Origin of the sequence: Riemerella columbipharyngis (genome assembly GCF_900101995.1) — a bacterium.
In the GTDB taxonomy this organism is placed as follows: domain Bacteria; phylum Bacteroidota; class Bacteroidia; order Flavobacteriales; family Weeksellaceae; genus Riemerella; species Riemerella columbipharyngis.
Genome location: NZ_FNAS01000014.1, coordinates 1 through 57,671 on the forward strand (window position 1 = coordinate 1; position 57,671 = coordinate 57,671).

The following is a 57,671-nucleotide window of genomic DNA, read 5'->3' on the forward strand; positions in this document are numbered from 1 at the left end:
GTACTCTTGATGATGAATATATCAAAGAAATAATCGAAGACCAAGGGAAAACTTAAATTTTAGAACTCCGAAAGACCGATTTTATCAATGCGTCGTATTTGATGATTGAAGGGACCTCTGAAGAAAAAACTTCACAATATTTTTGGAGATTAAAAAAAAAGTTGTACCTTCGCACCATAATATCGCGGGGTAGAGCAGTAGGTAGCTCGTCGGGCTCATAACCCGGAGGTCGCACGTTCGAGTCGTGTCCCCGCTACTAAGCAAAGGTTATCTTATACAAGGTAACCTTTTTTATTTGTATTGTAAACTTAAAAAAAACAATTTATTATTTCTATTACCTTAATAGAGATTGTAGTTTGTGCATACTTAAAATAGTTTGTACTTTTGCATTCGTTAAGAATTTCTAAGAAAATATAATGATAAAAGTTTCGGACAAAGCTAAAGAAAAAGCCATACAACTAATGGCAGAAGATGGTTTCGATGCCACTAAAGACTTTATACGCGTAGGCGTAAAAAGCGGAGGTTGCTCGGGTTTGGAATATGTTTTGAAATTTGACAATCAAACAACCGATACCGACCAAGTATTTGAAGACAACGGCATAAAAATCGTAGTTGACAAAAAATCTATTCTTTATCTTGCCGGAACCACATTAGATTATTCCGGAGGACTTAATGGGAAAGGATTTATTTTCAACAACCCTAACGCCGCAAGAACTTGTGGATGCGGAGAAAGCTTTTCGCTATAGAATTTTTATTAATTAAATCTTTTACAAAAACTTATGAGTAAATATACAGAAGACGATCTAAGGGAAGATCTCAAAAATAAAGAATATGAAGCCGGTTTCTACACCGATATAGAATACGAGGATTTCCCCATAGGACTAAACGAAGATATCATTAGGGCGATTTCCGAAAGGAAAGGAGAGCCAGATTGGATGCTGGACTGGAGACTGGAGTCCTTCAAGGTTTGGCAGAAAATGGAAGAACCGGACTGGGCAAATATTAAATATGAAAAACCCGATTTTCAGGCGATAAGATATTATTCTGCTCCGAAGAAAAAACCGGAATTAAATAGTCTGGACGAGGTAGATCCCGAGCTTTTGAAAACTTTTGAAAAACTGGGTATCTCTCTTGATGAACAAAAAAGACTTACCGGCGTCGCTGTAGATGTGGTAATGGATTCTGTGTCTGTAAAGACGACCTTTCAAGAGACTTTAAAAGAAAAAGGCATCATCTTTTGTTCTATCTCGGAAGCAATTAAAAATCACCCAGAACTTGTCAAAAAATATCTGGGAAAGGTAGTGCCAAGGGGCGATAACTTCTACGCTGCTCTGAACTCTGCTGTTTTTTCGGACGGATCTTTTTGCTATATTCCCAAAGGCGTGAAATGTCCTATGGAACTTTCTACCTATTTCCGTATCAATCAAGCCGGTACCGGTCAGTTCGAGCGTACTTTAGTGATAGCAGACGAGGGGAGCTATGTTTCTTACCTTGAAGGTTGTACAGCACCATCGCGGGACGAGAACCAGCTGCACGCTGCCGTAGTAGAACTAATTGCAATGGACAATGCAGAGATAAAATACTCTACCGTACAAAACTGGTATCCGGGAGATGAGGAAGGGAAAGGCGGAGTCTATAACTTTGTAACGAAGAGGGGACTTTGCGAAAAAAATGCCAAAATATCTTGGACCCAAGTGGAAACAGGCTCTGCCGTGACATGGAAATACCCCTCTTGTATTCTTAAAGGAGACAACTCTGTGGGAGAATTCTACTCCATAGCCGTTACCAATATGCACCAATGGGCAGACACCGGAACAAAAATGATTCATATCGGAAGAAATACTAAATCCACTATCATCTCAAAAGGTATTTCTGCGGGAAAATCCAACAACTCGTACAGAGGTCTGGTAAAAGTGATGCCTTCTGCCAAGGGAGCAAGAAACTTCTCCCAATGCGATTCCCTACTGATGGGTAACGAATGTGGTGCACATACATTCCCTTATATTGAAATAAAAGATCCTTCGGCACAATTGGAGCACGAGGCTACAACCTCTAAAATTGGGGAGGACCAAATCTTTTATTGCAACCAAAGAGGACTGGATACGGAGAAAGCCATCGCTCTAATCGTAAATGGTTTTAGCAAAGAAGTCCTCAATAAACTTCCTATGGAATTTGCCATAGAAGCTCAAAAATTATTAGAAATCAGCTTAGAAGGAAGCGTGGGATAAGTTGATTTAGCTTTGAAAATATTAAAACAGTTTAATGAAAAACATACTTATTTAACCTCAATAAACCATATATTATATTTAATTTTATGAAAAAAACATTTTTTTTATCATTAGTAATGCTATTTTTAGCAAGTCTTTCATCTGCTCAAGAAGCAAAATATCAGCTGTCTAGCCATATATTAGACATCAATAAAGGAATGCCTGTCGCACATGTAAAAATAGGGCTTTCTAAAAAAGATGCAAATGGGCAGTGGGTCTTCGTAGATGAGAAATTTACCGACGAAAACGGACGGGTAAAGAACTTCTTAAAACAAGACAACAATTCTGATAATCAAGGAATTTATAAACTAACTTTCTACACCGCTCCTTACTTCAAAAAATTGGGAGAAGAAAGTTTTTATCCTTTCGTAGAAGTTGTTTTCCAAATCAAAGGGAAAAATCACTACCATGTACCAATTACCCTAAGTCCTTTTGGATATTCCACTTATAGAGGTAGCTAATTTTTATTAAAATAGAATTTCCTTCTTCGAATTGATTTTTAATTTACAAATAAAATGAAATATTATCTTTTAGTTTTAATGAGCTTTTTCTCTTTGCAGGCATCTTTTGCTCAATATACATCAAGCATATACAGCCTTAATCAAAAAGGAGCCTTAGAGATTGCTAGGCAAGCCAATTTAGAAGCCGAAAAAATGAATAAAACCGTTTCCATAGCTGTTCTAAACCATTCGGGAGTTGTCCTACTTTTACTGAAAGGAGATAATGTAGGACCACATAACACAGAGGCTTCGAGACGAAAAGCATACACTTCTCTATCTACCAAAACCCCTAGTTTTGAACTAATGCAGAAAGCGGCAAACAATCCTACAGCAAGAAATCTAAATACACTGCCCGAGCTTTTACTTTTAGGAGGTGGTGTTCCTGTTTGGAAAGGAGATATGCTGGTGGGAAGTGTCGGTATATCCGGAGCCGGAGGAGGGGAAAATGACAATTATATAGCTCAAAAAGCCATAGAAAATTTAGGATTCAGTATTCATAAAAAATAAAAAACAACATAGAAAATGTTAGAAATAAAAAATTTACACACTAAAATAGAAAACGGTGCCGAAATACTAAAAGGCATCGATTTAGAAATAAAGCCCGGAGAAATACACGCTATAATGGGTCCAAACGGTGCCGGGAAATCTACGCTTTCCTCTGTAATTGCCGGAAAAGAAGACTATGAAGTAACCAATGGCAAAATCCTATTTGATGGTGAAAATATCGCAGAAGATGCTCCCGAAGAGAGAGCCCACAAAGGCATTTTCTTATCTTTTCAATATCCTGTGGAAATACCTGGAGTATCGGTAACCAATTTCATAAAAGCCGCCATCAATGAAAATAGAAAAGCAAACGGATTGGCAGAAATGCCGGCTAAGGAAATGCTGGCTTTAATCAGAGAAAAATCCGAATTACTCGGCATTAAAAAAGATTTTCTGGCGCGTTCTCTCAACGAAGGCTTCTCCGGAGGTGAAAAGAAAAGAAACGAAATTTTTCAAATGATGATGCTCAACCCTAAATTGGCCATTCTCGACGAAACCGATTCCGGACTGGATATCGATGCTCTAAGAATAGTAGCAGAAGGGGTAAATCATTTCAAGAATGAGAATAATGCAGTACTCCTAATCACCCACTACCAAAGACTACTGAACTATATTCAGCCTGATTTTGTGCATGTATTAGCAGACGGGAAAATCATCAAAACAGGGGACAAAACTTTAGCCTTAGAACTTGAAGAAAAAGGCTACGACTGGCTAATCAAGCACTAATCCCATAAAAATATTATCCGAACACAAACGAATAAAAAAGGAATTATGTCTTTACAAGAACAAATTATACATAATCACAATCATTTTTTAGAAACCCTTAGTAATCACGCTTTTGACAAAGCAAGAGTACAGGCATTGTCTGTATTTGAAACAAAAGGTTTTCCTACCAAAAAAGACGAGGAATACAAGTACACCAATCTAAAAGAAATTATAGAAAAGGATTATCGGTTTTTCCCTAAACCCGAGCATCACATAGATCAAGCTCAGCTGGATGCACTTCACTTTGGAGAAGATAATTTTGATTATGTCGTGTTTATCAATGGTTCTATACGTAAAGAGTTCTCTCACATTTCTACCAAGAATGTAACCGTAATTCCAATAGAAGAGGCTTTGGGAAATAACGAATATAAGACTGCCATCGAAAATCACTTCAATAAACTTTCTGCCAAAGATAATGTTATTACTTCGCTTAACTTGGCTTATTTCAAAGCAGGATGTTTCATTTTTGTTCCCAAAGGCACCATCGTAGAAAAACCTATACACCTGTTTTATCTCTCTCAAAATCAAGAAGAAAATACTTTTTACAATATCCGCAATCTATTGATAGCAGAGGAAGAATCCGAAATAGAAGTGATAGAGAGTCATCATAATTTTGATAATCATTTCGTATTTACCAACACCGTTACGGAAATTTTTGTTCAGTCTAACGCTAAAGCAGACTGGCACAAACTACAATCCGATAATGATACTTCCTACCTCGTAGACCATACTTTTGCAAGCCAAGAAAGAGACAGCAGGGCAACGGTAAATACTTTCTCTTTCGGAGGAAAATTGGTAAGAAACAACCTTGACTTTATCCACCTCGGCGAGAATATCAATTCCTTTATGAACGGCATTACCATTATAGGTAAAGAACAATTGGTAGATCACCACACGGCTGTTCACCACAACTACCCTAACTGCGAAAGCTATCAAAACTACAAAGGTATTTTTAATGACAAAGCACACGGTGTTTTCAATGGTAAAGTATTCGTGGATAAAATTGCCCAAAAAACCAATGCTTATCAGCAAAACAACAATATCCTCTTGAATGAAGGAGCTACAATAGACTCCAAACCTCAGCTGGAAATCTTTGCTGATGATGTAAAATGCTCTCACGGATGTACCGTAGGACAACTGAACGAGGAATCTCTTTTCTATCTGAGAGCGAGGGGTATTTCCAAAAAAGAAGCACAAGCCCTCCTACTCTATGCATTCGCAAATGATGCTATGCAAAACATAGATATAGAGCCTCTAAAACTAAAAATATCCAAACTCCTCGCAGAGAAATTAGAGGTAGATATTGAGTTTTAGCTTTGTGATTTCAGAGCAGCAATTTCATCTCGAAATTTAGCGGCACGGATAAAATCCAAATTCTTAGCTGCCGCTTCCATTGCTTTTTGTTTTTCTGCAATAAGGCTTTCCAACTCCTCAGAAGAGTATTGGGCTTTATCTTCAGCCACTTGCCTTATGATTTCTTTCTGAGTGTATTTATCATCTGGGAAATCGTGAGTTCTGCCCACTAAGGCTTCCGAGATTTTTTTGTTAAGCGCTTTTGGGGTAAGATTGTGGTCTTTGTTGTATTTGATTTGTTTCTCACGGCGGTAGTTGGTTTCATCTATTGTCGCCTGCATAGATTTTGTCATCTTGTCTGCATACATTATTGCCTTTCCATTTATATTTCTTGCGGCACGCCCCACGGTCTGAATCATAGAACGACGGGAACGTAGCATCCCCTCTTTATCGGCATCTAAAATTGCCACTAAGGAAACCTCCGGCAAATCCAAGCCCTCCCTCAATAAGTTCACCCCTACCAAAACATCGAATAGCCCGGCTCTTAAATCTTGTATAATCTGAATCCGCTCCAATGTCTCCACATCTGAATGGATATACCTCGTTCTTATCCCAACTTTTTCAAAATATTTGGTCAGTTCCTCCGCCATTTTTTTCGTTAAAGTCGTTACTAATACCCGCTCATCTTCCTCTGCGCACTTTTGTATTTCCTCTATCAAATCATCGATTTGGTTAAGCGTAGGGCGCACCTCTATAATCGGGTCCAAAAGCCCCGTAGGTCTGATAATTTGCTCCACATATTCCCCTTCTGTTTTCTCAAGCTCGTAGTCCGCCGGTGTCGCCGAAACATAGATGACTTGATTTTGCATTGCCTCGAACTCATCAAACTTCAGAGGTCTGTTGTCTAATGCTGCCGGAAGGCGGAAACCATATTCCACAAGCACCTCCTTTCTACTACGGTCTCCCCCGTACATCGCGTGAACCTGAGGAATAGTAACATGGCTTTCATCAATTACCATTAGATAATCCTTGGGGAAATAATCCAACAAACAAAACGGACGCGTCCCCGGCAGACGCCCATCCATATATCTGGAATAGTTCTCTATTCCCGAACAATAGCCCAATTCTTTTATCATCTCCAAGTCCAATTCGGTACGCTCTTGCAGCCGCTTGGCTTCCAATGGCTTTCCTATTTCTTGGAAGAAAGAAACTTGCGCCATCATATCATCTTGAATACTTCTGACAGCTTTGTGAAGCGTTTCTTTGGAAGTTACGAAAAGATTGGCTGGGTAGATATTTATCTTGTCAAAATCCGACATCAGACTGCCCGTCACGGGGTCAAAACTATGAATTTGTTCTATCTTATTCCCAAAAAACTGCACGCGTATTGCATTATCCGCATAAGCGGGGAAAATATCTATCACATCTCCTTTCACACGGAAAGAGCCTCTCCCAAACTCATTCAATGCTCTTGAATACAGGGCACTAACCAATTTATGCAAAAGCTCCGTTCGGGTAATGCTTACCTCTTTATCTATCTCTATTAAAGATTTATTGAACTCTGTAGGGTTCCCTATACCATAGATACAAGACACAGACGAAACGATTAAAACATCTCGCCGCCCCGACAACAGACTCGCCGTGGCAGAAAGCCGCAGTTTTTCCACCTCTTCGTTTATACTGAGATCTTTCTCTATATAAGTCCCTGTGGAAGCAATATATGCCTCCGGCTGATAGTAATCGTAATAAGAAACAAAGTATTCCACCGCATTATCGGGAAAAAATTCTTTGAACTCCATAAAAAGCTGTGCCGCCAAAGTCTTATTGTGAGCCAAAACAATCGTTGGGCGTTGTATCTCCTGTACCACATTAGCGATAGTAAAGGTTTTCCCCGAACCGGTTACCCCTAATAGGGTTTGGTATTTATCCCCGTCCAAGATGGCTTTACTAAGTTTTTCTATGGCTGTTGGCTGATCGCCTGTTGGCTGATATTCCGAATGAAGCTTAAATTTCATAATACAAAGATAACCGTTTTTTTTATGGTTGAATGATAGACATTGCCAAAGACAAACATTTTGATAATTAGAATGTTTATAAATATTAGCAAGCCACTAAGTATAGTATTTTTTTTTACCTTTGCACCTCAAAAAAAAAGAGATAAAATCAATGAGAACCAAATCTGTAGGGAAAAAGAAAATCAATATCATCACATTAGGATGCTCTAAAAATATCTACGACTCCGAAGTACTAATGGGACAGCTAAAAGCCAACGACAAACAAGTAGTACACGAAAAGCGTGGTGATATCGTAGTGATTAACACCTGCGGATTCATTGATAATGCCAAAGAAGAGTCTATCAATACCATTCTCAGCTGTGTAGAGGCTAAAAATAGAGGCGAAATAGAGAAAGTTTTCGTTACAGGCTGTCTATCCGAACGGTACAAACCAGATTTGGAAAAAGAAATTCCGGATGTGGATCAATTCTTTGGTACAAGAGATTTGCCTATTTTGCTCAAACATCTTGGAGCAGACTATAAACACGAATTGGTGGGCGAACGCCTCACGACTACGCCTAAGCACTATGCTTACCTGAAAATCTCCGAAGGCTGCGACCGCCCTTGTTCGTTCTGTGCTATTCCGCTAATGAGAGGCAAACACATTTCTACGCCTATCAAGAAGCTCGTGGAAGAAGCTCGTAAATTAGCAAAATCCGGAACCAAGGAACTTATTCTCATTGCACAAGATTTAACCTATTACGGACTTGATATTTACAAAAAAAGAGCCCTCGCAGAGCTTCTAAAAGAACTCGTAAAAGTAGAAGGAATAGAGTGGATTAGATTACATTATGCCTTTCCTACAGGGTTTCCGGAAGATGTTTTAGAGGTTATAAAGACAGAACCAAAAGTCTGCAACTACATAGACATTCCACTCCAGCATATCAATAGCGATTTGCTAAAATCTATGAAGCGAGGAACTTCACACGAAAAAACAAATGCTCTCTTAGCCAAATTCAGAAAAGCCGTTCCAGATATGGCAATCCGTACAACACTGATAGTAGGCTACCCCGGAGAAACAGAGGAGCGTTTTCAGGAATTGAAAGATTGGGTGGCAGAGCAACGCTTTGACCGCTTAGGTTGTTTTACTTATTCGCACGAGGAAAGTACCTTTGCCTATAATTTGGCAGATGATGTGCCGCAGGAAGTGAAAGAAGCACGGGTAGAAGAAATAATGGCACTACAATCCCAAATCTCTTGGGAGAAGAATCAAGAAAAAATTGGGAAGACATTCCGCTGTATTTTTGATAGAAAAGAAGGCAATTACTTCGTGGGCAGAACAGAATACGACTCGCCTGATGTCGACAACACCGTCCTCGTCCCTGCAAAGGAAACTTATATTCCCGTAGGCAAGTTTACAAATATCAAAATCACCTCTGCAGATGAATTTGACCTCTATGGGGAAGTAGTACCTTAATGCACAAAAGGCATTTTATTTCAAATAAATATTTGATTTAAGTTTGTGCTTTTTTTTAATAACCTAAATCTGAAATTCTACTAAAACAGGGCAGTGGTCGGAGTGGACAGCTTCTTTTAGAATGATGCCGCGAGTAAGTTTTTCACGCATACTATTGGATACGAAATGATAGTCTAATCGCCAGCCTTTGTTTCGTGCTCTGGAATTTTGTCTATAGCTCCACCACGAGTAGTTGTCCGGCTCTTGATTAAAGAAACGAAAGCTGTCCATAAGTTCGCATTCTTGCATAAACTTTGTCATCCATTCTCTCTCCATCGGCAAAAATCCTGAAACATCTTTCAGTCTTACGGGGTCGTGGATATCTATCGCTTCGTGGCAAATATTGAAATCTCCGGAAATGATTAAGTTTGGAATTTCTTTTTTTAGATTTTTGATATAGTCTAAAAAGTCATAGCAAAACTGCATTTTGAAATCTAGCCGCTCTATATTAGATGCAGAAGGAACATATACCGATATTACAGAAAATCCCTCAAAATCAGCTCTGATGATACGCCCCTCACTATCATACTCCGGTATGCCGCAGCCATAGACGATTTGGTTTGGAGTTGTTTTTGCAGCGATGCCTACACCGCTGTATCCTTTTCTTTCTGCCGAATACCAATAAGTTTTGTATCCTATTTCTTCAAATCCCTTGATATCTATTTGGTCTTTTCCTGCTTTGCTTTCTTGGATACACAGAATATCCGGCGAAGCTGTTTTCAGCCATTCTAAAAAATCTTTCTTAAATGCTGCTCGAATGCCATTTACATTATAGGATATTACTTTCATTTTTTTAGGATAATTTATATGATTAAAGAGAAGATTCTGGCGTGAGATCATCGTAAAACGATTGAGTTTCTGCGATAAGGTGATCCATTTCGTCTAATGTTAAAATTTCCAAAAACTTTTTTCGGAATGGTTTGAAGTGGGGTATTCCTCGGAAATAGTTGCCGTAATGCTGCCTCATTTCTATAAGCCCCAGTCGTTCTCCTTTCCATTCGGCACTCCATACTGCGTGTTGTTTCACCGCCATCAGGCGATCTTTTATGGTAGGCGGTGGCAGTATTTCTCCGGTTTCGAAAAAATGTTTTATTTCATTAAAAATCCAAGGGTAGCCTATCGCGGCACGCCCTATCATAATGCCGTCACAGAGATACTTTTCCTTATATTTCAAAGTCTTTTGCGGTGAGTCTATATCGCCGTTTCCAAAAACGGGGATTTCAATATTAGGGTTGCTTTTTATTCTTGAGATATGTTCCCAATCGGCTTCTCCTTTATACATCTGTGCACGGGTCCTTGCATGTATAGTAAGGGCTTTTATACCTGTATCTTGCAGCCGTTCTGCGACTTCGTCAATATTGATGTGTTCAGAATCCCATCCCAATCTTGTTTTTACCGTTACAGGCAGGTGTGTAGATTTTACGACAGCTTTGGTAAGGCGTACCATTAGGTCTATATCCTTTAGTACTCCGGCACCGGCACCTTTGGAAACCACTTTTTTCACAGGGCAGCCGAAGTTTATGTCTACCAAATCTGGCTCCACGGTTTCTACTATCTTTGCGGACATCGCCATAGCCTCTTCATCTCCTCCGAAGATTTGTATCCCTATGGGTCTTTCGTAATCGAATATATCCAATTTTTTTTTAGACTTAATGGCATCTCTTATCAGTCCTTCGGAAGAGATAAACTCCGAATACATTAAATCTGCACCATGCATTTTGCAGAGCCTCCTGAAAGGTGGGTCACTGACATCTTCCATTGGTGCAAGAAGCAAAGGAAATTCGGGTAATTCTATTGAACCTATTTTTATCATTCTGCAAAGATAGATATTATATAAAAAATCCCCAGCGAAGTACTGGGGATTTCATTAGATTTGATTAAGTCTATCGAACTAATTTTAATTCGTTTACAATATTCTTAGCTCCGGCATAGACATCTACCACCCAAAGTAAGTAACGAATATCAAGGTTGATGGTTCTTTGGATTTTTGGATCAAAAACAATGTCACCGCTAAGGGCTTCGCTATTACCATCAAATGCAAGACCAATGAGGTTTCCATCAGCATCTATTACTGGAGAACCAGAGTTTCCTCCTGTGATATCATTATCGGAGAGGAAGTTTACAGGCATATATCCGGCTTTATCTGCATAGATGCCAAAGTCTTTTTGTGCATAGAGATCAAGGACTCTCTGTGGTAAATCAAATTCGGGATCACCTTTTTTGTATTTGCCAATAAGCCCTTTCATATCTGTATAATAGTTGTTTTTCACACCGAAATAGTTTCGGTCTTCACGGAATGGCAGGGTAGTTACTTGCCCGTAAGTAAGTCTCATCGTAGAGTTGGCATCAGGATAAAATTTCTTTTTAGGAAAAACCTTTCTGAAGCCATCAAGGAACAATCTTGTATTTTTAGCAAAGGCATCATTTTGCTGTGCTGTAGCATCTGCTTTTGCATTCTGCTCTTCTACAACATTTGCTATCAATTGATATAAAGGGTCGTTTTCTACAATAGTCGCATCCGGATGATTAAAGAACGCCAAAACACTCTCTTTATTAGCAAAAACAGAAGCGTCTGCTGCTTGGGGTAGCTGGTTTGCATCTATGTTTTCAAGGGTTTTTAGCTGAACCGATTTTGGTACTTTTGTTTGATAGAGAGATACCAATGTCGCCAGCATATCTTTTTCTACCTCAGGTTTGAAATGCTCGTAATATTGGTCTAACGATTTTTCGATAAGAGGTTTCATCTTTTGCTGGTTCTCACTATCTTGTTTTGAATAAGATATCAGTGTCTGCCCCATTCTATATGCCATATATAGGTATTTCGCATTTCTTGAAAGAATGATGAAATAGTTTCTTTCCACACTTCTATCACCTACATTTTGGTAATACGCTTTTATGTCGGCTAAAACATTTCCATATACCTTTCTGTTTGCGGGTTTGTTTGCCCATCTTTGGAATACTTTCTGCTGATTTTCTTTCTCTTCTACGGTTTTGTTCTTGATAATGGACTCTATAGTTCCAGCTCTGTTTTTCCAATAGTTTGCTACAGAAGCATACTGAGATGCGTAGCCCAAACGAGTAGCATCATCTTGATCCATATATTTTTTCATCACATCCATTGCAGCTTTAGAAGCATCTACCCAAGCCGGATAATCTTTCTTAATGAGCTGCTCTACGCCGTAAGAGGTAAGGTAGCGGTTGGTTCTCCCCGGATAGCCCAATATCATAGCAAAATTTCCGGGTTTAACACCTTTAAGGGAGACAGGAAGGAAGTGTTTAGGAGCCAAAGGCATATTGCCTACATTGTACTCGGCAGGATTTCCGTTTTTATCGGCGTAAACTCGGAATATACTGAAATCCGCTGTATGTCTTGGCCACTCCCAGTTGTCTGTGTCTCCTCCGTATTTTCCTAATGATGCAGGAGGCACACCTACTAAGCGGATATCTTTATAGTCTCTGTAAACAAAGTAATAAAATTCATTACCATTGAAAAAATCTTTTACCACAACGGTATATTTACCATTATCGGAATTTTCTTTTTCTATGGCTTTGTATTCTTGTTGTATCACTGCTTCTCTTTGTTCGGCAGTCATATTGTTGTTGAGTTTGGCATTGATACGCTGTGTTGCATCTCCCATACGCTCAAGAAATCTCACATATAAACCTTTGGAATGGATTTCTTCACTGTGATTTTTTGCCCAAAAACCGTTGGTAAGGTAATCTTTCTCCGGTGTAGATGCGGCTGCCACGGCACCATATCCACAGTGGTGGTTTGTGAAAATTAAGCCCTCTGGCGATACTATTTCTCCGGTACAAAATCCTCCGAAACTCACGATAGCATCTTTAAGGCTGGAGTGGTTTACAGCATAAATTTCTTCAGGGGTAAGGTGCAGCCCTTCTTTTTGCATATCCACGCCATTAAGTCTTTTAATGAGCATCAGAAGCCACATCCCTTCATCTGCTCTCATTTGTAAGAAGCTCAGCAAGAAAGTGAGCACTAAAAATAATCTTTTCATTGAATCAATAATTTTAATTGTGGGCTAAGATAAACATTTATCAATAATTTGCAAAAAATAATTTACTATAGCTGGAGTTTCATTAGCTTTGCAGAAATAATCTGTGGAGATTCAGCTTAGAGACAGAACTCTGTTTTTAGAGTTTGTTTAAGGCTTTTTCTCAAAAAAAATAAGTACCTTTATACTCTTAAAATAAAAATGATGGATTTGGTATTTAACAAAAATGAAGATGTCAATAAGCTTAGGCTTTCGGAAATCAACAGGCTTCTGAATCAAATAAAGAAAGGTGGTGGCGAAAAACGCCTCGATAAAATAAGAAGCGAGGGAAAGATGACAGCTCGTGAGCGTATCGATTATCTCTTGGATGACAAAAAAGGAAGCATTGAAATAGGAGCTTTTGCCGGCTATGAAATGTATGAAGAGCATGGTGGCTGCCCGTGCGGAGGAGTAGTAGTGAAAATAGGATATATTTCCGGCAGGCAGTGTGTTGTGGTAGCTAATGATGCTTCTGTAAAGGCGGGAGCGTGGTTTCCCATTACAGGAAAGAAAAATCTGAGAGCACAAGAAATAGCAATGGAAAACCATCTACCTATTATTTATTTGGTAGATTCTGCGGGAGTATATCTTCCGATGCAGGATGAGATATTTCCGGATAAAGAACATTTCGGGCGTATTTTTAGGAATAATGCCAAAATGAGTGCTATGGGTATTATCCAAATCTCCGCCGTGATGGGGAGCTGTGTAGCGGGAGGGGCGTATCTACCTATTATGAGCGATGAGGCGATGATTGTAGATAAAACAGGCTCTATATTCCTTGCCGGAAGCTATCTCGTAAAAGCGGCGATAGGCGAGAGTATAGATAATGAAACATTAGGCGGAGCTACCACGCATTGCTCTGTTTCAGGTGTTACAGATTATAAGGCTAAGGACGACAAAGATGCCTTAGACCGTATAAAAAATATTATGAAGTCCATTGGGGATTATGAAAGGGCAGGGTTCGACCGTATAGAAAGCCATCAGCCAAAGTCTAATCCCGAGGATATATTTGGGTTGATGCCGGCTTCCAGAGTGGAACAATACGACACCTTTGAGATTATCAAATGCCTTGTAGATAAATCCGAGTACGAAGAATATAAACCGGACTACGGGAAGTCTATTATTTGTGCTAATGCACGGATAGACGGCTGGAGCGTAGGAATTGTAGCGAACCAAAGAAAGATGGTGAAGAATGGAAAAGGAGAGATGCAGTTCGGGGGTGTTATTTATTCGGATTCTGCGGATAAAGCCACGCGTTTTATAGCCAATTGCAATCAAAGAAAAATCCCATTGGTCTTTCTGCAAGATGTTACGGGGTTTATGGTGGGCTCTAAGTCCGAGCACGGCGGCATCATAAAAGACGGTGCCAAAATGGTAAATGCCGTATCCAATTCGGTGGTCCCGAAGTTTACCATTATCACAGGGAATTCTTATGGTGCCGGTAATTATGCAATGTGCGGCAAAGCCTACGATCCGCGTTTAATCGTTGCGTGGCCATGGGCAGAATTGGCAGTAATGGGTGGTGCTCAGGCGGCTAAGGTTTTAGCCCAAATTCAGGAGGGAACCCTCAAAAAACAAGGTAAGCTCATCACGGAGGAAGAACACCGTAAAATCCTTGATGAAATTTCTCAAAAATACCAAAAGCAAACAGCTCCTACTTATGCGGCGGCAAGGCTTTGGACAGATGCAATTATCAACCCATTGGATACAAGAACTTGGATTTCTATGGGGATAGAAGCAGCCGACCATTCTCCCATCAAGGAGCGGTTTAATTTGGGGGTCATACAAGTTTAATCAATTTTAATCAGTCATTTATTGTTATAATGAATAGCGATTTTTTTAAGTATCAGGCACAGACCACTCCTTTTGCTTCCGGGTTCGAAGTGGATAGGGCGGTAGGAAACTATATTTATGGTAAAGACGGCAGGAAGTATTTGGATTTTGTTGCCGGAGTTTCGGCAAATACGCTGGGGCATTCCCATCCTAAAATCATTAGTGCTATAAAAGAACAGGCAGAGCGTTATCTGCATGTGATGGTTTACGGAGAGTATGCTCAGGAAAAACCGGTGGCTCTTTGTAAATTGCTTGCAGAGGTTACGCCAGAGCCGTTGGAGGTTACTTATCTTGTAAATAGTGGAGCAGAAGCAATAGATGGAGCACTTAAACTCGCAAAGAGATATACGGGAAGGGAGAAAATTGTTTCCTTCAAAAATGCATATCATGGTAATACACACGGGGCATTGAGTGTAGCCGGTAATGAAGTTCATAAAAGGGAATTTCGTCCGTTGCTTCCAATGGTTGATTTTATAGAGTTTAATAATGAGGCAAATTTTTCGCAAATCACGGAAAAAACGGCAGGTGTTATTTTAGAAACTATTCAAGGTGCAGCAGGATTTCTACTTCCGAAAGAAGGCTATTTGCAAAAACTAAAAAAACGCTGTGAAGAGGTAGGGGCATTACTGATTCTTGATGAGATTCAGCCGGGATTTGGGCGTACGGGAAAACTTTTTGCGTTTGAGCATTATGGTATTGTCCCTGATATTTTAGTGATGGGTAAAGGAATGGGCGGAGGCGTACCGGTAGGTGCGTTTATGAGTTCTGCCGAGATTATGAAAACGCTTTCTCATTCTCCGAAATTAGGGCATATTACCACTTTTGGAGGTAATCCGCTGATTGCAGCATCGTGCTATGCTACGCTGAAAGAAGTTTTGGACAGCGGCATAATGAATGAAATGGCACATAAAGAAACACTTTTCCGAAATCTGTTGGTACACCCGAAAATCAAAAATATTAATGGAAAAGGACTGATGCTGGCTGTGAATTTGGGTTCGCCGGAATATACATTGGCTGTTGCCAAGCGTTGTATGGAAAAGGGGCTTATCGTATTTTGGCAACTTTATAGGAACGAATATCTTAGGATATCGCCACCTCTTACCTTGACGGATGACGAGATAAGAGAAGGCTGCGAAATAATACTCCAAGCATTAGACGAAGTCTAATTTTTTACCGAAGGAGAGTCTATCACGATGGTTACAGGACCGTCATTTTTGAGGGACACTTTCATATCGGCACCGAATATGCCGCTCTCTGTTTTCAGCCCCGATTTCGCTATTTCTTCTTTGAAGTATTCAAACAATGGAATGGCTTTTTTGGGGCTGGCAGCTTTTATGAAAGAAGGCCTATTGCCTTTTCTACAATCTGCAAGGAGCGTGAACTGGCTGATACATAATATCTCACCTTTTATGTCTGACACGGATAAGTTCATTTTCCCCTCGCTATCGCTGAAAATTCTCATTGCTAAGATTTTCTTTACGAGGTAATCCGCATCAGAGTGGGTATCTTGCTCATCTATGCCTATAAGGAGCATTAGCCCGGTCTTTATTTCTCCTACGGTTTTTCCTTCTACCTTTACGGCAGCTTCGGAAACTCTTTGTACTACGATTTTCATAAGATGGTTTTTTATGGCAAAGATACTGAAATAGGAGTGCCTTTTTGTTCTTTTATAATAGAAAAATTAAACGCTTTATATTTGTTGGAGAAAGAAATATTATTGGCATACGAGGTAATGGATAAAAACACAGACTGCATTGTTTCGTACAGTAATGGTGTTTTTTATGGAAAGAGTGTTCGTTAGATTTTATCTTGGAATCAAGAAAAAGAATTAACTTTGCTTTTATTTTAATATAAAAGTTATGAGCCTTATCCTAAAACCAATAGATGTAGTAGAAGACATTACAAAAGAAGATTTTTATCATAAATATCTGAAAACGAGACAGCCCGTGGTCATCAAAAATATGGCACGCAAGTGGCCTGCTTACAAAAAATGGACTTTGGAGTATATGAAGGAAACGGTAGGCGATGTAGAAGTGCCTCTGTATGACAGTTCCAAAGCGGATCCTGCGGCACCTATCAATGCCCCTACTACGAAAATGAAATTCGGAGATTATATAGACCTTATCGAGAGAGAGCCTACCGATCTTAGGATTTTCCTCTTTGATCCCATCAAGCACGCACCGAAATTGTTAGATGACTATGTTTTTCCCAAAGATTTGATGGGTGGTTTTTTGGATAAATATCCTAATATGTTTTTCGGAGGCAGAGGTTCGGTGACTTTCCTGCATTTTGATATTGATATGGCACATATCTTCCACACGCATTTTAATGGACGCAAGCATATCCTGCTTTTTGATTATAAATGGAAAGAGCGTTTGTACCAGATACCGTATGCTACTTATGCTTTGGAGGATTATGATATTTCCAATCCGGATTTTGACAAGTTCCCGGCGCTTAACGGCGTGGAGGGTATAGAATGTTTCTTGGAGCATGGCGATACGCTCTTTATGCCCACGGGGTGGTGGCACTGGATGAAGTATTTAGACGGCAGTTTCTCTATTTCGCTAAGGGCTTGGGATAAGTCTTGGGCGGTAAAGGCACATTCTCTTTGGAATCTTACCGTTCAGCGTGGTTTTGATAATTTTATGAAAGCCCGCTATAAAAAACGCTATATGGACTGGAAAGAACGAAAGGCAATAGAAAGAGCCAATGCAGCTCTTAGAAGAGGATTGCCGAAATAGACCATTGTATTCAGACTTCCGGATCAGCCTATGAATGAAAAGCTCGAATTACAACTAAAAACGCTTCCTTCCGACCCGGGAGTCTATATATACTACGATAAAGACGGGAAAATACTCTATGTAGGCAAAGCCAAGAATCTCAAAAAGAGGGTTCTGTCTTATTTCAATAAAACCCCCGCTGGTTACAAAACCAAAATATTGGTAAAGAAAATCCATCGCTTGGAAACGACTATTGTCCCGAGCGAATACGATGCATTATTGTTGGAAAACAACCTCATCAAAGAGTATCAGCCTTTCTACAATATGATGATGAAAGACGACAAGTCTTATCCGTGGATTTGTATTAAAAATGAACCCTTCCCCAGAATTTTCCTTACCCGAAAGAAGCTGAAAGACAAATCGGAATATTACGGGCCTTACGCAAAAGTATATCCCGCAAAAGTCCTTTTGGAAACCATTAAGAATATTTATAAGCTCAGGACTTGCAGCTTAAATCTTAGTGAACCTAAAATAGATGAGGGAAAATACAAAGTGTGCCTTGAATATCATATAAAGAATTGTGAGGGCCCTTGCGAAGGTATGGAAACGAAGGAGGCTTACAACAAAAAAATAGAGGCTGTGCGGAGTATGATAAAAGGGGATTTCCGATTGGCGAAGCAGTTTTTGGAAGACGAAATGTACCGGTATGCTGCAAATTTGGAATTTGAAAACGCACAGATTATTAAAGAAAAATTAGCTGTATTGGAAGATTATCAAGCCAAGCATACAGTAGTCAATCCGAATATAGATGATGTAGATGTGTTTGGAATCACGAGTGATGAGCTGTCTGCGTTTGTCAATTATTTCAAAATTCGTAACGGCAACATTGTGCAGAGCTATACCACCGAAGTCCGAAAAGGTTTGGAAGAAACAGACGAAGAAATATTAGAACAAGCCATTATAGAGATTAGGCAACGTTTTGAGTCCGGAGCTAAGGAAATTTTGCTGCCCTTCCATCTTAATACGAATATTCCCAATGTAAAGCTCATCGTTCCGAAAGTAGGCGATAAAAGAAGAATCGTAGAGCTCTCTGAGAAAAATGCCAAGGAATATCGTGTGGAAAAACTAAAACAAGTCCAAATCATAGACCCCGAACGGCACACAAATCGTATAATGGCAGAGATGAAAAAGCTGCTTCGGATGCCTGTGGAGCCAAGACATATAGAGGGATTTGATAATTCTAATATTCAGGGGAGTAATCCCGTCTCGGCGTGCGTAGTTTTTCGTAATGGGAAACCATCTAAAAAAGAGTACCGTATTTTTCATGTAAAAACCGTAGAAGGGCCGAATGACTTTGCGACGATGGAGGAGGCTGTTTACCGCAGATACCGCCGTGTATTAGACGAAGGAGGAGATTTGCCGCAGCTCATTCTCATTGACGGAGGCAAAGGACAGCTGAGTTCCGCGATAAAGAGTTTGAAAATGTTAGGGATTTACGGGAAAGTGATGGTTATCGGTATTGCTAAGCGGCTGGAAGAGATTTATTTTCCGGAAGACTCTATTCCTTTGTATTTAGATAAAAAATCGGAAACCCTAAAAATCCTCCAGCAGGTGAGAGACGAATCTCACCGTTTTGGGGTAAGGCATCACCGCATTCGCAGGGAAAACACGACAATAAAATCGGAGCTGGAGAATATTTCCGGTGTAGGCGAAAAAACGGTAGAATTACTTCTACAAAAATTAAAATCTGTAAAAAGAGTAAAAGAATCTTCTCTACAAACTTTAGAGGAAATTCTCGGTAAATCAAAAGGCAAAGCCGTTTGGGAATATTTTAATTCTTAATAGCTCCGCCTCAGTTATGAAAAAAGTATAATAAATTGTTTGATATCAGATGCCGTTCATTTCGAAGGATTTTACGCCTTAGGCAAAAATACTTCTGCAAGCATACATCTCGCACTACCCCCGCCATTGGTTTCTATCGTGTGGAGGTCTGCGGATATGATGCTACAGTATTTTTCTATTTTTTGTATTTGCAGCGGAGATAGGGTATTGTAAGCACTTTGGCTCATTACCAAAAACCTTTCGCCTTTATCGTTACGAAGCTGTAGCATATTTCCCGCAAAATGTTCCATCTGCTCTTCCGAGATTTCAAAGATTTCTTTGTTCGTTCCTTTTATGGTGTTTATTACCATTTTGCGTTCTTCCTCGTTATCTATGGCACTAAGGCAGATGATGACAAAATCCTCAGCCACGCACATCATTACATTTGTGTGGTAGATAGGGAGCCTTTCCTCGCCGGCGTTTTGGAACGAGTGGAACACTACGGGCGTGTATCCTATATGCTCGCAAAATTCACGGAACAGCGTTTCGTCTAAACGAATGGACACAGAGCCGTAAGCCAGTTTGTTATCGTGGTCGAAAATCATACTTCCGGTACCTTCCAGATATTTTCCGCTTTTTTCGGAAGGAGAGAAGTCAAAGATTTCTTTTACCGTGTAGCCTTGGTTTTTCACGGCTTCTATAATTTCCGGACGTCTTTCATCCCTGCGGTTTGGGGCAAACATTGGGTAGAGGTAGACATTTCCCTCTTGGGAGAAGCTGATCCAGTTGTTTGGGAAAATAGAATCGGGGGTATGTGGGTTTGGCGTATCTTTTACCGTGATGACGGTGATGCCGTGCTGTCTAAGTTTTTCCACAAAGCGATTAAACTCAGCCAAGGCTTTTTCTTGGGTATTGCCGAGTTCCTCGTGGATTTGGAAATAGTTATTTTCTGCCGTTTGAGTATTAAATTCAAAAGCTACAGGCTCTATCATAAGTACAGTATCCGCTGTTTGCATCTCTAAATTTTTCCGCAAAGATAATTATTTTTCTATTTAGGTTAAAGGAGTGGATCTGGCTTGTACTAAAAAAACAAATGGATTTGTTCTCAATAATCTAATATAGGTAATCAGTCTACTTCATTAAGTTTATCAAATACAAGTTTACGAATTTCACTTTCACTTTTATTTTTGACAGATATAATAATATTTTGTTCAAAGAGATAATTCAATTTTTTTGAATTATTAAGTAATAAGAAATCGCGTAAATGATTATAATTTTCTCACTTATTGCCTGTTTTACGATTGAAATTTTCGCTAACTTCATTATATAAATTTAATTTATATGCATCTTCTTTTTCAGGGTTTTTAAATACTTTTCCAAAAAGAATAATGTGCTTTTTCTTGGAACTATCGTATGTTATCAGATATACATAAAAATCTATCCAGTCAATGTTTAATTTGTTTTCTTTTGCTTTTTTCTATAAAGTTTAGATACTTGTATAAGCATAAAGGGTCTTTTCCTTTAGAATTTTCAATATTTATCTGTTTTGAATTGATGTTCTTTCTGTATTTTACTTCTACGAATGTAATTTTTAAAATGTTTTTACTAGGAGTGTTGCTAGAGAGAATGTCTTGATTGTAAGCTAATTTCCAAATGACAAAGTCGGGAAAGTTTTGTATTAATTTTTGCAGTATTGAAAATATATTGTTATCATAAGTACCATCTTTCACAATGGTATCATTAACACTAAACAATGTACTAATACTTGGAAGCAAACCGGAAATTTTCTCGTTCCCAAGAGGGATGATGTTATAATTCAGCTTAGAAAAATGATATTCACAAATCAGCTCAGCAATAAACCCTTTTAGATTTGTATAATTTGAAGTTGTAAAACTAGTAATCATAGTGTTAAATGGAATTTAATAAAGCAATAATATCTTCTCCGTATTTTTTCTTTTTGAGATTCCCAATTCCAAAAATATTTGCTAGCTCTTCAACTGTCGTAGGTTTATTTTTGGCTAAAGAAATAATAGATTTATTTGTTAAAATCATATAAGACGGGATTCCTTCATTCTTAGCAGTATCAAGTCGCCATTGCTTAAAATATGCCACTATTTGTTTTTCTTGTTCACTAAGTGTCTCTTCATTTAGATTTTCTTTTTCAGCATATTCTATATAATTTTTTCAATTTCATTATAGTGAATCAATATAGTCCAATAATTAACTTTTCCCTCTACAAAATTAGTAGAAGATTTTTTAAAATCTACTTTTTAAAGAAATATGTTCAAAATCTCTTGATTTTTCTCAAAATTTTCTTTGTCTAATCTAATATTATGGACCTTAATTTTATCATTTTTTTACTCAAGTTTAATAATTCATAAACTTAGGAAATAATTAGAGAATAAAAAAAGAAGATTTTCTATTATTTTCTACCAAGTTTTTTATTAACTTTACGCATCTAAAAATTTTATACAATGAGACCTTCCGAAAAAATAGTAGCATTACGTAATAAAATGCAAGAAAAGCATATCGATGCTTTCATCGTCTATTCCGCAGACCCCCATATGAGCGAATACCTGCCGAAAGAATGGCAAGAGAGAAGCTGGCTTTCCGGATTTACCGGCTCTGCTGGATTTGTGGTTATTACCAAGAATAAAGGCGGACTCTGGACGGACGGAAGATATTTCGTACAAGCAACACAGGAACTCAAAGATTCGGATATTGAACTAATGAAAGAAGGGGTGGAAGGAACGCCTCACTATATCGATTGGATTTTGGAACAAGTCCCTGAAAACGGATGCATAGCCGTAAACGCACTTGCTACCTCTCACGCCAACTGGGAAACCTTAAAACAAAATTTATCCCCCAAAAATATCACACTGCTGAATGAACCTTTACTAAAAGAAATTTGGAGCGATAGAGGCATACCTTCTAAAAATGAAATCTTTGCCCATCCGCTGAAATGGGCAGGACAGTCTGTAACGGATAAGATAAATAAAATCCGCCAAGCAATGTCCGAAAAAGGGGCAACAGCACACATTATATCGAGCTTGGACGATGTCGCCTGGACACTCAATCTAAGGGGGAGCGACGTGGAATGCAATCCCGTATTTTTAGGATATATTTTCCTTACAAAAGACAAGGCTATGCTTTTTGTGGATAAGGAAAAACTCAACTCCGAAGCCATTCAGCAAATGAAAGAGGCACAAGTAGAACTGCACGAGTACAATACTTTTTTTGATGTTCTAAACACCATTGAAAACGAAAAGGTGTTGATTTCTCCTAATTGCAACCAGTCTACATTTGAAGCGTTAAAAGATAAAAACACTTTTATTCTATCCACTGTTCCCGGCAACTTAATGAAAGCTATTAAAAATGGTGTAGAATTGGAAGGATTCCGTACCGTAATGGTAAGAGACGGGGTGGCAATGATAAAATTCCTATATTGGCTGAAACACCAAGCCGGTAAAGAGCCTATGGACGAATACACTATAGGAGAAAAACTGAGAGGCTTCCGTGCAGAGGGCGAAAACTTTGTAGGGACAAGTTTCGGCAGTATCGTTGGGTACAAAGGCAATGGTGCCATTGTCCATTATTCGGCTAAGGAAGATAATTGTGCCGCCGTAACGAACGACGGAAGCATCTTGGTAGATTCAGGCGGACAATATTTAGAAGGAACTACCGATATTACAAGAACTTTAGCTTTAGGCAATGTTTCTGACGATTTCAAAAAAGACAGTACCCTTGTACTCAAAGGTATGATCAATCTGTCGTTGATAAAATTCCCAAAAGGAAGCAGAGGTTTTCATCTTGATACCATCGCACGCTTACCGCTTTGGATGGACGGTAAAGACTATGCCCACGGTACAGGACACGGTGTAGGAAGCTTTATGAATGTACACGAAGGACCGCAGAATATCCGCAAAGATATGAACCCGCAAGAGCTCCTCCCCGGAATGGTATGCTCCAATGAACCGGGATTTTATGTAGAAGGGAAATACGGCATACGCCACGAAAATTTGGTCGTGGTAAAAGAATTAGAGCAAACGCCGTACGGCACTTTTTATGGCTTCGAGACGCTAACGATTTGTCCGTTCTTCAAGGACATCATCGTAGAGGAAATGCTCACTCCGGTTGAGAAAAAATGGCTGAACGACTACCACCGCTTCTGCGAAGAAAAACTTTCGCCCTACCTCGAAGGAGAGGTAAAAGAATGGTTCGCTGAACTTGTAAAACCTTTATAAATAAATATCCGCCTCTCAATAGCGAGGCGGATTGATAAAAATAATCTATATTATTATTTTCCGAGATAAGAATTGTACATCCACACTTCTTTCTCTTGCTCTGTAATGTAATCACTCATCTGGGAGTTTGTTCCTTCGTCTCCTGCCTCATCGGTAATATCCAAAAGCTCTCTCTGAAGGTCTATCACTACTTTAAAAGACTCTAATATAAGCTCCACACATTTTTTATCATCACTCAAATCTCTGCTTTCTTGTATTTTAGAAAGTTTTAGGTAGTCAGAATAATTATGATTAGGCGTAGCTCCCAAAGTCAAAATTCTTTCTGCTATTTCGTCTATTTTAAGAATTAAGCCATTATATAGCTCCTCAAATTTTGGATGAAGCGTAAAGAACTGATCACCTTTAATGTTCCAATGTGCACCTCTCGTATTTTGATAGAAAACAGAATAATTAGCCAAAAGTTCATTAAGTTTTTCAGCAATTTTTTTACAATCGGCTTCTTTAAGACCGATAATACTTGCATTTTTCATAGTATTTTTTTTTTAAGATTTTAATTTCAAGTGCAAAAATACAGCCAAACTCGGAAAACACCAATAGTAAAAACCTATACAGATTATAAATAATATTGATAATATCAATGGCAGGTTTTTCCGCTCTTTTCTGTCCCACTTTTGTCCATTTCCATTTTACCGACTTGCAGCATTTCTTTCTTAGGAGAAACATAGGGAATTCCTATATCCAAGCCTCTAAGAACAAAAAGCCCTCCTAATATCAGCATCAAAACGGGAACAAATTTCAATATCTGTGTTCTCACTACCACCGTTAATATATTTCCAAAAGCCACAGCAACAAACATAAACGGAAAAGTTCCTAATCCGAATAAAGCCATAAATGTCGTACTCTTCCACATATCTCCGGCTGCCAAAGATGCTGTAAGTGCCATATAGACCATGCCACAAGGTAAAAGCCCATTGAGCACGCCTGTAAGAAATCTTGAAGAATATCCCGTTTGGGAAAGCAGAGTTCCCAATTTAATTTTCACTTGAAATAAAAGTTTAGACAGAAACGGTATTTTCGTTGCAAAATCAGTTCCTCTAAAAGAAGTAACTGACATTAGTATCAATATTATTCCTGCGAAAACAGTAAGAGTCTGCTGTAATCCTGCCAATTGAAATCCCTCTCCTACAATACCGAAAACAAGCCCCAATAAAGTATAAGTAGTAATCCGCCCTAATTGATAAATAAAATTTTGAAGATAAAAATTAGAACTTTGCTTTTTAGAAATCCCCATAGACATAGCTATAGGCCCACACATACCCAAGCAATGAAACCCAGATGTAAACCCAAGAGTAATAGCGGATAAAATAAGTGCTATTTCCATTCTAAATCATAATCTATTTGATAATCCGTATTATCCTTAGTCCAAGAAACTTTCAAGATATAGCCTCCATAGACCAATACTTTAGCCGGAATAAAAAAAGAATTATTTTTATCCAATACCATTTTCTTCCGTATATCCAAATTCTTGTTATCTACCCGATAGAGATATATACTGAATGTTGAATTTTGATTATTGATATCCTTTGGAAAGGTTACGGTTATCCCTGTGCGGTTTTGTTTATAATTAGGGGCTTCAGGAAGAGCTTTCGCATTGTTTTTTGCATCTATTACTTTTTGATAGCCCATTTCTTCTTGATAATAATTCTCAGAAACCAGCTCAGAATTTTGCTGTCCATGAGAAAAAACAAAAATCATGTACAAGATAAAACCAATAAAAGAAGCTAATGCTAAAATGACACCGTGTCCCCAGGTAAACTTATTTTTTTTCATTAGAACTGCATTGAAAAAGGTCCTTCAAAATAAGTTTTGAATGTAGTAAGTTTCTCTCCTTTTTTATTATAAACTCCTATGATTAAGTTTTGCTTTTGGAGTTTTACTTGGCTTTTAGGAAAAGAAATATTCACCGAACCTTTTGATATTTTATTTTTCTCAAGTACAATTTTCGAGCCACTGCTATAAGTAATATTACCATTATTAGGTTCCTCTATCTTAAAGGTTACTTCCATTGACTCATTAGACTTATTGATTAAAGTATAATTGTATATATTGGATATTCGATTTCCCGTATAAAAGAAAGTACTACCTTCGGGTTTAATGAATTTTGCCTCCATCGAACCTCGATTATAGAGTAAAAATCCTAAGAAAACTTGCAAAGCAATAAGCACAGCTGCATATGCTTTCATACGAACTGTGAATTTGAATTTTTCTCCTTTCTCTATCTCAGCCTCTGTGGCATAGCGGATAAGACCTTTTGGAAGCCCTACCTTTTCCATTACTTCATTACAAGCATCTATACACGCTGTACAGTTCACACACTCCAATTGCTGTCCGTTTCTAATGTCTATCCCTGTAGGACATACAACCACGCATTGCTGGCAATCAATACAATCTCCTTTTCCTAAAGCTTTTCTATCCTCATTTTTTCGCCATTTAGAGCGGTTTTCGCCTCTTTTGAAATCATAGTAAACATTGATCGTCTGCTTATCAATCAAAACTCCTTGAAGCCTTCCATAAGGACAAACCAATGTACACGCCTGCTCTCTAAACCATGCAAATACCAAATAAAATGTAGCTGTGAAGAGAATCATTACAATAAAGTTCGTTGGATAAGTAATAGGTCCTGCTTTCATTATTTTGAAAACCTCCTGATATCCTACGACATACATAAACATAAAGTGGGTCACAAGCAAAGAAATAGCAATATATATAGACCATTTCAGCAGTCTTTTTCTTATTTTCTCTGCATCCCACTCTTGCTTATCTAATTTGATTTGTTTGTTTCTATCCCCCTCTATCCAATATTCTATTTTCCGAAAAACTCCTTCTAAGAATATAGTCTGAGGACAAATCCAGCCGCAAAAAATACGCCCAAAAGCAACTGTAAAAACAATAATAAAAACAATAGAAGCTATAGCCCCCATTGTTAATATAAAAAAATCCTGAGGATAAAATGGCTGCCCTGCTATATAAAATCTTCTATCAATAATATTGATTAGTAGAAAAGGGTTGCCATTGATTTTAATAAAAGGAGTGATAAAAAAAATGGCTAATAGAAAAACAGAAACATAACTTCTATAATCCGTATACTTTCCACTTGGTTTCTTGGGATATACCCATTTCCTTTTACCAGTATTATCCATTGTACCAACGGAATCACGGAAAGTAGTCGCCTCTATAACCGAACCTGTCGGATTGTTTCTGTAATTTGTATCAGCCATTTTATCTAATCCTTTATTCAATAAAAGAATTAAAACTAAATTTTTTTAATTTATAATTATTATTTTTCCCAAGTAACCTCTTCACCTTGTGCCGGCGCTCCTCCTTGTTCCGGAGTAATAGGAGCTTGCTCTTGATTGATATGATAAACATAAGCTGCTACTTTCTGAATATCAAAACCATTAAGCATACCATCTTTACCCCATGCCGGCATAGCTGTACCTGGCACACCGTTTTCCACAATTTCGAAAACACTTTTGAATAAAGTTTTTTCAGGGTGATTGATCCAATATTTATCCGTAAGGTTCGGACCAATTCCTCCTTTACCTCCATCCATATGGCATTTTACACAGTTTTCCTCAAAAATTTGTTTTCCATCAGCTATATTATCAGCAGAATATTTAGCTGTTTCTAATGTAGGCGGAGGTGTATTTTTTATCCACTCTGCTATGCTCGCCATTTCTTGCTTATGCTCTTCCTCGTACTCTTTATCAGGGTGTGCAAACGGTGTAAAAGAGAAAGCTACGATATAAATAATCAAGTATGCAAATCCAAAATAAAACATTCCTAACCACCATTTCGGAAGCTGGTTGTCCAGCTCCATAATTCCATCAAAACCATGATCTATAAGCAAATCTTTTTCTTCTGCAACGGCTTGCTTTTTAAACGCACTATCCCACGCTCTCTTATAGAAAGGAATTTTCTTTTGCTCAAGATACAATTTTTTCTCTTCATCTGATAGCTTTTCAAATTGTTGATTCTCTATCAAATCTCCTATCGCATTGTGAATAAAAACTAACACAATACTTATAACCACAGTCCCCCAAAAATATGGAGACTTAAGATAAGCACTACTCTGCACAAACATATAATAGAGTACATTCATCACAATAAGTACTGCTACTATGTTTAAAAAAACGGGTGTTCTTTGTTTCATGATATTATTTATTTTTGATAATCAATAGTTTCGTCATCATTATCCTCTAGCGGGGTACTTGCTTCTTCTTTATAATATGTTTTTGGTTTATTCATTACATACCATACAATTGCTGCAAAAAGAATCATAAACAATATCATAGATATAATCTGAAAATGACTATTCCCCTCTGATAAAATATCTTTAAAGCTTTGTGGTATCATAACGAAACTATTGAAATCCTTTAGTTACTATTTTATACTCGCTGTTTTTACATCTGAAGTCTGAATATCTGTACCAAGTCTTTGTAGATAAGCAATCAATGCTATAATTTCTCTCTTTTGAAGAGGCACAAATTCATTTCCTTCTTGACCTTTTTTCTTAGTAAATGCATCTTTTACATCCGCAGCATCAGCAAAAATACTTTTAGCAATTTTATTTTGTTGATCATCCATCCACTTGTAAGTGCTGTCTATCTGCTGCTGAGTATAAGGAACTCCAAACACATTTTTCATCATAGCCAATTTCTCTTTAGTTTTTGTAGTATCCAATGTATTCGCAATCAACCAAGGGAAACGCGGCATAATAGAACCTGCTGATGTAGTTCTTGGGTTTAGCATATGTCTAAAGTGCCAAGAATCAGGGTTTCTTCCTCCTTCTCTCTGTAAATCCGGTCCTGTTCTTTTAGAACCCCAGAGGAACGGTCTATCGTAAACAAACTCACCCCCTTTAGAGTACTGTCCGTTTTTGCTTGAGAATCTAATCACTTCATCACGGAATGGTCTAATCATTTGGGAATGACAAGAATTACATCCTTCTCTTATATAAAGATCTCTACCTTCCAACTCAAGCGGTGTATAAGGCTTAACAGAAGATATAGTTGGAACATTTTCTTTAACTGTAAGCGTAGGTATAATTTCTATACAACCACCTACTGCCAAAGCCAATACTGACAATACAGTCATATATACCGGCATTCTCTCTATCCAAAGGTGAACAGTCTCTCCTTCTTTTCTCTGTGCTGCAACTTTTGGCAAAGCCGGAGCCTCCGCAGGAACCTCTTTTTGGAACGAACCTGAACGAATTGTTGCAATAACATTTACAACCATCAATAACGCTCCTGAAAGATATAGCACCCCACCGAAGAATCTAGTCTGATAATAAGGAATAATAACAGATACAGTATCCAGCCAATTTTTCCAAACTAAGGTTCCATCAGGATTCATTTGTTTCCACATCAAACCTTGAGTAAATCCGGAGATATACATTGGTACTGCATAGAAAATAATACCAAGCGTACCTAACCAGAAATGCCAGTTAGCTAATTTAGGAGACCATAACTTCGTTCTCCATAAAATAGGGACCAAATAGTAAATAATACCAAAAGCCATAAATCCGTTCCAACCCAATGTACCAATATGTACGTGACCTATCACCCAGTCTGTATAGTGTCCAATCTTATTAAGGGTTTTAGTTGCCAAAAGCGGACCTTCAAAAGTAGCCATTCCATAACCTGTAATTGCAACTACAAAAAACTTAAGAATAGGATTCTCTCTCACTTTGTCCCAAGCACCTCTTAATGTCAATAGACCATTAAGCATACCTCCCCAAGATGGAGCGATAAGTGCTACAGAAAATCCTGTTCCTAAAGCTTGAGCCCACCCCGGTAAAGAAGTATATTGTAAGTGGTGAGGCCCTGCCCAAATATAAACAAATATTAAAGACCAGAAGTGAATAATTGAAAGTTTATATGAGAAAACAGGTCTATCCGCTGCTTTAGGAAGAAAATAGTACATAAGACCTAACACTGGTGTTGTCAAAAAGAATGCCACAGCATTGTGTCCGTACCACCATTGTACAAGAGCATCTTTTACCCCTGAATAAGCAGAATAAGATTTCCAACCTGTAAAGCTGAGAGGAACTTCTAAGTTATTAAATACATGAAGCATAGTAATAGCCACCCAAGTAGCTATATAAAACCATATTGCAACATATAGGTGTCTTACTCTACGCTTGGCTATTGTGCCAAACATATTTATACCAAACACAATCCATACGACAGCAACCAAGATATCTATAGGCCACTCATGCTCTGCATATTCTTTTGAAGTATTGATCCCCATAAGGAATGTAACAACGGTTGCTAAAATCACCAATTGCCAACCCCAAAAGTTAATCCAAGATAGCGTATCGCTATACATTCTTGTTTTGAGCAATCTCTGAAGAGAATAATAAACCCCCATAAACATTGCATTACCAACGAAAGCAAAAATTGCCGCCGAAGTATGCAACATTCTAATCCTACCAAATCCAAAAGCTCCTTGTGTATCGATTAGTCCCTGAAGATTACCACTTCTCAAACTCATGATCGTGGTATCATCTGTACCAAACAAAAACTCTGGCAGCTCTGGATAGAAAAGCATCAACGCCGCTGTAAGCCCCAAAATGAAGGCTATTACTCCAAATACAATAGTTGCATAGAGAAAAGCACGCACAATGCTGTTGTCATAACTAAACTTTTGTGTTTCCATATACTAATTCACTTTTTGTTTTTCCTTTTTTGTTCTTCGTTAACTTCCGATGAATTTATTTCATCATCTAATAATATCCTAACGGCTGGAGACTCTCCATCCTCAAACTGTCCTTTTTTAGCTGCTACAACAAAGGTTATCAAGAAAACCAAAGCTAAAGAGACACTACATATTATCATTAAATATAATATATCCATCAGGACCACAAAGGTAAAATTAAAATTTATGAAATATCACTGTTTTTTTATGATATCTATCAGAAATAGCCTAAAATTAGTAATTTATAACTTTTCTAAATAATTTCAGATAGTTAATATCTCTTAAAATCAGAATGTTTGTTCGTTTAAAACATTTTATTTTAAAATAACTAAAAACACAAATCTATCCTATTTAATAGACAAAAAAGACAAATCCGTCCTATAAACTACCTCCCTTTATATTGTCTGTAATATTGCATAGCCCTTTCCATATGGGCATTTAGATCTGCTCTACGATGCTCGGGATTGGGGTGAGTCGCCAAAAACTCCGGCATTTTTCTTGCCCCTGAAGAATCCCCCATCCTTTGCCAGAAGTCTACCGCTTTACGAGGGTCGTAGCCAGCCATCGCCATCAAATAAAGCCCCATCTCATCAGCTTCAGACTCTTGTTTTCTACTATATGCCAAAAGAGTAGCCTGAGCTCCTAATGGATATGCAATAGAAAAAACCTTCCTCATTTTTTCATCTTTCATAGCCAGACCTGCTCCTATACCTATCCCTTGTGCTATCATAGCAGATGTGATTCTCTCGTTCCCATGCCCAGCCAAAGCATGAGAAATCTCGTGTCCCATTACTACTGCCACTCCGGTTTCATCTTTACAAACAGGCATTATCCCTGAATAAAAAGCCACTTTGCCACCCGGCATACACCACGCATTAAGTTGCTTATCATCAATAAGATGAAACTCCCAATTGTAACTTGAAAGATCTTGCTCTCTGCCTATGGAACGATAATATCTCTCTGCGGCTTTCTTTATTCTTTCTCCCACATTTTCTACTTTTTTGGCATCTGCCGTTCCTGTAATGACTTTAGTGGTACTAAGGACTTGATTATACTGTTCTAATGCCATTGCATTTAATTGAGAATTAGGCATTATCTGAAGAGACTTCCTGCCTGTAATAGGGTTGGTAACACACGAAAACACCAATAACAACACTAAAACGCCAAATATTTTATAGACTTTCATAATACTTATCTTAAAAATTAAAACCAAAGTTACTCATTTATATACTAAAAAAAACAAACCCTTCCCTCTCTAAAACTAATACACCTGTCAATCAACCATCTCCTTTTCCTGCCATTCTCCTTTTAGCAAGGAGAGTTTTAGCTCATTAGAAAGTGCCAATGGGTTTCTGGTAATTTTTATTTTTCTACTTTCTATTTTTTTGCGGCTGTCTATCTGATTATAAAACTCATAAAATCCAAAGCCGGAAATTGTATTCTTCTCAATAAAAATAAATCCTTTCTCACCGAGAGTTCTTCCTCCACCGAGCAAAAGCATACTCTCATCATCTTTATTTATCACCCGATTAAGTTCAGATGGAGATGGATAATTCTCCGCAATATACCTTAATGCTTTTTCTCCTTGAGACAAACTTCTAAACCGAAGATAAACTCCATTGCTAATTTCGGATACGGGAAATATCTGCCATTTATCGTCTTTCCAAAATAACCCTAACGGTAATTTTTCTACCAAAGAAAAACCTTTGCTCAATAATATCAATTTAGCAATTAGTTCTGTAGAAGTTTGCTCCGAATAGATTTGGACACATTCTTCACGGATTTTTTTCCATCTTTTTGCCGTAGAGTTAAAAATTTTCGTGGCAAAACCGTAAACATTATCTACATAACTCTTATAGATAATCTCTCCTTTATCGTCTTGAAAATATATAATCCCTTTATCCAAAGTAAGATTCTCTATGAGTTTTTTTATTTTATTATTATAATTAGACTTTTGCAAATCCTCTCCCGTAGAAGCCTTGATGATTTGATTATCGGAATCCTTATTCATCAATAGTCTAAACAACTCCAATGTCGCCCGAGCATCTCCCGCCGCTCTATGCCTTTCGGTAAGAGGGATATTGAGAGATTTAGCAAGTTTTCCCAAGGAGTACGCCGGCTCGTTTGGAAGAAGTTTTTTTGATAACTCTATGGTATCTAATGTATCTTTCTGATAATCATAACCTAATCTTTGGAAAGACTGCTTCAGCATACGGTAATCAAACGCCACATTATGCCCTACCAATGTCGTCCCCTCGGTAATTTCCAAAATACGCCTTGCCACTTCGTGAAACTTAGGTGCCGTTTTTACCATTTTCGGAGTAATGCCAGTCAGTTTCTGGACATATTTAGAAATCTCCGCTTGAGGATTGATAATAGAGCTAAACTGATCGACAATCTTATGTCCATCGTATTTGAAAACAGCGATTTCTATAATATGCTCCTCTCCATATGCTCCTCCGCTGCTCTCTATATCCAATACAGCAAACATTACTAATACCTTCTTCGAGATGTAGATTTAAGCCCCAGCATACCCAATATCGCTTTAACCCCTTCTCTCATTAGGGTATTACCAAAAGTTCTTGTCATTGGGCTTTTTAGAATTTGCTCAAACACTCCCGCTTTCTCAGGCTCTTTCTTTGAAGTAGATTTAGGAACGGCCGCCTTAGGTGCTTCTTCTTTTTCAGCACTCATTCTCTTGGTTAAAATCTCGTAGGCACTCTCCTTATCTACCGAAGTTTGATATTTTTGTACTAATTCCGAATGAGAAGTAAGCGTATCTATTTCTTGTGGCGTAAGCGTACCCATTCGGCTCTCCGGTGAAATCAAAAAAGTATGCACCAGCGGCGTAGGTATTCCTTTTTCGCTCAGTGCCGTTACAAAAGCTTCTCCTATTCCTAAATTCTGGATAAGCTCTCCTGCATTATAATATTCCGTAACGGGATAATTTTCTATGGCCTTATCTATCTCTTTTCTGTCTTTAGCGGTAAAGCCTCGCAATGCGTGTTGTATTTTAAGCCCCAGCTGGCTGAGAACATTTTCCGGAATATCGCCCGGCACTTGTGTAATGAAATAAATACCCACCCCTTTAGAGCGGATAAGCTTCACCATCGTCTCAATTTGAGACAATAATATTTTGGAGGCTTCATTAAATATCAAGTGAGCCTCGTCTATAAATAAAACTAACTTCGGCCTACCACTGTCTCCTTCTTCCGGAAAAGTAAGATAAATCTCGGCAAACAGAGAAAGCATAAAAGTAGAGAAAAGATTAGGCTTATTCTGAATATCATCTACACGCATCACATTTACCACCCCCATTCCATTTCTTGATTTCAATAAATCTTCCACATGAAAACTCGGCTCCCCAAAAAATGTTTTTGCACCCTCCTGTTCCAATGCTACTATGGAACGAAGTATAGCCCCCAAAGACGCTGGCGATATAGAGCCGTAATTTTCTACAAGCTCTGCTTTACCATCATCATCTGAAGTAACATACTGCAAAACTTTTTTCAAATCTTCTAAATCTATCAGCGGTAATCCTTTATCATCGCAATATTTAAAGACGATAGACATAATACTACTCTGCGTCTCATTAAGCCCCAATATCTTACTTAACAACACAGGGCCAAATTCCGTAACCGTAGCTCTCATCCGCACTCCTTTCGCTCCAGAAATCGTCATCAATTCTACCGGAAAAGCTTGTGGCGTATAGGAAAGTCCCGTCTTGGCATAGCGTTCTTCTATAATCTTGTTTTCGGTACCTGCTTCTGCAATCCCTGAGAAATCTCCCTTAATATCCAATACCAAAGATGACACCCCCGCACGAGAAAGCTGCTCTGCAAACACTTGAATAGTTTTCGTTTTTCCCGTACCCGTAGCTCCCGCTATCAGGCCGTGCCTGTTAATGGTTTTCAGAGGTAGTCTCACATCTACTTCTCTTACTACTTCTCCGTCCAGCATTCCTTTGCCCAAAAGGATACTTTCACCACTTGTTTCGTATTTAGTACTTAATTCCTGTATGAATTTTGTTTTATCTGCCATATTACAATTTTTATATTAAAGTAAATGCCTTCTTAGACGAAGTAAAATTATGAAATAAAGTTTGATTACGAAACATTATCTCCCAACTTTGGATGCTCTCCCACCTAAATAGTATGCAAATTCATCCTTTCTCGCTATTTATCAATTTTTCATATGAAAATATTTTTATAATTTTGCTCTTGATATCATATGGCAAATTCTTACGAAATAATATTTGAAAACAATAAAAAATGGGTGGAAGAAAAACTCACCGAGAATACTGATTTCTTCAAAACCCTATCCCAGACGCAATCGCCGGAATATTTATACATCGGCTGCTCTGATAGTAGAGCTACCGCAGAGGAGCTAATGGGGCTAAAACCCGGAGAAGTCTTTGTTCATAGAAACATTGCTAATATTGTCAATACATTAGATATGAGTGCTACCGCCGTTATCCAATACGCAGTGGAGTATCTCAAAGTAAAACACATCATCGTTTGCGGACATTATAACTGCGGAGGGGTAAAAGCCGCTATGACGGCACAAGATTTCGGTTTGCTAAACCCTTGGCTTCGGAATATCCGCGATGTTTATAGACTCCACCAAACAGAATTGGACAACATAAAAGACGAACATACCCGCTACGACCGTTTGGTAGAGCTCAATGTACAAGAACAGTGCATCAATGTGATTAAGATGGCGTGCGTACAAGAGCGGTACATTACAGAAGGATTTCCCATTGTACACGGCTGGGTCTTCAATCTAAGAAATGGAAAACTGATAGACCTCAACATAGACTACGAAAATGTATTAAAAGATATTCAAAAAATCTACGATCTTACCAATTCCGAATGGATAATGAACCGCAAAAAATCTTAACACCCCCTTATTCAAAAAAACTTAAGAGGATTTATAACTTTGTAAATCATTTCTATTTCTGTTAGGCTAAATACTTATATAGCAAAAAATTTCTAAGTAAAAAATAGTATTTCACTCAGAAACCTTCTCATTTCATCACTGTAAGAAATTATTTTTCAAAATTATTTCTTACTAATATTAAGACAATTTTTGATTTTTATTTTTTTCCATTCTGAAAAAGAACGATATATAAAAAATACTCCGCCTAAAATAAAAAAAACTAAAATGCCCTTTGCTCCAAATAAATCATAGATTTTCCAAAATATACGAGGCATAGATATACCTCCACCGTTTTCTTCAAGCGAAAGAATTTTTAAATATTTAAAAATCCCGTATATCCAAAAAGCAACTCCGATAATTCCAGAAACAATCATGTTCGCAATGGGGTATTTTCCTAAAAAGCCACCTTTAAAATCCATATATAATTAACTTTTTTGAGATAACAAAATTAAAAAAAAATTGATACTGGAAAATTCAAATACATTCATCTTTAGAAATATTAAGTCAGAAAAAAGCATTTTCAATCTCTTTCATATTTTTTATTTTAGAAAGCACTACGTATTTTTTAAAGATGTTGTTATAGCAGAGAGAGTTTTTCATTCATTTCTTGTTGTTATAACGATTTAAAACTATCTCATAAGACACAGAAATATCATTTTTATAAATATAGAAAGAAACAACGATAAGCTATCCTTCCTTATATCTCTTCGGTGACACTCATGCCATTCATTTAAAGACACGGCTAAAATATTACGGATATCTGTAGCTTAATTGATATGTCATTTCACTGATGGTTTTGCGTAGATCACGAAGCAGTGCTTTGGCATATTCCATCGTTTGGAAGAAAATGTACTCTTTAGACAGATATTCCTGTTTTTTTTGATTAATCCCCAAAATAGTTGGCAGAGAAGTGTAGTTTTTCTGCAAAATAAGCCACACAGAACAATCCCAATTTTTGAGGTAATTCCGACTGAAAATAGTCATTCAAAAAATATTCGAAATACATAAAGATATCACGATCAAAGACTTTGCGAGTACTGAACTGGCAGTCGTAGAACCTCAAACAATAATTCAGCAAAAGCTCCAATAGAGACACAATGATCAAATCGCGGTGCAGGTCGCTGGGAGATTCTACTTCAGTTCGAATTTTGGTCATATAATTTATAACGACTTCATACCCTGTATCACCTAGGTGCGATACTTCATTTACCTTATAAGAGAAAAATCTGTACTGCCATATTTTGTCCGTCAAGGGAGTTCTACACAGCAACAAACCATAGCCTTTTGCCTGAAAACGCATACTGTAGTCATCATTGCCAAAAATCTATCCAGTAGCAATAAATACCAAAGTATTTTTCTGAAAATCATATACCTGACAACCATATCCGAGAACACCAGTACATTGCAATTATTTTAAGAAAATGATATATAATCTATTCTTTTCGGGTGTACCACATCGTTTTTTTTATGCTTGAACCTTCAGCTATGTTGATGAAAGGGTGCATAGTATCAACTCCCAAAAGGAGATTGTAATCCTCTACACTTTGAACACTTAAAATTTTACTCATTGAGCTTGTTTTTGGTACAAAGATAATTTAAAAAACAAACTGTAAAAAGTATAAAAAAACTATAATTTTTAAATAAGATATATGAGATTTATAGTCTATAAATAGGAGTAATTTATTTTACCTTATTTATAGCCTATTTAAATTTTATTGAGTGAAAATTTTATGGCAGATTATTTGAGTTTATCATTTATAGGAATAAGTTTGTAAGTTTTTATTAATATATTTAAAATAATTTTGTAGTTTTGTGCAAGTTTTTTGTATATAAAAAAAATAACAATCAATCTAATAAATACACTTTAAATAATTGAACAAGAGCCCATTAATAGAAACATCACTTTTAATATCCACTTATAATTGGCCGGAAGCTTTAGATTTAGTTTTGAGGAGTGTTCAGGTACAGACTATTCTACCCGATGAAATTTTAATTGCCGATGACGGCTCCGGAAAAGAAACTCAAACTTTAATAGAAAATTGGAGCAAAAAATCAAACGTTCCAATCAAACATATATGGCAGGAAGACAAAGGCTTTCGTTTGGCAGAAGTTAGAAATCAGGCAATAGCTCAATCCCAATATGGCTATATTATTCAAATTGATGGTGATGTTGTACTGCACCCTTATTTTGTAGAGGATCATAAGCGATTTGCTCAGGAAAATTGTTTTGTAACAGGCTCTCGTACGCTTCTGCCGAAAGAGGTAACAGAAGAAGCTTTTATCACGAAGAAAATTAATTTCAGTCCTTTTACGAAAGGAATAAAAAACAGATTCAATGCCGTACGATTTCCGATATTCAATTTTTTTTACAAACCCACCAATACGCCTTTAGAAGCTATGCCCCATCGCATAAGAGGGTGCAATATGGGTTTTTGGAAACAAGACTTGTTGGATGTTAATGGCTATGATGAAGATTTTGTAGGCTGGGGTAGAGAAGATTCCGATTTGGTAATTCGTTTGGCAAAAAAAGGCTGTTTTAGAAAAAAAATAAAACTTGCCGCTTTGCAATTTCATTTATACCATAAGGAAAACTCAAAACACAATCTTGAACTGAATGATCAGCTGATGAAAAGAGCAATGAATGCTCCTGATTTCTGGGCTAAAAACGGTATTTGTAAATGAAGAAGAAAGTTTTACTTTTGATGACTTCCCATTACTCAATATATAAGGAAATTTTGGAAAACCTTGAGAGAATGGGATATGAGGTTGATTATAGGGATATCAAAGAATTTAAATATAAGAGTTTTACCCAAAGGGCGTATAACTTTTTTCGAAAAACATTCCTAAGAGATAAAAAATATAAAGATTATCTTAGAAAAAAAACAATTGAACAAGACTTAATAGAAACTTTTGGAAAAGATTATTTTGATTATACATTAATCATTCGCCCAGATATTTATAACCCTGAAACAGTCCATTTTCTAAAGAAAATTTCTAAAAAAGTAGTTGCTTATCAATGGGATGGATTTTCCAGATTTTACAATCCTCCCGATCTTATAGAGGCTTTTGATACTTTTGCAGTATTTGATAAAAAAGATTATTATGAAAACAGGGATAAACATAAGAATCTGATTTTGGCTCATAATTTTTACTTCGATATAATAGATTGTCCGAATAAAAAAACAATAGATGTTATATATATAGGAGCTAAAGAGCGGGATAGAGTTGAGGTTCTTAACCATTTAGCAAATATTTTTGACAATCAAGGTATCAAAAGCGAACTATATCTTTTTACGGCGGATAAAGTTAAATGCCACCCTACAATAAAAGTTAGCGAAAAAATATTGCCTTATAGAAAAGTTTTAGAAAAGTCCTCTAGTTCTAAATGTGTTATTGATTTAAAACATCATTTGCACGATGGATTATCTTTACGGTTTTTTGAATCTCTTTATTTTAATCAAAAAATTATCACAGACAATCAATCTGTTAAACATATGGATTTTTACCATCCTAATAATATCCTGATTGTTTCTGATTGGTATAGTTTGTCATATATAGAACTCGAAAAATTCTTGAATAAACCTTTTGTAGACATTTCCGAAGATATCAAAAATAAATATTCTTTTGAATCTTGGTTTAATAGGTTAATTCAATAAATACAGGATAAAAACAATCAAAAAGCTGCCACAAAGGGACAGCTTCTTTAATTCATCAAATCTCTCTCGCTTTTGCTTCAGCTGCTGCCATCCCGTCTATATTTTTTCCTCCGGCTGTGGCAAATCCGGCATTTCCACCACCGCCGCCTTGTATTTCTTTTGCTAAATCTTTTACAATAGTTCCTGCGTTATATGTACACTCCAAATCTTCCGAAACACCCACGCTAATCATTGGTTTACCGTTAGCCTCAGAAAGGACAATGGTAATGGACTGTGGTACGGATTTTTTTAATTGGAAAACAATATCCTTTATAGAAGCGGCATCCATAGAGGTTCTTTTTACTAAAAGCTTTTTATCTCCTTTGTCCTCGTATTGATTTTTCCAATCGGCAGTTTCCGCTTTTGCAAGTACTTTTTTCAGATGTTCTATTTCACTTTTCTGTTTTTGATTTTCATCCAACAGCTTCTCTACGGACTTCTGAACATCTTTAGATTTTAGCAACTGAAACAGCTGGTGCCATTGCGCTTCCAAATCCTTAAAATAAACCATTGCTCTATCTCCGGAAATCGCTTCTATCCTGCGTATTCCTGCAGCCGTAGAACTCTCCGACAGAATTTTGAACCATCCTATCTCGCCTGTGGACTTAGCATGTGTCCCCCCGCAGAGCTCTTTAGAAGTTCCGAACTCTATCATTCTCACCCTGTCACCGTATTTTTCTCCAAACAGCGCTATTGCACCTTTATCCAAAGCCTCTTGGATAGGAATATCCCGATATTCTTTAAGACTGATATTTGACTTTATTTTGTCGTTTACTTTTTGCTCCACAAGGGCCAATTCTTCCTCTGTCATTTTAGCGAAATGAGAAAAATCAAAGCGTAAATGGTCAGGCCCTACATAAGATCCTTTTTGCTCTACATGGGTTCCCAAAACTTCGCGCAACGCTTCGTGCAAGAGGTGGGTGGCAGAGTGGTTGGCTTGTGTGTTTTTCCTTAAATCCTTATTCACAGAGGCATAAAGCTCTTTCTCCGGCGACTGAGGCAGCGTTTTAATTAGCGAGAGATTAAGGTTGTTTTCTTTCTTCGTATCCAAGATTTCGAATGTTCCCTCTTCATTGCTCAGTACACCTTTGTCGCCTACTTGTCCACCTCCCTCTGCATAGAAAGGGGTTTTGTCTAAGACCACTTGATAAAAATCGCCGTCTTTGTTTTCAATTTTTCTGTACCGGGTAATGTGAGCTTTTTGCTCCAGCTCATCGTAGCCTACAAAAGTCTCTCTTTCATCTTTTAGCACCACCCAGTCGTGGATTTTTTGTGCCGATGATTGTTTCGAGCGTTGCTTTTGCTTCGCCATTTCTTGTTCGAAGCCTTTTTCATCTACCGTAAGTGCTTTTTCTTCAGCAATAATTCTCGATAAATCCGCAGGGAAACCATAGGTATCGTAGAGCTCGAACACTGCTGTTCCCGACAAAGTCTTTTCTTCTTTTTTTAAGGCCTCTTCTATAATGTTCTGCAAGCGTACCAAGCCGTGCTCTATGGTTTTGAGGAAAGAAATCTCTTCTTCCTTGATGACCTCGGTAACCAACGTTTCTTGTTTTACAATCTCCGGGAAGAAGTCGCCCATCTGTTCTTTTAGCACTTTTACCAGTTGGTACAAGAAAGGTCCCTTTCTGTCCAAAAATCTATAAGCGTAGGAAATGGCTCTTCTGAGAATTCTACGGATAACATAGCCCGCACCACTATTAGATGGCAGCTGTCCATCCGCTATCGCAAATGCTACGGCACGGATATGGTCCACTACGACTCTGATGGCAATATCTTTCTCCGAATCTAATTTTCCTTCGTATTTTTTACCGGAAATCTCTTCTACTTTTACGATAAGTGGTGTAAAGACATCCGTATCATAGTTGGAAGACTTCCCTTGCAAAGCCATACAAAGACGCTCAAACCCCATACCGGTATCCACATGATGAGAAGGCAATTTCTCCAGACTTCCATCGGCTTTTCTATTGAACTCCATAAATACAAGGTTCCAAATTTCCACTACCTGCGGGTGGTCTTGGTTTACGAGGTTTCTCCCCGAAACCTTAGCTTTTTCTTCATCTGTTCTCAGGTCCACATGTATTTCTGAGCAAGGTCCGCAAGGTCCGCTTTCGCCCATCTCCCAGAAATTATCTTTCTTATTACCGTTAATTATTCTGTCTTCACTGATATGAGATTTCCAAAATTCATACGCCTGATGGTCTCTCTCCAAATTCTCCGAAGCATCTCCTTCGAAAATGGTAACATATAGGGTTTCTTTTGGGATTTTGTAAACTTCCGTCAGAAGTTCCCATGCAAATTCTATCGCTTCTTTTTTGAAATAATCTCCAAAAGACCAGTTCCCCAGCATCTCAAACATAGTATGATGGTAAGTGTCTCTTCCCACATCGTCCAGGTCATTGTGCTTTCCGGAAACTCTAAGACACTTCTGCGTATCTGCTACTCTACGCGATTTGGGGTCTTTGTATCCAAGGAAATAGTCCTTAAATTGGGTCATCCCCGAATTAGAAAACATAAGAGTAGGGTCGTCTTTCAAAACAATAGGTGCAGACGGCACTATAAGGTGCATTTTGGATTTGAAAAAATCTAAAAACTGGCGGCGTATTTCTTGTGAAGTCATAGAATGATAATAACAATTATTTTGGCAAAAATACTAAAATTTATGTTTCTTTTGGAATAAAATTACACGATGTAGTTTTTAGACAAAAACTCATCTAATAAAAAATCATAGGCTTTATTTCTCGGACCTAAATGATGTCATAAAGTACCAATATATTATTTCACAAAAAAAATGTATTTTTGTATTTATTAACTTTTAAATATATAACTATGCCAATTGCATTAATTATTTTAGTCGTTCTTTTGGGAATGATACTCCTTAGTACATTGTTTACCGTTAAGCAGCAGACGGCGGTATCCATAGAGCGTTTTCAGAAGTTTCACAGTATAAGAAACTCCGGTCTGCAGATGAAAATCCCGTTTATAGACCGTATTGCGGCAAGTATCAGCTTGAGAATACAGCAGCTGGACATCATCGTGGAAACTAAAACTTTAGATAATGTTTTCGTCAAGATAAAAGTTTCGGTGCAGTTTGTGGTACTGAAAGACAAAGTTTATGAAGCGATTTACAGCTTGGAAAACCCACACGAACAGATTACGAGCTATGTGTTTGATGTAGTCCGTGCTGAAATCCCAAAAATGAAGCTGGATGATGTTTTCGTGAAGAAAGATGATATTGCCATCGCCGTGAAAAGAGAGGTGCAAGACGCTATGAGCGAATATGGCTTTGATATCATCAAAACTTTGGTGACAGATATAGACCCTGATGCGCAAGTGAAATCTGCAATGAACAGGATAAACGCGGCTGAACGCCAAAAGGTAGCGGCTCAGTACGAAGGGGACTCTCAAAGGATAAGAATTGTGGAAAAAGCTAAAGCCGAAGCCGAAAGCAAACGCCTGCAAGGGCAAGGTATCGCCGACCAAAGAAGAGAAATCGCGAGAGGGCTTGTAGAAAGTGTGGATGTGCTGAATAAAGTGGGAATAAGCTCTCAGGAAGCTTCTGCGCTCATCGTGGTTACGCAGCACTATGACACCCTGCAAGCGGTAGGACAAGATACCAACAGCAACCTTATCCTACTGCCTAATTCCCCACAAGCGGCGAGCGATATGCTGAATAATCTGATAACTTCCTTTGTGGCTTCTAACCAAGCAGCAGAGCTGGTAAAAGATTCTAAAAAACACCCAAAGAAAAAAAGCAATGATTTTCTACCACGCACAGGAGCAGTAGAAAATACTGAAGAGGATAACGAGTTTTAAGAAAACCTTATAAAAAGAAAGCCGTTTCAGTTAATTCCAAAACGGCTTTTATTTTTCTATTTAATCACTGTATCTATAGCTTTGACAAAGCTCGGCTCTTCGGGATTCATCACCGTTTTTGTCATTATCTTGCCGTCTTTGTCTATGACAAGAAAGCACGGAAGTTTGAAGTCATAGAGACCGTAGTCTTTTGCCATTTTAGAGTTGATGCCTTTCGGACAATAGGCGTTGATAGCCGGAATTCCTTTGAATATTTCTCCGGCAGATTTCCTAAACTGAGCAAAAGTATCGTCTAAATTCAAGAATAAAAAGTTGGCTTTCCCTTTATATTTATCTACAATCATTTTGACTGTCGGAATAGCTCCATTTACAATATACGGATTGAAAGAAGAATAAAACATAACAAATGTAGGTTTCCCTTTTAAGTCTCTGACAGACATCTCTTTTCCATTTTCTTTCTTCAATGAGTAAATAGGTGCGTCTTCTCCTGTTTTAGGTCCCAAAACTACTTTTCCTAGCTGTCTGATGCCCTCTTTTACCTTAGGGGTATTAATGTTTTTATTTAGTTGGTTAAGTATCGTGTCTATTCTCGGATTTTCAGGCCGCATATCATATTTAGAAAATACAAAAGCTAAAAGATAATCTTTCGTTTCTTGGGTCCAATCTTTTTTGGTATTCAGATAGCCGGCTAGCTTTTCTGTGACAGAGGTTTCTTCTTTAGAATGCTCCTCCATATATTTTTTTATATCCTGTCCATATTCATCGAGAAGGAAGCTTCTATAATTGGGAAAATTCGCTACCATATATTTTTGGGAACGGACTAATGAGTTTTTGTATTCGTTTAATTTTTTAGGAAGTTTAAAATTGGGATCGTTTTGATGCTCCATTTTTTCTTTATTCAGATACTGCTGTATGAAGCTCATTAGGATAAGATTGTTAGAATTGGTTTGCCATACGGAAACAGAAACATCAGGCTCGTATTTTTTTTGCTCCTTTTTGATTTCGTCATCAAGGTCCGATTTTATTTTTTTTATATTTTCAAGGAATGTGTCGGGATTTTGAGAGATTAAATTTCTGTCTAATTTCGATAAATAGGATTGATTAAAATTTCTTACAGCAAATAAAAACAGATTGTTCCCAGCTCCGTCTCCGGTCAAATTCATTTCTGAAGGAAAGACCATCGCATCGCCGTTGATGTGGATATTCTGCCCCCTTTTGAGATAAACGAAATTAAAATTACCATTATAAACCAATGCATAAATACCATTTTTCTCTATTTGAACGGTATCGGAAAACGAGCCGTCTTTATTGACTTGTAAACTCGCAATGGGCAATGTAGAAATATCAGCCACGTTGATGAGGCTTATTCTGGAAAGCGGTGTAGCATTTGTAAGTTTTCCTGATATGTAAACATTTTTTCGGTCGCAGGAAAGCAGCGTAAAAAATGCCGCAAATAATAAAAAATACTTTTTCATAATAAAGACTAAATTTTCACAAAAATACTATATTATAGTATGATTTGAAAAAAAAATTTACAAAGAATCTTATAAGCCGCCTAGCAAAGTGTTTCATTATTGAAGAAAAATGATAGTTGCGATAGTATAAAAATTATTTTTTTATCTTTGCAAAGCATTTGGCCCCGTAGTTCAACGGATAGAATAGAAGTTTCCTAAACTTTAGATCCAAGTTCGATTCTTGGCGGGGCTACAATGTTATCGACAGTTCAAGGAATTTTAGTTTCCGAATTGTAAAAGTATTTTATCTACAATGAACTGAGCCAGCTTTACTTTGCTTTCGTGTGTCCAGCCGGCTATATGTGGTGTTACGATTACTTTTTCAGAATTTAATAAGAAGTCCAAATCCTCGTTGCGAAAGTCTAAGTTTTCAAACGATGATTTCTCATATTCTAATACATCAAGATATGCACCTTTTACTTTACCCGATTTTATTGCAGAAACCAAAGAGGCTGTTTTCAGGTTCTTGCCTCTCGCGGTATTAACAAAGTAGAATGGCTTTTTCATTTTCGAGATGAAAGCATCGTCTATCATATAGTGGGTAAGAGGGGTAAGAGGTGTGTGCAAGCTTAAGATATCGGAGCGTTCTTGCAGTTCTTTCAAAGAAACTTGTCTGGCATACTCATTGGAGAGATTCTGTCTTATATCATAGAAGATGACGGTGCACTCAAAGCTGGAAAGCCTTTTTGCAACAGCATTTCCCATATTTCCGTAACCGATAATGCCGAATGTCTTTCCTTTAAGCTCTTCTCCTCTATTTTCCTCACGTAGCCATATGCCACTTTTCACTTCAGAAGAAGCTATAAACAATCTATTCATTAGTGTAAGCAACCCTGCCAATACATGTTCACCTACTGCATCTTTATTCCCTTCCGGAGAATTGATAAGGGCAATACCCAATTCTTTTGCTCTATTCTCTGCGATGTTCTCCATTCCGGCACCTACTCTTGCAATAAAATCAAGATGGGAAGCTTCGTTTAGAAAAGCTTCGTCTATCGGAATTCTGCTACGGATTATCAGCCCGTTATAATTTTTTATTTTTTTCACAATGGAATGGTAGTTCGAAGTGAAATCTTCATCCACCTCAAATCCTTTTTCTTGGAGTTGAGTTCTTATTAACGGATGATTCTTATCTATCTGAAGTATTCTCATTTTATAAAAATAAAAGCAAAAGAAGTACAAAAGTAAATCTTTTTTTGGTAATGATATTACAATAAATCTATTTTTATTTCAGATATTTATCCTAAATATAAAACAAAAAAGCATAAAATAAGGACCGTCATTCGCTCCTACACAAAGCCGAAAGACCGCCCTATTATTTTATATGTAAGAAACGATAAAAATCTTACAATATATTCTTAAAATAATATCTCTACTAATTTCTTACTTCTATATAAGAGTGGAGTGTCATTGCAGCTTTACCCCAGTTACTGCCTCCATTGCTGTCAGCCATATTGAACCGCGTAGTATGAGAAGTCTTTTCGGCATAGCCCTGCAATCTAAATAGAATATCTACTGGATTGTTTACACCTCTATTGTCATATATTTCTATATATTTTCCACTGACAGTTGTTACCGAGCCATAGCCAGAAGTCTGACCATTGGCAGGAGCCAAAACCTTTCTAGAAGCCATAGGCTGCTCTTCAAAGAAATTATTATGCTGCCATTCTCTCAAAAATTTAACACCGTAATAACCAGTTACATCATTCATATTCTGTGTTCCCGTAAATCCCATAGGCACACTGTACTCCACGCGGATTAAAACTTTGGAATTCGCTGGAATAGTAATCGGAATTTCCATACCCAAATTCACAACATCCCCTCCACCATTTCTACCAGATGGTGCACGATCTACATAATTATTTGCTATTACATGTTTCAGCTGATAGGTGGTGTAATAAGTGTTTTGGGGCAATTTGCTATCCAAATGGTTCCATCTCTGCCCATCAAAATAGTAATATCCTTGAGAGTTTATCAATTGTGTTTGCCCGTTATTATTTCCACTTGCATCTGTAACATAAGCCACAGCTCCTGTTTGAGCCGAAGTGTAAGTCTTTCCTGCCAAATCTGATTTAGTCACCCTTGGAGGTGTAAGACCGGGGAAAGCACTGCTTCCTTTCTGCACATCCAAAGTCGTTTTTGGGTTGCTGGTATTGATCCCCACATTTTGTGCTTTGGCTACTATAGCGGATAAAGCAAAAACTGCCAATATTATTTTCTTCATTTTTTATTTTTTAAGTAATTGATTTAGTTGTTTTTAATGTATGATTCTAGTGTAATAGAGCCTCTTCCCCAGTTAAAATTTTCGTTGTTGCCGGGAGCCCACATGCCAAACCGCACATACGGCGTACGATTAGCTATAGAGGTTTCAAGTTTAATTATCTTTCCTGCAACTCCATAAGTTAAGGTAACCGGAGCATCGGAGTCGTTGGTATAAGTTTCGGCATACTCCGCCTCCATCGTGATCATAGAATATATTTCGTGCCTACGAATAGTCCTTATGGGAGCTAGATTCTGATGTGGCAGGAGGTAGTTTCTGGAAGCACTTTTTACCTCTTCAACCTGGCTGTTCCCCTCTTGTCTTAGGAAAGCAGTTCCTACGACCCCTCTACCAGTAACAGAGGTCCCTTCAGCATCATCAAAATACCTACCATTGTACAAGACCATACCCGCCGGTACGCTGTAATTGACAACTATCTGCACGGTAGAGCGTGCCGGTACCGTAACAGCAGCCGCCAGCCCCAGAGAAACATTCGTAAGGCTCCCAAAGAAAGGTACATCCGTCGGTTGCTCGGCTTCATCTTTTACCAGCGTATAGGGTACAAAACCTTCCTCGTTATAAGTGGTAAACTCACTAAAACGAACCCAGCGGTTCTTCCGTGCATCAAAATAATAATGACCAGTAGAAGTAACAAACTCCAGCTGCTCATTATAATTACGGAACATTTCATCTCTTTTAGTGTCGGACATATCATTCACATATACTGTTGTACCATCATGCTCCGCCCTATAAGTTCTGGTATGCAAGTCATACTTGCTCACCCTCGGAGGAAGCATACCTGGGAAGGCACTCTGCCCTTTCTGGATATCAAGTGTAGTCTTAGGAGACTCTCCATTGATTCCTACACTAGAATTACTTTGTGCTAAGACAATTCCCCCTCCCAAAAGGAAAATTCCCAAAGCTGATAAAAAGATTTTCTTCATAAGAAATTATTTGCTTTTTGCAAAAGTAAAAAAAATCATCTATAATAACGCATATAATGTTGATAATAAGAAATTTTTAATCGTAATTTTGCAGTATGAATAAAGATACAATTTGTGCATTAGCAACGGCTAATGGAATAGGAGCTATAGGCATTATCCGAGTTTCCGGAAAAGATGCTATAAATATTGTACAAAAATCCTTCAAAGACAAAGAGCTCAATAGCGCTCCATCACATACAATCCACTATGGCTATATTACAGATGGCGATGAACTAATAGACGAGGTGATGGTAAGTGTTTTTCTTGCCCCAAAATCCTTTACTACAGAAAATTGTGTGGAAATCAGTTTCCACGGCTCACCATTTATTGGTAAAAGAATATTAGAAATACTTATCCGTAATGGTTGCAGAATGGCAAAGGCAGGAGAATTTACAATGCGTGCTTTTATGAACGGAAGGATAGATCTTTCTCAAGCAGAGTCCATAGCAGACCTTATCTCGTCGGAAAATGAGGCAGCTAGAAAAATCGCCTTACATCAACTAAAAGGAGGAATAACTAATGAAATCGCTTTACTTAGACAAGATTTACTTAATTTCACCTCTCTTGTAGAATTAGAATTAGATTTTTCGGAAGAAGATGTAGAGTTTGCAGACCGCAGTGCACTTAAGCAGTTGTTGAAAACTATTAAATCAAAATTGAATAACCTTATCAATAGTTTTCAGTATGGCAATGCTGTACGAAATGGAATAGATACCGCCATCATCGGAAAACCCAATGCAGGCAAATCTACCCTACTCAATGCTCTTCTAAAAGAAGAAAGAGCTATAGTGTCTGATATTGCAGGAACCACGAGGGATACCATAGAAGAAGTTTTGCATATTAAAGGTAATGCTTTTAGGTTCATCGACACAGCCGGAATAAGAGAAACCACAGATAAAATAGAGGAAATAGGCGTAAAAAAAGCAAAAGAAAAAATAGCATCGGCTAAGATATTGCTTTATCTGTATAACGAAAAAGAAGATAAGAAAGAAGAAGTCGTTCGGTTCATTAAAACATTTTATCGTCCAGATTTAAAAATAATATTGATACACAACAAAATAGATTCTGTATCCGAGAGCGAAAGAGAAAGTTTTGATAAAGCACTGAAAACAGAACTTTATCCTGATTTTTGTTCAGAATTTCTTTGTATGTCTGCAAAAGAGGCGTTAGGCATAGATGTATTGACCAATGCACTTTCGGACTATGTAGATTCCATAAAGACAGCAGAGCATAATACTATTATTACCAATCAAAGGCATTACGAAGCACTTCTGAAATCATTAGATGCTGCACAAAAAGTGGAAGAAGCCATTTTACAAGGAATTCATACCGAACTTTTGGCATACGAGCTTCGAGCGGCATTAGAAGCATTGGGTGAGATTTCAGGGGAGTTCACAAATGATGAATTGCTAGGCCATATTTTTTCTAACTTCTGCATCGGAAAGTAAGTGGTGATCACCAATAATTAACGTATATCATCAATGAATCAATAACTGGTTTTATAAATCATCAATCAAAACATAACATGAAATATAAGTTTAGATGGAATACACAATGTCGTATTGACACCATATATTTCAAAGAATAATATATTAATTTTGATTTCATGGAAGAAACAAAGGGAGAAAGTTATTCTAAATCAGGAAAAGAAGTCGATTTAATGATATATTATCATAATGATTTAGATATTAAAAATAGAATTGTTGCTGCTACAAAAGATAGGATTAATTTAGTTAACAAAAATTGAGATAAAATGATTTTAAAGTTTATAGTTTTTTTCACTTATTTGTTCTTTTCTGATTTTAAGAATTTCTCATTTTAGAAAAAAGATTATCAAGTTAAAAGTTTTAATATTCAGTTTATTTTTAATTATTTTTTTATAGGAATATTTTTTTCTTGTTTTATTATGGAATTCCAGTAATAATTTAAGCTATGAATATGAAAATATTAATTCAACTAGCTTTAGAATTTTAGACACTTATAGTCAATCTATAAATAATATTAATATTAAAGGTGTAGAAAGTTCTATTATACAATTCGAAATAGACAGTTCCTGATTAGCAATTTTTTATAACATAAATAATGAAAGAGATGAAAACTAAATATAATATGTTAAAACTATTCAAGAGAAAAGTTTGGTATCATTTTTATTTACCTGCAGAATTATATCATTATATTAAGGTAATTAATGATAAAACTTTAAAGCAATTTTTTTATGACAAAAGATTACTTTTTAGAGGAATTAGGTGTGAAAAAATTTCAAATAAGCTTTTTTATGTTTCTGTAAGTTTCAATAGCAGGACAGAGAAAGAAACTTTCGAAATTGAAATTGCTAAATATAACGAATTATTTCCGCCGTGGGTGGTTTTTCCTGATATATTCTATGGCGCTCCGAGATGGAATCAAGGAATACAGGAAGATTATTGTATAAGAAATTGGCTTCCATACTGGGGAAGTCTTGATTTCAATCAAAAAGAGGAATATTTATTAAAATACGATTGTCCTAAAGAATGGATAGGGTGGTTTAAACAAAATAATATATTAGAATGATTACGTAATAAAAGTGATACAAACCAGAAGTGGAACGAAGATTATTCTAAATGATACTGAAGGTAGTGTCTTTATAGAAGGCCCAAATGGAAATACTTACCTTATGGATGAGAACGGTAACATCAATGTAACTGTACCGAAGAATATCTCTTTTACCACAGGAGAAAATGTTAATATTAGTGCAGGGAAAAGCATAAATTCATCAGCTAATCAGGATATCAATAACACAGCAGGAAATGATATGAAAACACGGGTGGGAAATGACCATAGTGTACACATTACAAACAATCATACCTTTAATTCAAATGATTATCAGCAAAATATAAAAGGGAATAAAACTATTAATGTTGGAGGAAGTTTAAAGGAATCTACCGCTGAAACTACCCATAGAGCCAAAAGTGGTGATATTCTTATACAAAGTCCAGTAATTGCCCAAGTTTTAGGAAAAATAGATGCCAAACTAACTCTATGAAAAAACACTTATTTTTAATACTTATGTTATTAACACAATTTTTTAGTTGCAAAATGGAACCAGAATTTGAATACGAAGCCAATACAGGAGCCCCTATGGGATATCCCGCAGAAGTATATAAAGGTGAGTTTATAAATACCAATAATGGTAGCTCTATGAGTTTATGGGGGAGGGATAACAGCAGGTAATAGGCATTGGGGAACAGCCACAGGAGGGGGCTGGGGACATTCTAACCATGCACTTCCCGACCACTTGTACGTGATTTGGCTATCCTATGCCAAAGATTGTTTCTACAAGGTAGACACCCCGATTGACAAAGACAAAATATTTTCCCTTTTTAAAGAGGGATACCTTTGGATGGGGGCCAATAGCAATATACGCCACACAAATTATGATGAAATTACCGCAGGCTTTGCCCCTGGGGGCGTGGTGGTGGTTTGGGTGGCAGATGCTACCCGACAAGTAGAAATCAGGCGATATCAAGGTAGAAAGATTATAATTCCTCAAGAGGAAATAGATGCGTTGCCTCAAGAAGACAAATTGTTATTTGATAAAGAAAATCGAAAAGAGGTAAGGCAAGATAATAGCGTTATTCCTCAGGAGGTTATTGATGCCAACAAAATGCTAACAGTGATACTTATGCTGACTTAGTTATCTCTGTAAATCAAATGAATACCTATATGGTAGTCAGATTAATAGAAAATGGTAAGGAAATCGTGATTCCGACTACAAAAGTAGAAGCTTATTAATTTTTAATAGATTATGGCACCAACATTTGTTTATAACGCGGACGCCCCCAAAGAACCTATCGATGAAATACACCTAAAAGTAGTAATGTTGTTTGATGGTACGGCAAATAATCGAATCAATATGATGATACGAAAAAAGTATCACCAAATAGAAGAAGGAAAAGGTTTGACAATTTCTAAAGACAATGAAAAAGTGTATTGTTCTTTAGGTATAGAACGTACCTATAAAAATTTATGGAGGAAAAAACAAGACCGAACAGATAATAATTTTGCTAATGATTTTAGTAATATAGCAAGGCTATCTTTTAGTACAGAACCTAAAAAATATACAATCTATATAGAAGGTATTGATACAGAAGATAGAGAAGATGATTTTTTGTTCGAGCAAGCATTCGGTACGGGAGAAACAGGGGTTATAGCGTAAATTCAGATGTATTTTGGAAATAGAAATGCAAAAAAATATAAGAGGATATTAATGATTTAATACTCAAAAAAACTATGAAAAACATTATTTTAGCGATATTACTTATTTTGGGAAATAAATTGTATTCTTTAAAAAATACTACTGTTATAAATCAACAAGATATAAGAATCAAATAAGAGCAAGTTCATCGTTTAAAGAATCCTCGTGGAGGGTACAGCTTAATCAAACAGTATTATTTAAAAGAAACAAACGAACTATTAAATGGTTTTTATAAAATAATTATTGATAAAAATCATTTTTATACACTATATTTCGAAGATGGTATAAGAAATTTAAAAACAAATCCTTATATTAATATAATTAAATATTATCGAAATAACAGTATTTATAAATTAGAAGTTTTTTATCCAACTCTAATCACAACATCATATTATTCTTTAATTGTAAAGTCAAAAGGTTAACCGGATATAAAAAAATATTTTTGACGACACAACTATATCAACTTTTAAAATTAAGTGGAAAGCTACAAAATACTCTATACAATGGGTTTTTAAAGGAAATGAAAAAATAGCATATAAGTTTTTCTAAAATTAAATTATGTGAATAGTATAATAGTATACCAAAGATATGTAGAAAGTAGTGGCTAACTAAATATAAAATAGGTAATTATTATATGAAACTTCAAAATAAATTATGAAGAAGACTATTAGAAAATCAAAATATATGATATTTTTAAATTTGAAAAATCAAAAACAGATTATATATTAGATTATTATAATGCAAGAAGAAGTAAAAAATACTATCATTAGTATTTATTTTATATCTACTAAGTTGCAGTTTAAAACAAAAAACATTAAATAATACATTAAGAGAATCAATATTATTAAGCTCTAATGAAGAAATTTTAAGGGGAGACTATGTTAAATATATTGATGTAGACTACCGATATTTTGACTACAAAATAAAGGGATTTTTAAATATAAATCTACAAGAGAGGAAATTAATAATTTTGAGGCTAGCTTAAATATTTCCATAAAATTTTCACTCGATAAAATTTAAACAGACTCTAATATATTACTAATTTTTTGAGCTTTTTTAATGTTAATACAAGACAGGGTTGAAATTTATAGGAATTTCAATCCAAAATTCTTGAATAGATAATATACTTATTTTTCATTAATTAAAAATGATTTATAAAATTATAAATATTCTTAATCAAACATATAGAGCTACACTCTTAAAAAAAGGTGTGAGAAAAATCAAATTTTTAGGTTTATTCTCTTCCGAAATTTAAAGTTATATTTGCAAATATTTTTAATCCAAACCCCATAGCAATGTTCAGTACAGACCAACTATCAGAAATAAAACAACTTCTGACTCCACAAAACAAAATCGTCATTCTCACGCATTATAATGCCGACGGCGATGCCATAGGCTCAAGCTCTGGATTGAAACATTTTTTAGAAGCTATGGGAGTACATTCGGAAATCATTGTCCCAAACGACTTTCCAAAATTCCTGAAATGGATGCCGGATGCCAAAAAAATCACAATAGCAGAATACAAAAAGAAAGAAGCCCGCCAATTGATCAATCAAGCCGATGTGATTTTCTGTTTGGACTTTAATGCCTTATCCAGAATAGGTATTTTGGACGATTGGCTAAAGGAGGCAAGAGGTAAAAAAATCCTTATAGACCACCACCAGCAGCCAGAAACCTTTGACTATGTCTATTCCGATACTTCTATACCTGCAACCTGCCAATTGGTTTACAACTTTATAGAAGCTTTAGGCGAAAAAAAACGGATTAACCAAAAAGTAGCAGAGTGTCTCTACACCGGCATTATGACAGATACAGGGGGATTCCGCTTCCGCTCCACCAGTGCACAGACCCATAGGATAGTAGCGGAGCTTATAGAGTGCGGTGCAGAGCCGTCCGTTATTTCTTCTAACACTTGGGATACCAATACCGTATCTCGTCTGCATTTACTGTCCCTCATCTTGAGCAGAATAGAAATAGTGAATGATGGTACAGCTGCCATTCTTTGGCTCAAACGCTCGGAACTAAAAGAATATGACTTTCAGAAAGGTGATACAGACGGATTTGTGAACTATGGGCTGAGTATCGCCGGAGTCCGTTTATCGGCATTTTTCATGGAAGACCTTTATGAAGATTTTGTCAAAATATCTTTCAGGAGCAAAGGCACTTTAGATGTAAACCGGCTGTCCCGCAAGTATTTCAATGGCGGTGGGCATATCAATGCCGCAGGGGGTAGATACGAGCAAAGTATAGAAGAAGCCATAGAAGCCTTTAAGAAAGTTATTGAAAGCGAGTTTGTTTAGTTTTTTTAGTCTGTTTTTAAATCAATTAAGTTTAGCTTTTTCCGAAGAATAATTTATAGAGGTCGGAGATTTTTGATTTCTATATTTTCGTTTTTCCAAAAGAAAAAATCTTTCTTTTGCCAAAAAACCTAAAAACATTATATTTGTAGCTACTATTTTTTAATACATTTAAACATTATGAACCCAAAGCGTTTTATTTTATTAAGTCTAATAGGTAGCTCTTGCTTATTATTTTCGCAGAAGAAAAATTTTACAATGGCAGAGGCTGTCAATGGACTTCGTACAAATCTTGCAAGGAAAACCATCAGCAATTTTTCTTGGGATAAAGATAGCAAAGGCTATACTCAAATCGTGAAAGGTGGATATCTGCACACCGATTATCCATCTATGAAAACGGATACACTTGTATCTTTGTACCAGCTTAACCAGTATATGCCTGCTGGCAAAAAGCTTAGCTATATGCCTTATCTTACTTTTGTCAATCTCGAAAAGGCTTATTATAATGACGAGAACCACTATTACATCTTGGAAAAAAAGGGTGGTAGATGGACATTGAAAACTCTGGAAAACCTTCCAAAAGGGGCAGAAAATATAAATGTTTTGAATGATGGAGGGCTATTCGTCTATACGATAAAGAATAATCTTTATCTTCAGAAAAATAGTATTGTTGATACCATTAGCAATGAAAAAGATGAGAATATCATCAGCGGGCAGTTTGTTCATAGAAATGAATTTGGGGTTACTAAAGGAATTTTTCCCGCACCGGATAACTCTAAAATAGCATTCTACCGCAAGGATCAAACGATGGTAAAGGATTATCCTATTATCGATTGGTCTGTTGTCCCTGCAGAGAATCACAATATAAAATATCCTATGGCGGGAAAAACTTCGGAGCAGGTAAAACTGGGCGTGTATGATGTAAAAAGCCATAGTGTAAAATTCCTTGACATAGTGGGACCTAAAGATCAATATCTCACAGCAGTATCTTGGAGTCCGGACTCTAAATGGATTTTTGTAGGCATACTCAACAGAGACCAAAATCATCTGATGATGAATCAATACGATGCTGCTACAGGGCTTTTCGTGAAAACTTTGTTTGAAGAAAAAAATCCAAAATATGTAGAACCTCAGTATCCTATGGTTTTTCTCCCAAATTCTAATACAGAATATATTTGGCAAAGCCAAAGGACAGGCTACAACCACCTCTTTTTGTACGACTTAAAAAAAGGATTTATTAAACAACTTACAAAAGGAGATTGGCTGGTAAACAGTATTCTTGGTTTTAATGCGAAAGATAACGAAATATACTACGAATCCAGCGAGGCCTCTCCATTAGAAAAACAATTGTACAAAATAAATTGGAAAAGTGGTAAAAAGACCCGATTAAGCCAAATACACGGAACCCATTATGGTATTCTCAACAGTCAGGGAACTCTCGTTGCAGACTATTACTCAAACGATACCATACCGAGAAATATAGACATCATAGACACTCGTTCTCTGCAAACTAAAAATATTCTTACTGCAGAAAATACGTTAAAAGGTTTTGACAGACCACAGGTGAAGTTGGTTAATTTGAAAGCTGATGACGGTACGCCGCTCTACGGAAAAATCATTCTTCCGACTAATTTTGACCCTAATAAAAAATATCCGGCTATCGTTTATCTCTACAATGGTCCTCATGTACAGCTCATTACAGACTCTTTCCCTGTCAGTGGGAATCTCTGGTACGAGTATATGGCACAGCACGGCTATGTGGTTTTCACAATGGACGGAAGAGGCTCTTCCAATAGAGGCTTTAAGTTTGAAAGTGCTACATTCAGGCAATTAGGAACTAAAGAAATGGACGATCAGCTAAAAGGAGTGGCTTACCTCAAATCTTTACCTTATGTAGATAGCGATAGGCTTGGCGTACACGGGTGGAGCTTCGGAGGTTTTATGACGACGAGCTTGATGCTCCGCCACCCGGGCGTGTTCAAAGCAGCGGTAGCCGGAGGTCCTGTGATGGACTGGAAAATGTACGAAGTAATGTACACGGAACGATATATGGATACGCCGCAAGATAATCCGGAAGGCTATGAAACAGCAAATCTATTGGCAAAAACTAAAAATCTAAAAGGTAAGCTGCTACTCATACACGGGACTCAAGATGCCACTGTGGTATGGCAGCATACGATTGATTTCATTAGAAACGCTGTAAGTAACGGTGTGCAATTGGATTACTTCGTGTATCCCGGCTACGAGCATAATGTCATCGGAAAAGACCGTGTGCATCTAATGCAAGAAGTTACCGATTACTTCGATGAGAATCTGAAAAACTCTCCTACTACGAAGTAATAAGAGAGTTGTATTATATAAAAGTCAAGTTTAGATTGTTATTTCCATTTGATATTGCAGCCTAAGCTTGGCTTTTGCATTTTTTCTTGGGGCTGTCCTGCCAATAGATTTTCAAATGCAATGATTAAATCTTCTCCCGTTACCTCTTTGTTATTTCCGGGGCGGGCATCGTCCATCTGCCCTCGGTAGATAAGGTCTAATTTTTCATCAAAGAAATAAAAATCCGGAGTACAGGCGGCATCGTATGCTTTGGCTACGCTTTGGCTTTCGTCAAAGAGATAAGGGAATGTAAAGCCTCTTTCTTCCGCAAAATCAACCATCAGTTCCGGTGAGTCTGCCGGATAGTTTTCAATGTCGTTGGAATTAATTGCTATAAACTCTATTCCTTTGCCTTTGTAATCTTCGTAAAGCTCTGCCAGTTTATCGATAATATGAATCACAAACGGGCAATGGTTGCACATAAAAACAACTAAGGTTCCCTTTTCGCCTTTTAGTTCTTCCAAAGATTGAAGCATATTGTTTTTTGCAGGGTTGGGTAGTTCGAAAAAAGGTGCTTTGGTACCAAGTGCCAGCATATTAGAGGGTGTTCTTGCCATAATGATTGTAATTAAAATTTAAGTTAAACTTTCCAGCAAAGATACTAAATCTCTTTCGGAATAATCATAAGGCAGCCAATAAACATTGGGAAGACTGCGGTTCCAGGTCATTTGGCGTTTGGCATATCTCCGAGAGTTTTTTTTAATTTCTTCCACAGCAAAATCCAATGTCCATTCGCCGTCTAAATACTTGAATAGCTCTGTGTATCCCACCGTCTGTAATGCCACTTTATCCCTGTATGGGTACAAGGCTATGGCTTCTTCTTTCAATCCGTTTTCCATCATCATATCTACCCTCTGGTTTATTCTTTGGTAGATAATTTCTCTCGGTGCTTCCAAGCCTATTCTGATTGTGCGGAAAGGTCTTTTTTGTTTTGGCTTATTAATGATTTTGGAATAAGGTTCGCCCGTCTGAAAGATAATATCAATGGCTCTCAGTAATCTTCGCGGATTGTTTTTATCCACACTTTCAAAATAGTCTTTATCTAATTCTTCCAGAAGGTTTTGCAATGCTTCTATTCCTTCGGTTTCCAAAATTTTCTCCATTTTTTTTTGGTTCTCCTCATTGGCTTTGGGTAGAGAATTAAGCCCTTCGGTAACGGCTTTTTCGTACATACCGCTACCCCCTACCAAAACGATTTTGTCTTTATCAATAAATAAATTATCAATTAGCCCAAGAGCATCCTCT

General features: G+C 37.1%; 54 protein-coding genes and 2 tRNA genes (1 of these 56 running past the window's edge). 27 read left to right on the plus strand and 29 right to left on the minus strand.

From position 1 onward, the window contains the following. Positions 1-183 precede the first annotated feature (183 nt). The 7 genes from BLS89_RS07690 to sufD all read left to right on the plus strand — a co-directional run bounded on the left by BLS89_RS07690 (position 184) and on the right by sufD (position 5,389). Positions 184-256, plus strand: a tRNA-Met gene (locus BLS89_RS07690). Between the two features lie 160 nt (positions 257-416). Then, positions 417-746: a HesB/IscA family protein gene (locus BLS89_RS07695; protein WP_092737195.1), complete on the plus strand. Its 330-nt coding sequence runs from the start codon at positions 417-419 to the stop codon at positions 744-746. A gap of 33 nt (positions 747-779) precedes the next feature. After that, the gene (gene sufB / locus BLS89_RS07700) at positions 780-2,228 is read left to right on the plus strand and encodes a Fe-S cluster assembly protein SufB (RefSeq protein ID WP_092737197.1); all 1,449 of its coding nucleotides are present in this window, start codon (positions 780-782) and stop codon (positions 2,226-2,228) included. An 86-nt stretch (positions 2,229-2,314) separates the two neighbouring features. Beyond that, positions 2,315-2,728, plus strand: a complete 414-nt coding sequence (gene uraH, locus BLS89_RS07705; protein ID WP_092737199.1) for a hydroxyisourate hydrolase — start codon at positions 2,315-2,317, stop codon at positions 2,726-2,728. 78 nt (positions 2,729-2,806) lie between these two features. Then, positions 2,807-3,274, plus strand: a complete 468-nt coding sequence (locus BLS89_RS07710) for a GlcG/HbpS family heme-binding protein (protein ID WP_245688940.1) — start codon at positions 2,807-2,809, stop codon at positions 3,272-3,274. A gap of 15 nt (positions 3,275-3,289) precedes the next feature. Beyond that, a complete protein-coding gene (gene sufC / locus BLS89_RS07715; protein ID WP_092737203.1) occupies positions 3,290-4,036 on the plus strand; it encodes a Fe-S cluster assembly ATPase SufC in 747 nt (248 codons plus the stop codon). Between the two features lie 45 nt (positions 4,037-4,081). Next, a complete protein-coding gene (gene sufD / locus BLS89_RS07720; RefSeq protein WP_092737205.1) occupies positions 4,082-5,389 on the plus strand; it encodes a Fe-S cluster assembly protein SufD in 1,308 nt (435 codons plus the stop codon). Here sufD and uvrB read toward each other — a convergent pair. Then, positions 5,386-7,383: an excinuclease ABC subunit UvrB gene (gene uvrB, locus BLS89_RS07725; protein ID WP_092737207.1), complete on the minus strand. Its 1,998-nt coding sequence runs from the start codon at positions 7,381-7,383 to the stop codon at positions 5,386-5,388. The genes sufD and uvrB overlap by 4 nt on opposite strands. 151 nt (positions 7,384-7,534) lie before the next feature. Here uvrB and rimO point away from each other — a divergent pair, with 151 nt between their 5' ends. Further along, positions 7,535-8,839, plus strand: a complete 1,305-nt coding sequence (gene rimO / locus BLS89_RS07730; RefSeq protein WP_092737208.1) for a 30S ribosomal protein S12 methylthiotransferase RimO — start codon at positions 7,535-7,537, stop codon at positions 8,837-8,839. A 63-nt stretch (positions 8,840-8,902) separates the two neighbouring features. Here the strand turns inward: rimO and BLS89_RS07735 are convergent, their stop codons facing one another. From BLS89_RS07735 to BLS89_RS07745, 3 genes are all read right to left on the minus strand, one after another. Next, positions 8,903-9,667, minus strand: coding sequence for an exodeoxyribonuclease III (locus BLS89_RS07735; protein WP_092737301.1), 765 nt, complete (start codon positions 9,665-9,667; stop codon positions 8,903-8,905). Positions 9,668-9,689: 22 nt separating this feature from the next. Then, positions 9,690-10,691 carry a tRNA dihydrouridine synthase DusB gene (gene dusB / locus BLS89_RS07740; RefSeq protein ID WP_092737210.1) on the minus strand — a complete coding sequence of 334 codons (1,002 nt, stop codon included), beginning with the start codon at positions 10,689-10,691 and terminating at the stop codon, positions 9,690-9,692. 70 nt (positions 10,692-10,761) lie between these two features. Further along, entirely contained in the window at positions 10,762-12,894 is a 2,133-nt protein-coding gene (locus tag BLS89_RS07745) for a S46 family peptidase (protein ID WP_092737212.1), read from the minus strand. A gap of 201 nt (positions 12,895-13,095) precedes the next feature. On the opposite strand from BLS89_RS07745, the gene BLS89_RS07750 reads away from it, so the two are divergent. Together BLS89_RS07750 and BLS89_RS07755 are read left to right on the plus strand one after the other, a co-directional pair. Continuing rightward, positions 13,096-14,724, plus strand: a complete 1,629-nt coding sequence (locus tag BLS89_RS07750) for an acyl-CoA carboxylase subunit beta (RefSeq protein ID WP_092737214.1) — start codon at positions 13,096-13,098, stop codon at positions 14,722-14,724. A gap of 29 nt (positions 14,725-14,753) precedes the next feature. Continuing rightward, entirely contained in the window at positions 14,754-15,929 is a 1,176-nt protein-coding gene (locus BLS89_RS07755) for an aspartate aminotransferase family protein (RefSeq protein ID WP_092737216.1), read from the plus strand. Here BLS89_RS07755 and dtd read toward each other — a convergent pair. Further along, the gene (gene dtd / locus BLS89_RS07760) at positions 15,926-16,378 is read right to left on the minus strand and encodes a D-aminoacyl-tRNA deacylase (protein ID WP_092737218.1); all 453 of its coding nucleotides are present in this window, start codon (positions 16,376-16,378) and stop codon (positions 15,926-15,928) included. The genes BLS89_RS07755 and dtd overlap by 4 nt on opposite strands. Before the next feature lie 244 nt (positions 16,379-16,622). Here dtd and BLS89_RS07770 point away from each other — a divergent pair, with 244 nt between their 5' ends. Together BLS89_RS07770 and uvrC are read left to right on the plus strand one after the other, a co-directional pair. Beyond that, on the plus strand, positions 16,623-17,504 hold the full coding sequence (locus tag BLS89_RS07770) for a cupin-like domain-containing protein (protein WP_092737221.1): 882 nt from the start codon (positions 16,623-16,625) through the stop codon (positions 17,502-17,504). A 30-nt stretch (positions 17,505-17,534) separates the two neighbouring features. Continuing rightward, positions 17,535-19,325: an excinuclease ABC subunit UvrC gene (uvrC, locus tag BLS89_RS07775; protein WP_092737223.1), complete on the plus strand. Its 1,791-nt coding sequence runs from the start codon at positions 17,535-17,537 to the stop codon at positions 19,323-19,325. Between the two features lie 71 nt (positions 19,326-19,396). Here the strand turns inward: uvrC and ctlX are convergent, their stop codons facing one another. The 3 genes from ctlX to BLS89_RS07790 all read right to left on the minus strand — a co-directional run bounded on the left by ctlX (position 19,397) and on the right by BLS89_RS07790 (position 21,416). Beyond that, complete coding sequence (gene ctlX, locus BLS89_RS07780) at positions 19,397-20,320, minus strand: citrulline utilization hydrolase CtlX (RefSeq protein WP_092737225.1); 924 nt, start codon at positions 20,318-20,320, stop codon at positions 19,397-19,399. A 429-nt stretch (positions 20,321-20,749) separates the two neighbouring features. Next, on the minus strand, positions 20,750-21,208 hold the full coding sequence (locus BLS89_RS07785) for a hypothetical protein (protein WP_092737227.1): 459 nt from the start codon (positions 21,206-21,208) through the stop codon (positions 20,750-20,752). Positions 21,209-21,212: 4 nt separating this feature from the next. Further along, positions 21,213-21,416, minus strand: a complete 204-nt coding sequence (locus tag BLS89_RS07790) for an HRDC domain-containing protein (protein ID WP_176763274.1) — start codon at positions 21,414-21,416, stop codon at positions 21,213-21,215. 362 nt (positions 21,417-21,778) lie between these two features. Between BLS89_RS07790 and BLS89_RS07795 the strand changes: the two genes are divergently transcribed. Beyond that, positions 21,779-23,548 (plus strand): aminopeptidase P family protein, encoded by a 1,770-nt coding sequence (locus BLS89_RS07795; protein WP_092737231.1) that lies wholly within the window; start codon positions 21,779-21,781, stop codon positions 23,546-23,548. Between the two features lie 53 nt (positions 23,549-23,601). Here the strand turns inward: BLS89_RS07795 and BLS89_RS07800 are convergent, their stop codons facing one another. The 11 genes from BLS89_RS07800 to BLS89_RS07850 form a co-directional block, all read right to left on the minus strand. Beyond that, entirely contained in the window at positions 23,602-24,078 is a 477-nt protein-coding gene (locus BLS89_RS07800; protein ID WP_092737233.1) for a Dps family protein, read from the minus strand. A gap of 104 nt (positions 24,079-24,182) precedes the next feature. Then, on the minus strand, positions 24,183-24,929 hold the full coding sequence (locus tag BLS89_RS07805) for a sulfite exporter TauE/SafE family protein (protein WP_092737235.1): 747 nt from the start codon (positions 24,927-24,929) through the stop codon (positions 24,183-24,185). Next, positions 24,920-25,378 (minus strand): FixH family protein, encoded by a 459-nt coding sequence (locus tag BLS89_RS07810; RefSeq protein ID WP_092737237.1) that lies wholly within the window; start codon positions 25,376-25,378, stop codon positions 24,920-24,922. The genes BLS89_RS07805 and BLS89_RS07810 overlap by 10 nt, the downstream gene beginning before the upstream one ends. Beyond that, complete coding sequence (gene ccoG, locus BLS89_RS07815) at positions 25,378-26,826, minus strand: cytochrome c oxidase accessory protein CcoG (protein WP_092737239.1); 1,449 nt, start codon at positions 26,824-26,826, stop codon at positions 25,378-25,380. Before ccoG ends, BLS89_RS07810 begins: the two co-directional genes overlap by 1 nt. Before the next feature lie 59 nt (positions 26,827-26,885). Beyond that, positions 26,886-27,761 carry a c-type cytochrome gene (locus BLS89_RS07820; RefSeq protein ID WP_092737241.1) on the minus strand — a complete coding sequence of 292 codons (876 nt, stop codon included), beginning with the start codon at positions 27,759-27,761 and terminating at the stop codon, positions 26,886-26,888. Between the two features lie 8 nt (positions 27,762-27,769). Next, the gene (locus tag BLS89_RS07825) at positions 27,770-27,964 is read right to left on the minus strand and encodes a CcoQ/FixQ family Cbb3-type cytochrome c oxidase assembly chaperone (RefSeq protein WP_092737243.1); all 195 of its coding nucleotides are present in this window, start codon (positions 27,962-27,964) and stop codon (positions 27,770-27,772) included. A gap of 27 nt (positions 27,965-27,991) precedes the next feature. After that, a complete protein-coding gene (ccoN, locus tag BLS89_RS07830) occupies positions 27,992-30,271 on the minus strand; it encodes a cytochrome-c oxidase, cbb3-type subunit I (RefSeq protein WP_092737245.1) in 2,280 nt (759 codons plus the stop codon). A gap of 8 nt (positions 30,272-30,279) precedes the next feature. Continuing rightward, positions 30,280-30,468 (minus strand): cbb3-type cytochrome oxidase assembly protein CcoS, encoded by a 189-nt coding sequence (gene ccoS / locus BLS89_RS07835; RefSeq protein WP_092737247.1) that lies wholly within the window; start codon positions 30,466-30,468, stop codon positions 30,280-30,282. A gap of 227 nt (positions 30,469-30,695) precedes the next feature. Beyond that, entirely contained in the window at positions 30,696-31,496 is an 801-nt protein-coding gene (locus BLS89_RS07840; protein WP_092737249.1) for a M48 family metallopeptidase, read from the minus strand. An 87-nt stretch (positions 31,497-31,583) separates the two neighbouring features. Then, positions 31,584-32,801 (minus strand): 3'-5' exonuclease, encoded by a 1,218-nt coding sequence (locus BLS89_RS07845; protein WP_092737251.1) that lies wholly within the window; start codon positions 32,799-32,801, stop codon positions 31,584-31,586. A gap of 2 nt (positions 32,802-32,803) precedes the next feature. Next, positions 32,804-34,351 carry a helicase HerA-like domain-containing protein gene (locus tag BLS89_RS07850; RefSeq protein ID WP_092737253.1) on the minus strand — a complete coding sequence of 516 codons (1,548 nt, stop codon included), beginning with the start codon at positions 34,349-34,351 and terminating at the stop codon, positions 32,804-32,806. Between the two features lie 189 nt (positions 34,352-34,540). Between BLS89_RS07850 and BLS89_RS07855 the strand changes: the two genes are divergently transcribed. Beyond that, the gene (locus BLS89_RS07855; RefSeq protein ID WP_092737255.1) at positions 34,541-35,209 is read left to right on the plus strand and encodes a carbonic anhydrase; all 669 of its coding nucleotides are present in this window, start codon (positions 34,541-34,543) and stop codon (positions 35,207-35,209) included. A 161-nt stretch (positions 35,210-35,370) separates the two neighbouring features. Here the strand turns inward: BLS89_RS07855 and BLS89_RS07860 are convergent, their stop codons facing one another. The 3 genes from BLS89_RS07860 to BLS89_RS11225 all read right to left on the minus strand — a co-directional run bounded on the left by BLS89_RS07860 (position 35,371) and on the right by BLS89_RS11225 (position 36,816). Beyond that, positions 35,371-35,667 (minus strand): hypothetical protein, encoded by a 297-nt coding sequence (locus tag BLS89_RS07860; protein WP_092737257.1) that lies wholly within the window; start codon positions 35,665-35,667, stop codon positions 35,371-35,373. Positions 35,668-36,131: 464 nt separating this feature from the next. Beyond that, a complete protein-coding gene (locus tag BLS89_RS07865; protein WP_092737259.1) occupies positions 36,132-36,548 on the minus strand; it encodes a hypothetical protein in 417 nt (138 codons plus the stop codon). 133 nt (positions 36,549-36,681) lie between these two features. Continuing rightward, complete coding sequence (locus BLS89_RS11225) at positions 36,682-36,816, minus strand: hypothetical protein (RefSeq protein WP_262501486.1); 135 nt, start codon at positions 36,814-36,816, stop codon at positions 36,682-36,684. 304 nt (positions 36,817-37,120) lie between these two features. Between BLS89_RS11225 and BLS89_RS07870 the strand changes: the two genes are divergently transcribed. Both BLS89_RS07870 and BLS89_RS07875 read left to right on the plus strand, forming a co-directional pair. Beyond that, the gene (locus BLS89_RS07870) at positions 37,121-37,930 is read left to right on the plus strand and encodes a glycosyltransferase family 2 protein (RefSeq protein ID WP_092737261.1); all 810 of its coding nucleotides are present in this window, start codon (positions 37,121-37,123) and stop codon (positions 37,928-37,930) included. Continuing rightward, a complete protein-coding gene (locus tag BLS89_RS07875) occupies positions 37,927-38,904 on the plus strand; it encodes a WaaS/CpsH family glycosyltransferase (protein ID WP_092737263.1) in 978 nt (325 codons plus the stop codon). Before BLS89_RS07870 ends, BLS89_RS07875 begins: the two co-directional genes overlap by 4 nt. A 55-nt stretch (positions 38,905-38,959) precedes the next feature. Here the strand turns inward: BLS89_RS07875 and alaS are convergent, their stop codons facing one another. Next, on the minus strand, positions 38,960-41,563 hold the full coding sequence (gene alaS / locus BLS89_RS07880; protein WP_092737265.1) for an alanine--tRNA ligase: 2,604 nt from the start codon (positions 41,561-41,563) through the stop codon (positions 38,960-38,962). Positions 41,564-41,772: 209 nt separating this feature from the next. Between alaS and BLS89_RS07885 the strand changes: the two genes are divergently transcribed. Further along, on the plus strand, positions 41,773-42,759 hold the full coding sequence (locus BLS89_RS07885; protein WP_092737267.1) for an SPFH domain-containing protein: 987 nt from the start codon (positions 41,773-41,775) through the stop codon (positions 42,757-42,759). A 56-nt stretch (positions 42,760-42,815) separates the two neighbouring features. Here BLS89_RS07885 and BLS89_RS07890 read toward each other — a convergent pair whose 3' ends face one another. Beyond that, positions 42,816-44,234 (minus strand): TlpA family protein disulfide reductase, encoded by a 1,419-nt coding sequence (locus BLS89_RS07890; RefSeq protein ID WP_092737269.1) that lies wholly within the window; start codon positions 44,232-44,234, stop codon positions 42,816-42,818. 160 nt (positions 44,235-44,394) lie between these two features. Between BLS89_RS07890 and BLS89_RS07895 the strand changes: the two genes are divergently transcribed. Then, a tRNA-Arg gene (locus BLS89_RS07895) sits at positions 44,395-44,466 on the plus strand. Positions 44,467-44,492: 26 nt separating this feature from the next. Here the strand turns inward: BLS89_RS07895 and BLS89_RS07900 are convergent. From BLS89_RS07900 to BLS89_RS07910, 3 genes are all read right to left on the minus strand, one after another. Further along, on the minus strand, positions 44,493-45,425 hold the full coding sequence (locus BLS89_RS07900; RefSeq protein WP_092737271.1) for an NAD(P)-dependent oxidoreductase: 933 nt from the start codon (positions 45,423-45,425) through the stop codon (positions 44,493-44,495). A gap of 223 nt (positions 45,426-45,648) precedes the next feature. Continuing rightward, positions 45,649-46,497, minus strand: a complete 849-nt coding sequence (locus BLS89_RS07905) for a hypothetical protein (RefSeq protein WP_092737273.1) — start codon at positions 46,495-46,497, stop codon at positions 45,649-45,651. A 23-nt stretch (positions 46,498-46,520) separates the two neighbouring features. Continuing rightward, positions 46,521-47,477 carry a hypothetical protein gene (locus tag BLS89_RS07910; protein WP_092737274.1) on the minus strand — a complete coding sequence of 319 codons (957 nt, stop codon included), beginning with the start codon at positions 47,475-47,477 and terminating at the stop codon, positions 46,521-46,523. Between the two features lie 95 nt (positions 47,478-47,572). Here BLS89_RS07910 and mnmE point away from each other — a divergent pair, with 95 nt between their 5' ends. The 9 genes from mnmE (at position 47,573) to BLS89_RS07945 (ending at position 56,387) form a co-directional block, all read left to right on the plus strand. After that, positions 47,573-48,964 (plus strand): tRNA uridine-5-carboxymethylaminomethyl(34) synthesis GTPase MnmE, encoded by a 1,392-nt coding sequence (mnmE, locus tag BLS89_RS07915; RefSeq protein WP_092737276.1) that lies wholly within the window; start codon positions 47,573-47,575, stop codon positions 48,962-48,964. Positions 48,965-49,122: 158 nt separating this feature from the next. Beyond that, complete coding sequence (locus BLS89_RS10665; RefSeq protein WP_176763275.1) at positions 49,123-49,263, plus strand: hypothetical protein; 141 nt, start codon at positions 49,123-49,125, stop codon at positions 49,261-49,263. 344 nt (positions 49,264-49,607) lie between these two features. Beyond that, on the plus strand, positions 49,608-50,066 hold the full coding sequence (locus tag BLS89_RS07920; RefSeq protein WP_143017748.1) for a hypothetical protein: 459 nt from the start codon (positions 49,608-49,610) through the stop codon (positions 50,064-50,066). Between the two features lie 13 nt (positions 50,067-50,079). Beyond that, on the plus strand, positions 50,080-50,538 hold the full coding sequence (locus tag BLS89_RS07925) for a hypothetical protein (RefSeq protein ID WP_143017749.1): 459 nt from the start codon (positions 50,080-50,082) through the stop codon (positions 50,536-50,538). 53 nt (positions 50,539-50,591) lie between these two features. After that, entirely contained in the window at positions 50,592-50,726 is a 135-nt protein-coding gene (locus tag BLS89_RS11080) for a DUF2931 family protein (RefSeq protein WP_245688933.1), read from the plus strand. A gap of 70 nt (positions 50,727-50,796) precedes the next feature. Beyond that, positions 50,797-51,189, plus strand: a complete 393-nt coding sequence (locus BLS89_RS11085) for a DUF2931 family protein (RefSeq protein WP_245688935.1) — start codon at positions 50,797-50,799, stop codon at positions 51,187-51,189. A gap of 111 nt (positions 51,190-51,300) precedes the next feature. Next, positions 51,301-51,711 (plus strand): hypothetical protein, encoded by a 411-nt coding sequence (locus BLS89_RS07935; protein WP_092737282.1) that lies wholly within the window; start codon positions 51,301-51,303, stop codon positions 51,709-51,711. 1,334 nt (positions 51,712-53,045) lie between these two features. Then, the gene (locus BLS89_RS07940) at positions 53,046-54,050 is read left to right on the plus strand and encodes a DHH family phosphoesterase (protein WP_092737284.1); all 1,005 of its coding nucleotides are present in this window, start codon (positions 53,046-53,048) and stop codon (positions 54,048-54,050) included. A gap of 177 nt (positions 54,051-54,227) precedes the next feature. After that, a complete protein-coding gene (locus BLS89_RS07945; protein WP_092737286.1) occupies positions 54,228-56,387 on the plus strand; it encodes a S9 family peptidase in 2,160 nt (719 codons plus the stop codon). A gap of 38 nt (positions 56,388-56,425) precedes the next feature. On the opposite strand, the gene BLS89_RS07950 is transcribed toward BLS89_RS07945, so the two are convergent. Both BLS89_RS07950 and miaA read right to left on the minus strand, forming a co-directional pair. Continuing rightward, a complete protein-coding gene (locus BLS89_RS07950; protein WP_092737288.1) occupies positions 56,426-56,983 on the minus strand; it encodes a thioredoxin family protein in 558 nt (185 codons plus the stop codon). Between the two features lie 18 nt (positions 56,984-57,001). Continuing rightward, a protein-coding gene (miaA, locus tag BLS89_RS07955) for a tRNA (adenosine(37)-N6)-dimethylallyltransferase MiaA (protein ID WP_092737289.1) crosses the window boundary here: on the minus strand, positions 57,002-57,671 show its 3' portion. The gene runs 236 nt beyond the window's last position; only the last 670 of its 906 coding nucleotides appear in the window; its start codon lies off the right edge, out of view — the gene reads right to left on this strand; it ends in the stop codon at positions 57,002-57,004.

Excerpts from the sequence above, each read along its gene's own strand:
- BLS89_RS07845 (WP_092737251.1), bottom strand. The coding sequence starts at position 32,801 with ATGTTTGCTGTATTGGATATAGAGAGCAGCGGAGGAGCATATGGAGAG.
- BLS89_RS07800 (WP_092737233.1), bottom strand. The coding sequence starts at position 24,078 with ATGAAAAATGCAAGTATTATCGGTCTTAAAGAAGCCGATTGTAAAAAA.
- BLS89_RS07850 (WP_092737253.1), bottom strand. The coding sequence starts at position 34,351 with ATGGCAGATAAAACAAAATTCATACAGGAATTAAGTACTAAATACGAA.
- BLS89_RS07945 (WP_092737286.1), top strand. The coding sequence starts at position 54,228 with ATGAACCCAAAGCGTTTTATTTTATTAAGTCTAATAGGTAGCTCTTGC.
- BLS89_RS07750 (WP_092737214.1), top strand. The coding sequence starts at position 13,096 with ATGGATTTGGTATTTAACAAAAATGAAGATGTCAATAAGCTTAGGCTT.
- ccoN (WP_092737245.1), bottom strand. The coding sequence starts at position 30,271 with ATGGAAACACAAAAGTTTAGTTATGACAACAGCATTGTGCGTGCTTTT.
- BLS89_RS07770 (WP_092737221.1), top strand. The coding sequence starts at position 16,623 with ATGAGCCTTATCCTAAAACCAATAGATGTAGTAGAAGACATTACAAAA.
- BLS89_RS07840 (WP_092737249.1), bottom strand. The coding sequence starts at position 31,496 with ATGAAAGTCTATAAAATATTTGGCGTTTTAGTGTTGTTATTGGTGTTT.
- BLS89_RS07935 (WP_092737282.1), top strand. The coding sequence starts at position 51,301 with ATGGCACCAACATTTGTTTATAACGCGGACGCCCCCAAAGAACCTATC.
- ccoS (WP_092737247.1), bottom strand. The coding sequence starts at position 30,468 with ATGGATATATTATATTTAATGATAATATGTAGTGTCTCTTTAGCTTTG.
- BLS89_RS07785 (WP_092737227.1), bottom strand. The coding sequence starts at position 21,208 with ATGATTACTAGTTTTACAACTTCAAATTATACAAATCTAAAAGGGTTT.
- BLS89_RS07950 (WP_092737288.1), bottom strand. The coding sequence starts at position 56,983 with ATGGCAAGAACACCCTCTAATATGCTGGCACTTGGTACCAAAGCACCT.
- alaS (WP_092737265.1), bottom strand. The coding sequence starts at position 41,563 with ATGACTTCACAAGAAATACGCCGCCAGTTTTTAGATTTTTTCAAATCC.
- BLS89_RS07885 (WP_092737267.1), top strand. The coding sequence starts at position 41,773 with ATGCCAATTGCATTAATTATTTTAGTCGTTCTTTTGGGAATGATACTC.
- BLS89_RS07900 (WP_092737271.1), bottom strand. The coding sequence starts at position 45,425 with ATGAGAATACTTCAGATAGATAAGAATCATCCGTTAATAAGAACTCAA.
- uraH (WP_092737199.1), top strand. The coding sequence starts at position 2,315 with ATGAAAAAAACATTTTTTTTATCATTAGTAATGCTATTTTTAGCAAGT.
- sufC (WP_092737203.1), top strand. The coding sequence starts at position 3,290 with ATGTTAGAAATAAAAAATTTACACACTAAAATAGAAAACGGTGCCGAA.
- mnmE (WP_092737276.1), top strand. The coding sequence starts at position 47,573 with ATGAATAAAGATACAATTTGTGCATTAGCAACGGCTAATGGAATAGGA.
- BLS89_RS07855 (WP_092737255.1), top strand. The coding sequence starts at position 34,541 with ATGGCAAATTCTTACGAAATAATATTTGAAAACAATAAAAAATGGGTG.
- dtd (WP_092737218.1), bottom strand. The coding sequence starts at position 16,378 with ATGAAAATCGTAGTACAAAGAGTTTCCGAAGCTGCCGTAAAGGTAGAA.
- BLS89_RS07940 (WP_092737284.1), top strand. The coding sequence starts at position 53,046 with ATGTTCAGTACAGACCAACTATCAGAAATAAAACAACTTCTGACTCCA.
- BLS89_RS07795 (WP_092737231.1), top strand. The coding sequence starts at position 21,779 with ATGAGACCTTCCGAAAAAATAGTAGCATTACGTAATAAAATGCAAGAA.
- sufB (WP_092737197.1), top strand. The coding sequence starts at position 780 with ATGAGTAAATATACAGAAGACGATCTAAGGGAAGATCTCAAAAATAAA.
- dusB (WP_092737210.1), bottom strand. The coding sequence starts at position 10,691 with ATGATAAAAATAGGTTCAATAGAATTACCCGAATTTCCTTTGCTTCTT.
- ccoG (WP_092737239.1), bottom strand. The coding sequence starts at position 26,826 with ATGGCTGATACAAATTACAGAAACAATCCGACAGGTTCGGTTATAGAG.
- BLS89_RS11225 (WP_262501486.1), bottom strand. The coding sequence starts at position 36,816 with ATGAGTAAAATTTTAAGTGTTCAAAGTGTAGAGGATTACAATCTCCTT.
- BLS89_RS07710 (WP_245688940.1), top strand. The coding sequence starts at position 2,807 with ATGAGCTTTTTCTCTTTGCAGGCATCTTTTGCTCAATATACATCAAGC.
- BLS89_RS07865 (WP_092737259.1), bottom strand. The coding sequence starts at position 36,548 with ATGCGTTTTCAGGCAAAAGGCTATGGTTTGTTGCTGTGTAGAACTCCC.
- BLS89_RS07825 (WP_092737243.1), bottom strand. The coding sequence starts at position 27,964 with ATGATACCACAAAGCTTTAAAGATATTTTATCAGAGGGGAATAGTCAT.
- BLS89_RS07890 (WP_092737269.1), bottom strand. The coding sequence starts at position 44,234 with ATGAAAAAGTATTTTTTATTATTTGCGGCATTTTTTACGCTGCTTTCC.
- ctlX (WP_092737225.1), bottom strand. The coding sequence starts at position 20,320 with ATGCAAACAGCGGATACTGTACTTATGATAGAGCCTGTAGCTTTTGAA.
- BLS89_RS07920 (WP_143017748.1), top strand. The coding sequence starts at position 49,608 with ATGAAAACTAAATATAATATGTTAAAACTATTCAAGAGAAAAGTTTGG.
- BLS89_RS07755 (WP_092737216.1), top strand. The coding sequence starts at position 14,754 with ATGAATAGCGATTTTTTTAAGTATCAGGCACAGACCACTCCTTTTGCT.
- BLS89_RS07820 (WP_092737241.1), bottom strand. The coding sequence starts at position 27,761 with ATGAAACAAAGAACACCCGTTTTTTTAAACATAGTAGCAGTACTTATT.
- BLS89_RS07810 (WP_092737237.1), bottom strand. The coding sequence starts at position 25,378 with ATGAAAAAAAATAAGTTTACCTGGGGACACGGTGTCATTTTAGCATTA.
- BLS89_RS07860 (WP_092737257.1), bottom strand. The coding sequence starts at position 35,667 with ATGGATTTTAAAGGTGGCTTTTTAGGAAAATACCCCATTGCGAACATG.
- uvrC (WP_092737223.1), top strand. The coding sequence starts at position 17,535 with ATGAATGAAAAGCTCGAATTACAACTAAAAACGCTTCCTTCCGACCCG.
- BLS89_RS07735 (WP_092737301.1), bottom strand. The coding sequence starts at position 9,667 with ATGAAAGTAATATCCTATAATGTAAATGGCATTCGAGCAGCATTTAAG.
- BLS89_RS07745 (WP_092737212.1), bottom strand. The coding sequence starts at position 12,894 with ATGAAAAGATTATTTTTAGTGCTCACTTTCTTGCTGAGCTTCTTACAA.
- rimO (WP_092737208.1), top strand. The coding sequence starts at position 7,535 with ATGAGAACCAAATCTGTAGGGAAAAAGAAAATCAATATCATCACATTA.
- BLS89_RS07695 (WP_092737195.1), top strand. The coding sequence starts at position 417 with ATGATAAAAGTTTCGGACAAAGCTAAAGAAAAAGCCATACAACTAATG.
- BLS89_RS07875 (WP_092737263.1), top strand. The coding sequence starts at position 37,927 with ATGAAGAAGAAAGTTTTACTTTTGATGACTTCCCATTACTCAATATAT.
- BLS89_RS11080 (WP_245688933.1), top strand. The coding sequence starts at position 50,592 with ATGGAACCAGAATTTGAATACGAAGCCAATACAGGAGCCCCTATGGGA.
- BLS89_RS10665 (WP_176763275.1), top strand. The coding sequence starts at position 49,123 with ATGGAAGAAACAAAGGGAGAAAGTTATTCTAAATCAGGAAAAGAAGTC.
- BLS89_RS07905 (WP_092737273.1), bottom strand. The coding sequence starts at position 46,497 with ATGAAGAAAATAATATTGGCAGTTTTTGCTTTATCCGCTATAGTAGCC.
- sufD (WP_092737205.1), top strand. The coding sequence starts at position 4,082 with ATGTCTTTACAAGAACAAATTATACATAATCACAATCATTTTTTAGAA.
- BLS89_RS07805 (WP_092737235.1), bottom strand. The coding sequence starts at position 24,929 with ATGGAAATAGCACTTATTTTATCCGCTATTACTCTTGGGTTTACATCT.
- BLS89_RS07910 (WP_092737274.1), bottom strand. The coding sequence starts at position 47,477 with ATGAAGAAAATCTTTTTATCAGCTTTGGGAATTTTCCTTTTGGGAGGG.
- uvrB (WP_092737207.1), bottom strand. The coding sequence starts at position 7,383 with ATGAAATTTAAGCTTCATTCGGAATATCAGCCAACAGGCGATCAGCCA.